Here is a 57671-nt window from a genome sequence, read left to right on the forward strand (position 1 = left end):
CATACCGCTTTCTATACACCTACTAAGTATGCGTGTAAATACACCCTCAAAAATAGTTTCAACAAACAACTGCCGGGTCCTACTTATGGTACTATGCCATGGTAGTTCTTCATCAACATCATAGCCCAAGAAAAATAAAATATCCAAACGCATACTGCAATGCGTTATGAGTTTTCGATCGCTTATGAGATATTATAAATATCCTACCAAACATAGTTTAAAAAACACCACAGGATCTATACTCTTTTGACCCGAAGTGCCGTAAAATACTTTGGTTTTTTGATAAAGAAAGTTCAAATCTAAAAGTGAGTGAAGCCTGCGATAAAAATTGGATTCCGGAAGGCAATTCGATAATTGAAACTGCTGGAATAACTTCTCCTGATAATTCTTCTTGCCTTGCATAACTAAAGATACTAAAAAATACTATGTCTAGAAAGTTGTGCAACAGCCACAAGGTGTATAAAACATAGCTAATAAGTGCTTAATCGAAAGGTTTGTATATATTTATAAAGTCCGCCAAATTTTTGATTTGGCTTTAAAACGAAAAAGTTAAAACAAAATATAAAAATTTGACTCAGTTCTAATTCGAAAATGTAATATCTTTTTGCTCGCTACAATTTTATACACTAGCCGTTCAAGCCCATATTCCGCTACGCTCCGTATGGGCATGAATGTGCGGGCGGCTATGCCACCAGTTCTTACCCGTCACTGCCGAGAGCGGAGAACGGGCAAGAACTGGCTGCTACTTGTCCAGCTGTAGGCAGAATAATACATTTTTTCTCCACTAAGATATTTCATATCTTGCTTTGCAAAAACACGCTATAGCCGCCCGAGCATTAGAAGCAATAAATTGTAATGACTGATACAATAGACAAACTTAGAAATTACCTGACTAAAGAAAAATTTAATTGTTCCGAATGGGAAAAGCGTGGACTCAACCCTTCTTCGGATGAAATCTGTAGAGTTATGAGCCTTGGAGTAAACAATTGCTGTAAGTCTCTTATTCAAGACTGTGAACAAAAAAATAATGACCGAATATTCAAAAGAACTCTCAAAAAAGGACTTAAATCAATAGATAAAAACCAATTAGACACAGAAGAAAAAGAGTTTATTTGCGATTGTTTTCATGAGTTGGCTAACATAGTTTCCGTAGATATAAATAATGAACTTAATTCATGGATGTATGGATCCTTATTAAGCGGAATTATGAGCATCTCAAATGCATTAAAAGGAAAAGAAAAAATAATTGAGATTTTAAGTCAGAATTGTACGAAATGTAAAAGTAAACTTGAAACTTTTATAATAGGGAAGGAAGAAGGAATTCCAGACTACGTATTTGATATTGTGAAATGTAAAAATTGTGGAGAGTTAAACTTAATTGATAAAGGACCTAATATTAAATCTTTAAGATTTGGTGAATATGAGCCTGTTGAACAATTGAGAAAAGATGAATATAATTTTGAACAAGCTAAGGAGCGGTTGGAACAAATAAAATATTGGAGAAAATAAAGCCTCTAACGTTATATATAAAATCATAACCGCCTATCGACAGGCTACGTTTCAAATACTTAATGTTCAAGTCCATATTCTGCTACGCTCCGTATGGGCTTGAATGAGGGGGCGGCTAAGCCACCAGTTCTTGCCCGTCACCGTCGGGAGCGGAATACGGGCAAGAACTTGCTGTTACTTGTCCAGCCGTAGGCAGCATAACGCATTTTTACTCCGCTAAAATATTTTATATCTTGCTTCGTAAAAACACGCCATAACCGCCCAGCATTGTGCACAATGCTGAAAAAATCAAGATGATAGAAAAATTTAAGGTGAAAATATCTCAATCAGCACTTGACGATTTGAATGAAAGAATCGAAAAAGTCAGATGGCCCGATGAAATTGAAAATTCGGACTGGAAATTCGGAACAAGTTTATCATATATAAAGGAATTAGCGGAATATTGGCAAAAAGAATTTGACTGGAGAATAACAGAAAAACAAATAAATTCCGTTCCAAATTTTATAGCGAACATTGACGGCAATAAAATCCATTTTCTTCACATTAAAAGTAAAAAGAAAGATGCCATTCCAATCATCATAACTCACGGTTGGCCTGGTTCATTTCTTGAAATGTTCAAAATCGTACCATATTTGACAGAATCGGAAGATATATCTTTTGATTTGGTTATACCTTCAATTATTGGATTCGGATTTTCAACAAAGCCGATAAACAACGGGAGTGACTATGGATTTAATGCTGATTTATGGCATAAACTTATGATTAAACTTGGGTATAATAAATATGGACTTCAAGGCGGAGATATTGGTGCAGGAATTAGCATAAAAATTGCACAAAAACATCCCGAAAGTATTATCGGAATGCATTTGAATTACATATCTGATTCCTATGAACCCTATTTTAAGGAAAACGAAAATACTAATATAACTATGTTCCAAAAGCGCATTGGAGAATGGAATGAACAAGAAGGTGCCTATGCTATCCTTCAGAGTACAAAACCTTTGTCATTAGCGTATGGACTAAATGATTCACCAATTGGACTTTGTGGCTGGATAATCGAAAAATTCCACGCTTGGAGTGACAACAATGGACACATAGAAAATAGTTTTACAAAACAAGAGCTACTGGCAAATGTGACCCTATATTGGTTAACTCAAACAATACACTCGTCAATTAGAATGTATTACGAAATTAGCCTTAATCCAATGAAATTTGGAAATAACGATTTTATCAATATTCCAGTCGGGTTTGCAAAATTTCCAAAAGAGATTCCTACACCCCCAAGAGAATATATTGAAAAAGGTTTAAATCTGGTTCATTGGACAGAATTACCCAAAGGTGGACACTTTCCAGCGTTGGAACAACCAAAATTATTAGCGGATGATATAAGGACCTTTTTTAAAAAACTAAATTAAGCCGTGCGAAAAGCACTATGTACAACACCGGTTATTGCAAATAAGGCGGTAAGTACCTATCCCGCTGGCTTGGGTTCGGCGGATTGGTCAGTGCGAACCGCCCGCCCACTTGCAATAGCCACCCGCGCATTCTGCAATACTATAACTACCTAACAATGAGATTATGGCAATAAAAAAATATATACTTTATTTTCTTTATTTCAACTTTATATTTTCTTACGGACAAGAAGTGGAATCAGACATATATTTCTCGAAAATTGAAATAAATAAAAGATTTGTAGAGCTACTATATTGTGGAAATACGAGTCACTTCACTGTTAGAATTAATGGCAGAAAAATCGAAGAAGTAGAAATGGAGGGAGAAACTAATATTGCAAATAATACGCATTTTATAGCTGTAGATAATATAATAATACAATCAGCGATTATACCAATTTCTAGCTATCTAAAGAAAGTCAATTCAACAGATGAAGCAAAAGTTCTAAATGGGTATTTAACCTATGAATTGGAATATATGAAAAATGAATTGAAAGTAAACATTTCGGATGCCCTAACGATGTCCGGGAACCTTCAATCTAGAAAATATGCCTTATGGAAATATAAGCTCACTGATAATATTAATATTAATGACCAAGAAACTGTAAAAGGACAAATCCATCTTTCTACGGTTTGTTTTGACCAAATTTTAACGCTAGGCATTCCTATTTTGGATTTGTCACTGGAAAATAAATATAAAAGGAAACTTATAAATATAGCACGTCAAATAACAATGAATAAAAAGCGGTGCGAAAAATAATGGTACGTAACAAAATCTAAGTGCACGTTGGGTAAAGGTAATTTATTCACAGTGTTTGCGTATTTTTATGAAGTCCGTGAAATCTTAAAGGTTTTAATTTGGAAAAAAATAAATCAAAACAAAAAGATTTTGCTAAAGGCTGTAACAATATGGAAGTTGTTTTTCTGCTCTTACATTACACTTAGAAGAAACATTGTGTGCTTTACGAAAAAAACATTTTAAAATTGAATAAACTTTTAGAATATCGTGAAAAACTTAATCTCACTCAAGAGGAATTAGCCCAAAAAGCAGGGGTTTCTACTCGAACTATTCAGCGTATCGAAAAAGGAACAGAACCAAAAGGGCATACTTTAAAAGTTTTAGCAAAAGCCTTAGGAGTTTCAGAGGATAACTTAAAAGAAAATAAATCGCTGTCAGATAAAAAAGCTATAGATTATCAAATGGCGAAATATATCAATTTGTCATCAATACTTGGTGTAATTTTTCCACCATTCAACATTTTATATAAAGTCTAATATTTTATTACACAAAAAAGGTTTATCTTTGTTAAAAACATATGGGTAGATCTACACGTAAAGTGTCTGGTTATACACCGGATCAAATAAAGGCACTTTTCAACAACGAGGATAAATACAAAATAGGTTTACGCTTGTATGCCGTTTACCAAGTTTCTTTAGGAAAGCCAAGCCGGGAACTAGAGGCGTTGTACAACACAAGTTTTAAGCAAATTTTAAACTGGGTATCCAGGTTTGAAAAAGAAGGTATTGAAGGGCTAAAGGATAAAACAGGTAGAGGGCGCAAACCAAAGCTTACAGAGGATCAAAAAACGGAGTTGAGCCAATTAATTCTAGAGGCAACCCCGGAGGATTACGGGTACAACTCAGCTACCTGGAACGGTCCTTTACTTATTGATTGGATTGAGAAACATATGGGGGTTAGCTACAAACGGGCTCAGATCTATAATATATTAAAGGGCCTTGGCTTTAGCTATCAGAAATCGAAAGGCATCTATCCGGAAGCTGATCTTGAGAAACAAGGGGAGTTCAAAGAGGAGTTAAAAAAAACTCTTGGAGAGTCCTGCTGACACGGTACTTTTGTTTGAAGATGAGTTCTCCCTGTCAAACATTGCCACTGTAAGTTATCAATGGTCACCTAAGGGCAAGCAACCTAAAACAATCTGCAAACAAAGAAAAAGGGAACGCCAGACAGCTATGGGGAGTTACAATTTTGAGACCGGGCAAATTACCGTTACCTTTCATCAAAGGGGGAACTATCAAAGTTTTAAAAAGCACTTGAAAAAAATAATGCACATCTATAGAAAACACACTAAGATTATTATGGTAGTGGATAACGTAAAGTTTCACCATGCAAAATTACTAAAAGTATGGTTAAAGAAACACCCAAAACTTGAGATCGTATACTTGCCCCCGTATAGTCCGGAACTCAACCCTGTAGAGAGAGCATGGTGGTTTATGAGAAAAAAGATCTCACACAACCGTTTTCTTCATTCATTAGAAGAGAGAAAAGTGGCTTTCTGGAAAATGTTTTCGCATTTTCAAAAGCCAAATCAGAAAATGATTAAAATTTGTGAAATTAATTTTTAGACTTAATATAATACCATTTTTTATTACAAAGTTTAAAAAACAAGTAAATGAGATAAACCAACAAATTATTTCAGTACAAATTTTGTACACAATTATAGCTTTTGTAGTTATTATATTATGCCTATTTATACCTAAATGGTTTGGAATTACAAGACAATTATTTTTAATGTCGTTAGTGAGTTTTCCTATTATCAATTTATTTATAATTGTTAGAAACACTATAGAATTAGATAGAAACAAAAGACTATGTATAAAGCTAGATTTCAGCTTTTTATAATTCATGTCAGGAGTTTGTCATATAATTGTCGGGAATAAGTTTACTCATTTTCTAGTTGATATCAAGAGATTTGTAATCTCAAATATCAACTAAAACTCAAATGAAATTCTACAAAGCAATTTTGGCAATCTTATTAATTCTAATAGTTGAAAATAGCATTGCACAAGTCGAAAAAAATTCAGTCTTATTTATTGAACTAAAAAAAGCTGATAGTCTAACTTTTGATGAAGGCTTTAATAAATGTAACTACAGTGCTTTAAAAAAAGTACTTCACAAAGATTTGGAGTTCTTTCACGACTTAGGTGGTAGTCAAAATTTGGAACAGTTTTACAAGGCTTTTTCAAAAAATATATGTGGTGATTCAAAGTATAAACCAATACGTAAATTGCTACCTGAAACCCTTGAAGTTTATCCTTTAAGGAACAACAAAAAACTATACGGTGCTATACAAAAAGGTGAACATAATTTCTATATAAAAGAGCAAAACAAAGATATTTACATTACAGGTTATGCAAAATTTATAACCACTTGGATTATAGAAAATGGAAATTGGAAAGCTAAAAGAATTTTAAGTTATGACCATAAACCTGTAAAAGACTATGGTGAAAAATTTAATGCTAATTATGCTTTTCCTTTGTTTGATAATGACAAAAAAATAGAAGAACTATTAACAAAACACAAAATTCCATCCATAGCATTAGGGGTAATTAAAAATGGTAGTCTTCAACAAATACGAACCTTTGGAAACAAAAAGTCAGGTCAACCAATTTCGAGTAATAGTATATACAAAGTTGCATCTTTAACAAAACCAATTACCGCCTTTGTTGTATTAAAACTCATTGATGAAGGAGTTTTGGATCTGGACGAACCTGTTTCAAGATATTTTATAGACGAAGATATAAAAGATAGTAAATATTTAAATAAACTAACTACAAGGCATATTTTATCCCATCAATCAGGTTTTCCAAATTGGAGATATTTATCAGATGATAATAAATTGTTTTTTCAATTTGAACCAGGAACAAAATGGCAATATTCCGGAGAAGGCTTTGAATACTTACGTAGAGCTGTTGAAAAGAAATTAAACCATCCTTTTGAAGAAATTGCTCAAGAAAAATTGTTTAATCCACTCGGAATGAATAACACACATTATTATTGGACTGATAAGATTGATGAAAAACAATACGCAGTTGAACATGATAAAAACGGAAAACCAATAAACTACGAAAAATATACTGACGCAAATGCTTCGGCAAATTTATTGACGACAGTTGAAGACTACTCAAAATTTTTAGTGCATATTTTAAATGGAGCTGGTTTATCAAAGAAAAATTATAGTGAGTTTTTAAAAGTTCAAGCACAGGAAAAAAAAGGGATTGATTGGAGCTTAGGAATGCAAATGCTGTCTGATCTACCGAATAATGAAACAGCGTTTATGCACACTGGCGGAGATTACGGAACGAAGACCATTGTAATAATTTTTAAAAACTCTAAAGATGGATTGGTACTATTTTCCAATTCAGAGAACGGAATGATTTTATGGCAAAAAGTTATATCTGAATATTTTGGGGAGATTGGAGAAGAAATTGTGCGAAGGAATTTGGAATAGTTAGAAAAGTACAGCATACAATGTAAGCTTCCCTGAAAGAAGGTTCGTTGAATATTATAGTAATTTTTAGTAAGATGTTCTGAAAATAATTTTCAAAAAACGTTAAAAAATTTAAGAAATTGACGAAATTATTATGTAAAATAACTATTTTTAAAACTCATTGATTTACAAATAATTAGGCTAATATCTGAACGTAAAAAGTTTGAACTCTGTCCTGTCGAGGTCACTTTATTAACAAATCCTTAATACTTTATGTTTTAAGGATTTTCGTGTTCAAGTTAACAGGCTTCAATTTTTGAGAACTAATTCTGGCTTCTTTATGTTCTTAAACTTCTTGCCATACCATAATATAATACCGGTAACAGGCAGTGATGCTGCAATTAAACTCGCCAGGAAGGCAATAAGTTTTCCGGCAAGTCCCCCGATAGCCCCAATATGAATGTCGTAGTTCATTCGGATAACTTTATCTGCAAAGTCTGCGTTCTGATACTTGCCATAAATGCTATTAACTTCCAGTTCTTTTAATGTGTTTTGGTCAAAAAATAAATAGTCCATATTATAATATAAACCTTTGGAATTACTTACCTCTACCAAGATAGAAGTGGTATCACTCTCCGGGTAGTGCAGTTCAAAACTTTTAGCTTCTTTATAGGTTTCTTTTAATCGCGGAACCAATTGGTCATATGCCAGTTGTTCCTCGGAAGTTTGATTATACGCAATTTCGCTATTGGGTACTACAAACCGTGGATCTTTATCACCCCCGGTTGCTTTGTAGGCAATAAAGTAGAACCAGTTAAACGCCATGATACATCCGGTAAAAGCAAAAATTAAGGTAAAAGAAGAAATGTAAAATCCAATAATAGTATGTAGGTCAAAATTTTTACGTTTCCATCGGGTAGAACTTTTCCAGTGGAACTGTAGTCGTTGACGAAAGTTTTTCCGGTTTTTAGGCCACCATAAAATCAGTCCACTTATGATGATTAATAAAAATAACAAGATAGCATAGGATACTACTAGGGAACCGATAGCTTTAGGCAGCCATAAATGTAAATGACCATCCAGTACAAAAGCAAAAAAACCGGAATTCCGATCAATTCTTTTTAGAAATTCTCCCGTGTAAGGGTTGAGAAATACCGATTGATAAAAAACCTCGGGTTCGGCTTCATAAAAAACAACTTCCAACGCTTCGTCTGGCGGACCATAAATAACACCATGAATAGTTTTACCGGGTATAATGCTTTCCGCAATAGTTTTCACTTGCGATGCATCTATAAAATTCAATTCCTGTACAGCAACCTGACTATAATCATCGTAGAAACCTTCAATCTCTTCTTTAAAAACCCACAAGCATCCGGTTATTGATACAATAAGGACAACAATTCCGGTAAGTAACCCCAGGATTTTATGAACCTGAAGAATCAGTTTTCTTTTGTTTTTTTTGCTCTTTTTTTCGACCATATTTCGAATTTTCCTTTCAATTATTTTAGGTTGTTAATCCCATCCCCAGCCCTTCCCAAAGGAAAGGTAGCTTAAAGTCCTTTCCTTTGGAAAGCATTTAGGATAGTATAGATGTTTGTAAATAAAATAGTTGTGGTAATTTTAATACACCAACGCTATTACAAACTAGAGCCATATAGACTTATAACAGATCACAAACTAAAAGCTACTCGTTACTAATCTTAAAAATACCTTTTACTGCGACTCCGTCAATGGTTGCTCCTTTGATGGCGGTTGCGGCTTCAGGATCTATGATATAGATACTTGTCTCGCCGGCATCCGATATGGTTCCGACCTCGGTTGCGGCTCCGGTTCGCGCACTGATGTATGCTTTTCCATCCTCTAAATAAGTATTCGCGGTATAGCGATTAGCATGTAAGGGCATTCCGGAAACATTTGTAACGGTTTTTGCTTCTAGGTCAATTATAACCAATTTAAAGAAATTACCTTGTTCACTAAATACGCCCCAATCCCCGATATCTGTCACATTATCTTCTGCTAATATCCGGGCAATAGCTTTGTTGTTTCCGACATAGTCCATCCAAAAGATTTTACCTCCGTTAGGCGCATTTTCAACATCAAAATCATAGGTGTCATCAAAATTAGTGGCTCCAGGAAGAATTCGAAGAATGGTCGTAGGATTATCGGTTTCTCCAAAGAATCCCATTACATTAGATGCTGAAGAGGAAAAGGTATACATGGTATTATTTTCCGTTTGATGCAACCCGGTTTGGCTATTGATACCAATAGCATTCGCTCTGTCCTCTTCTAGCAAGGTACTAACCGTCATTTCTGGATAATTTAAGATAGCTACGTTGGCCTTATCGGCTTCTATCATTTTAAAAGAACCATCTACAGCTAGTTTATGATAGGAAACAAATAATTGATTTCCTCTAAGTTCCATCCCGGTAATCCAGGGTAGATATGAGGTTTCGAGGTTTACCGGATTCTCGGGATCGTTCTGAAAGTTCAATTGATTGTCTACTGCACTACTTTCAATGCGTTCTGCCTGACCTGTTTCTCCATTTATAATGGTAAAAACCAATTCGGGAATTGAAGGTACATTATCCGCAGACACCGCGACAGCCCTGGCTAAATCCACAGTTAAAAGTGTATTCTTATCAATTCGGGCGATGGTTTTATCCAAGTTATTGTCAAAGGTAAAATTGGTACGTTCTGTTAAACTTCCTTCTTCGTTCAACTGGTACGCTATGGCTCTATTATCATCCGAAAATCCAATACTAAAAACAGAATTTCCTGCCTGCTCTGCAAAACGCCAACCAATCTGCGGAATTCCCTGACCTTTAACGGATAGCTCTCCTGATTGTAAGGAGGCTAAATCCGGTACCTCTAATAAAAAGTCTACGGTTGAATTGTCTGCGGCAACATCCTGAAAACTTAGTACATATTTAGACGAAGTCGTTACTCCGGGATCTGGATCCGGGTTCGGAGTATCATCATCAGAGTTGTTACAGGAAACAAAAAGTAGTGATACACCCACAAAGGCGTATGGTAAAGCGTTTTTGAAATATTTAGAAATGTTCATAATAAGAATAATATGTTTTACGAATTAGTTAAATAATACCTGAGTTTTAGAAAAAATGCCCTACCCGGTTTTTGTACATTCAGGTTATCGTACAATCGGGCGTTTGTAATATTTCTGATCTGAAATGAGAGATTATATTGATTATTACGTAGGCTATACCCGAATTCTAGGTTATGAGACCATTGTTGCGGAATCGAAAAACGTTCATCTTCGGCAGCGCTGGTAAACGATTGTGAAGGAAAGGCTTCGGTAAACAAAGTGTTCCATTTTAAAGATAGATCCCCTTGTTTTCTGATCAGGTTTTTAAAAGTATATCCAGTTTCCAGGTTTCCGAAAAAATAAGGTTCATTAGCAATACGCTCCTCAGTATCTGTATTGGTAAGGTATTGGTGAGTGGCGTTAGCTTTCAGATACAAATTATCTTGCAGGCTTATGCTTATTTGTCCGTCAACGCCTATGGTATTTACGTCAGTCAGGTTAATATAAAACCCCTGTACACCCCGGGTAAATAAAAAAAGTCGATTGTTACTGTTGCGATTAAAGAGGTTTGCATCGATCTGGTATTGATTCGTATTGTCAGCTCGATAGTTCCAAAGCACTCCAACATTTACATTTTGGCTTTCTTCGGGTTCTAAAGTAGGATTAGGGAGTAAATTAAGTCCATCTCCAAAAAACTCATAGCCCTCCGGTACTCTAAAGGTATTTTCAAAGGAAAATTTCACCTGTAGGGTAGGATGAATTTGATACGAAACAGCTATCCCATATCCAAAATTATTGTACGTTGATTCAAAACTGGTAAATTGCTCATCCGGATTACTGGCAAATACATCTTCCAAAACACTTTCAATTCCAACAAAAAAACCTTTAGTAAAAGCAGTGGCCGAGAGTTGGTTTTCAAATGCTTTTAGGGAATAGGATAGCCCGATAATATTTTTATCAATTACCTGCGGATCTTCAAACGCGATAGGAATTACGCTCAATGGATCTTCGCCTTGTCTTTTTAAATAATTTTTAGTGTAATTGAGATTAATGGTATGCTGAAAATTAATTTTATATTGAAAAGAAGCATTCACAATTCTTCGGGAATCATCAAACTGAAATAAAGTTTTGGACCTTCCGGTTTCTCCCAAAACCGTATTCGATCGCATTCTTGAATTGCCCAACCAATCAAATACCTGGGAAGAGGTATCGATAATTTTAGAGGTGACTTCTGCAAACTCTCCGTAAATTTTAGCTTTTATGTTTTGACTAAAAAGCGAGTCTTTTTGAAATTGTAATGAAATAAGTCGCGCTTGTTCTTTTCTGCGGACGTTTCCAAAAGGCACCTGGGGCGTAATTCCATGCTGAATTTCGTTGTCATTTGCTGAATAAATGGCACTCAATAATAGCTTATCTGCAAATTTTTGAGCGACCCAACCGGTTTTTAACCAGACCATACCCGAGGTGTAGGCATCGTGAAAACGTTGTGCGGTAGGCTGCCGTTCTCCGGTTTCATTACCTAAGGAATCTCTTAGCGTAAATCCATCCTGATTAAATTCATTTCCATTTATCGTGTAATCGTTATTCGAATAATTAAAGAAAGAACTTACCGCTAGGGTAAATCCTTTTTTGCTGAAATAATTACCATTTATCGAAGCTCGCTGGGTGTTAAAAGATCCGGTATCAAAAGCTACATCAAGAAAAGACTCTTTTTTCTGATTGGTGATAATATTAACCGCACCTCCCAGTGCATCAGCTCCCAAAAATATAGGAACTACTCCTTTGTAAACTTCAACTCGCTCTACCAAATTAGCTGGAAAATTATTGAAAGTCAACGAAGACCCCAGGTTATCTTGGGGAATCCCGTCAATAAAAAATCGTACCTGATTCCCAGAGAATCCATTAATGGAAAAACTAAAATCCGCACCTAACCCACCATTCTCTCTTACTACTACCCCCGGTAAGGTATTGAGTAGCATATTAATATCTACGCTACTATTTTTTAATCCTTCCGTTTCAATAACATTAACGGTAAGTGCCTGTTCCTTAATACGATTCGCTTCACTTTTACCAATAACAGTAACATCTTCTAATAATTCTTCATCTCTCTTTAAAACAATAGCAATGTTTTCTTTTGAAGTTAAAGCCACCTCTACTGTATAAGTAAGTGAACGATACCCTAAGTAATCAAAACTTAGCGTAAACGAACCCTCTGGAAGCGTAAGACTAAAATTACCCGCAACATCCGTCAGAGTGCCAACCCCTTTTTTTTCAACAACAGAAACGGTAACACCTACTATGGGTTGATATGATTCATCGGTAACTGTCCCTGTAATTTTAGATTGAGAATAGCTCTGATAAATGCATCCGAAGAAGCATAGATAACAATATATTTTTTTTAAAAAAAACAAATTCATCGGCGGTATTTATGAAACTATTTACTTAGATTTACATTGTTATTTATATTTAATCTAAATAAAATTAATGCAAAATTATTGGTTTGTTACTGATCAAAATGACGTTTAATGGATAAAAAAAGACGTGATCAAACTACGGAGATATTTTTAACGAATACTGAGGAGTGTAAGGACTTTTGGCGTTTGCAATTACAAGCGGTGTCTAAATCTGATATTTGTGGAATCCGCCATTTTCGCTATAATTTTATTCCCACGTTTGGTAATGGTTTTTTTGAATTTTACAGCTTTAACGGTGTATACTTAAGCATTATCGATTTTACCTTATTTGATGATCTTAACCTTTCAGGTATTCGTACGGATGAAGTCTTAGAATTTTCTTTTTTACTGGAAGGAGAGCAGATTATTTCACTGACTCATTTAAAAAAAGACTTGATCTATGAAGGCCCCGAGAGCTACTTTAGGTATATCCCTAAAACGGCAGGTAACATTAAAATCCCAAAAGGAAAACGTTTTAAAGAAATTAAAATTAAGTTAGGTGCTAATTTTATTAAAAACCATTCATTAGATCAGGAATATGATTTACAAGAAACCTTTAGGTTAACTACCACTGATACCATTACGCAACCCATTCCTTCTAAAACCCAAGTGTTACTCACTGAAATTTTGGAAGATACCCGTAAGGGCATTCTTAAGCGATTATTTTTAGAATCTAAAGTATTGGAATTATTGTCTTTACAGTTAGATGTTGAAAAGGAAATATCTATAGATCCTACCACGGTTAATACTCAAACCACAAAAAAAATTTATCAAGTACAACAAATTATTTTAGCTAACCTATCCCAACAGGTTTCCATCCAACAATTATCCAAAGAAGTAGGAATAAATGATTTTGTCGTCAAGAAAGAATTTAAACGGGTATTTGGGCAAACTATTTTTGAATATGCCCTACAACAACGTATGGATCATGCACGGAAATTACTACTCCACAGTAAAAAACCCATTTACGAAATTTCCGAACTCGTAGGGTATAAAAATGCCACTCATTTCTCCGCCGCCTTTAAAAAAATCGAAGGAATTACTCCAAAGAAGTTTCGTAGCGAACGTGAGGCTGGGATTGGGTAGTAACCAACCCCACACTCAATTTTCTGCGCTGTGCAGCTGCTAAGATTTCCATTTTCCGTAAATCCGAAGCGTTTGTCTTCATACATGCATCTACCCAAATATCCGTAATATTCAATAATTCTTCTTTTTGCAGTGGATTCACCAGTTTTTTACATTGCATATGATGATATTCAAAATTAAACCGGCAAGCTAGTTTCTGAAGTATATTTCCGCTTGTTGATATCATATTATGTTCTTCAGCAACTTCGTGTATCAAACCCAAAGATTCGAAAAAGCGGGATTTGTAAACGCTTCCGCTACGAATAATCATATCAGCATCGCTATGATTGAGCTTTCGGTAGAGTAAACTATAAGCACCCATTCCCGGAAACAAGTTAAATTTATTTTCTGGTAATCCAAGTTGTGCAGTTTCGTTGGCAATGATAAAGTCATGGGCTAATGCACATTCAAAACCGCCTCCGTAAGCGTTACCTTCAACCTGAGCAAGTGTAATTACCGGAAGGTTAAATCCATTGTAGATATGATAAATAGCGTTGATGCAGAGGTGTGCATACTCTCGAAGCCTATCCACCTGACGATTTATAATACATTCTAAAAAGAAGGGCAAATCCCCTCCTAAATTATAAATCCCTTGATGTTCAGAACCGGAAATAATGAATTGTAAGGGTCGGTCGGGATGCGAAAAATACGCTTGTACCCATCTCGAAAAAACCTCGAATTCTTTTAGTCCGGCAAGGCAGAAATTGGGCATTCCTTTATTTCGGATTTTCCAGGTTAAGGTTTGTTTTTCTTTTTGATAATCCAAAGTAACACATTGAAATTCTTTCATAACTAGAGTTTTTGAAGGATTACGGAACGTTTTTCACCAATTTCGCTTTTCTTTTTCCGGGAAAAAATACGATCAAAGACAAAGCGTTGAAGGATCAGCGTCAGTCCTATAAATGTGGGAATTAAAAGAAGCACTCCGCCAACTCCAAACTGCTGGTACCCCAAGACACCCATGCCCCAACAAATAATCACCCATTGAATGAAGTATATCGTAGTTACACGTTTGCTACAATAGTAAAAAAAAGAAAACAACCTGTTTCCTTTAACTTTAGAAACCAATACATTAGCTAGCCATAATAATACTAAATTAAATCCGGTGAGGTAAAACGTACCTCCAGGTCCCAGATGGAAATAATCGCCAAAATGGTATTCAAAATTATAATAGCAAAGTCCGCCACCTATAAGCATTAATAAGATTCCAGCTACCAACATTCTTTTGAATAAATAAGAGTTACTTTTCTGTTGTTCTTTATACCACATCCCAAAAAATATCCCGATCAGGATAAATGAGAACCATGGGAAAACAGCAAAATATACATTCCACTCCGCACCCCATAACAAATCCAATACATAATCCACTCCGGGAATGCCTAATCGAAATCCATGTACCTCTTTAGTCGTTATAGCAATTAAAACCGCTATGGTTAAAGGCACGTACTTGTTTTTAGAAAAATGATTGATGATTCCCATAAATAATAACGAAAACCCAGCCAATTGTAAAATATCGCCAGTCCCCAGCATATAAACCATATTCGCATACGTTGCCGGAGCTGTCCACCCGTAGGCTTCAATAAAATTATCCGGTACTGTTCCTATCAGGGTAGGTAGTACAAACTTTAAAAAATTCATTAGATATCCTACAGCAAGAATATAACATGCTCTTTTAATAGATAAAACAATACTTTGATTTCGGGATAAAATAAAAGATACCCCCATTGCAATCAAAAACATCGGCGTGCCTTTACCAATAAAATGTACAGCTGCTCCCAACCAGGTTTCGGTTTGGGTAGGTACATCTCCATAAATCCAAAGCGTATGAACAATTACGACCATGAGTACACTGATCCCACGGGCAAGATCAATGGCTTTGATTCGCTTAAATTTTTGAGGTGTTTTGTTTGTTACTATTTTTGTTTCCATAGGGTTATGCTATTGTGTTTTTAAAAGAAGCAATGGGATTTTTTATGGTGCCTTCGATAATCAAGCTTTCAATCGGATCTGCCAGGTTGAGCATTTGTTTGGTATTACGTAATTGTAAGCGATTTAGGCAACAACGACCAAATTCGGGCATAAAGAGATCGTAACGTTCAAATTGCTTTTGTAAATGTTTGTTTTCAGCTTGATAGGTATGAACAGTTGTAGCAACTTGTTTCCAGAAACCTATTTCTGAAAATTGTAGCTGCTCTTCCAAAATCACACTTAAAAACCGGAAAAAACCGTCAAAAATATCGGTGAATAGGGATAAGACCTTCATTTCATCTGAAGCCGGAGTAAATACCCGTTGTACGGCTTCGGGCAATACAAGTTCCGGATCAAAAACAATAATTTCTTCGGTGATATCTTTCATTAAGATTCGAACAGGAACCTGATCTTCCATAATCAAAATTATATTTTCGCCATGCGGAATAAAAACCAACTCGTAAGCATAAAAACAATGTAATAGAGGTTTTAGATACGCATCAAGATAGGTTTGTAGCCAATCTTGAGGAGAAATTCTAGAAGCTTTAATCATGGCTGCTATCAACGCATTTCCTTCTTTGTCACGGTGAATTAACGCTGCCATGGTCATAACGTTTTGGTGCTGTTTAATTTTTTGCTGCGGACTTTCCCGCCATAAAGCAGACAACATTTTATTATGCGGATTGGATCGACCTAAGCTTTGGTAATACGTATTTTCAAAACCCACCGTTGCTACTTCTCCTAACATATCGAATCCGGTTCGTTTTAGATAGGTGTCGTTCCCTAACAAATCTGTAATCCAGGTGGTGATTTCCGGGGTGGTTTTCATATAATAAGGTGACAACCCCCGCATAAATCCCATGTTTAAAATAGATAATGCCGTTTTTACGTACATGTTATCGGGATGGGTCTGGCTAAAGAGAGTTCTGATAGATTGTTGGGCTACATAAGCATCCTTACTTTCTCCCAAATACACCAATTTTTGATTGGCTAAATCGGTGGCAAACACTTGTTGAATTTTATGATTCCATTGCCAGGGATGTACCGGGATAAATATATAGTCTTGAATAGGTAATCTAAGAGTTTTTAAAACGGAATTGAATTCTGCTATCTTTTCTACCCCCAATTCCTTATGCATCATCGCATTGTAACCAAATCCGGAAACGGAAGCATAGGTAGTTTTTGATATATGACCCGCCAACCAGCAGATATGAAAAGGTTGATGTACTTCGGGAGCGTATTGCAGATATTCGGTACGGCTAAACCCAATCCTACCATTATTAGCAACAAAAACGGGATGCCCTTCGGTCATAGATTGTTCGATCTTCTGGAAAGAAGCATTTGCTAAATCCTTTGCTGTACATTGTTGATGTATTTTTTTATAGATCGCACTATTTAGCGTACTGGAAATTTCTTCGAGGTATACCGGCAAGCAGTCATCAGTAATACCTAAAACCTTCTGAAATTCTATAAAAAATGATAAGGCTTCTACCTTTATTATTTCCGAATTTTTAAACTTTTGAAGGCTATCAGCAGCAATACTCCAATGATCCAGCGCGTATTTTTTTGCTTTAAATTGATAGTAAATCTCGAGAGTTCCTGTTTTTAGAATATATGTCCCGTCTTCCTGCGATTCCGGTTGCAGAAGTAACTCATGAGCAAATTCGCTGATTGCTTTAGCGACTAATTCTTTATTTGACAGGTTCCAGTATTCAACAGAAGTACCGTAAGAAGTTTTTTTAGGGTTTTTTTCTGAAACTTCATTGATTTGCAAAATCTCAAGGGCATCTTTGAAAGTTTGTCGGCTACAAATGGCAAGGCCTGCTTTTTTCTCAGGTAAATCAATCTCTTTTATATATTGAAATCCGGCTTTTTTATTCAGCCGATGGATTTTTTCATTATTAATATCCGGTTCTACCACCATACGAATCACTTCGGGTTGTGAAAAGAAAAATTCAACCACCGTTTTAAAGACTGTCCAGGTAAAATTCTGGATTCTTTGAACGGGTGGGGCTACTAAAATATGCATTCCATAATCTCCGGCTTCAGCTTGATAATAATTACGAATACGATCTTCTGAGACTTTATACTTTTCCAATAAAAAAGAAGGTTTTCCGTTGAAAAGACCTATAAAAATTTTATAATCCGATTTAGCTAATGCCGTGATATATTCGCCTTGAACTTCATCATACGATTTATACTGCATTCCCCAAAAGGAAGCGTAATCCTGGGTGACCCATTTGTAGATCATTGGTAGGTCTTCTTCCAAAGAAAACGGGCGTAGTTCAATACTTCCTAAATCCGGAATTTTTTGAGTATAAATAATAGGTAGCGAGGTTGAAATAGTTTGCATGATTACCTTGGGATTTAAGCGATGGTAGAAATAGGTGTTGTTTTAAAAGCAGCGATCGGATTGGTTAATCTTCCGGCAAATTGAAGCAAGGCTACAGGGTCGTCCAGATCAATCATTTGTTTATGATTATTCAGTTGTAAACGGTTAAGGCAAGACAATTGAAAATCAGCTGCAAACAAATCATATCTTTCAAACTTTTCTTGTAATTGTGGGAAACGTTCCTGATACTGCTGAATCGAGATGGCTACAGCTTCCCAAAATAATTCTTCCCTATATCCGGCATGTTCCACCAAAATATGAGACATAAAACGAAAAAATCCGTCAAAAATATCGGTAAAAATGGAAAGTAATTTTACATCTTCAGGAACAGGAGCGTACATACGTTTCAAATGTTCGGGGAGTTCAACTTCAGGACTTAAGATGCAGGCTTCCTCAGTAATATCTTTCAATAGAATTTGTTTGGGAACACTATTCTCAAGTACCATGATAATATTTTCGCCGTGAGGCATAAAAACCAAATCATACTGGTAAAAACAATGTAGCATCGGGGTGAGATATGCTTTAAAATATTGCTCCAACCAATCTTCTGCTTCTAGCTCTGAATTTCTAATAATTTCAGGAAGTAAGGCATTACCATTTTGATCAACATGTAAAAAAGCTGCCATGGTCATCAATTGTTGCCTTGGTTTTACTACGGACATCGGACTCTCGCGCCACAAGGAAGCTAACATTTTATTATAGTTGTTATGCGGGCCAAATTCCTCAAAATACGGATTTATATAACTCACCGAAGCAATTTCGCCCAACATTCTAAATCTGGTTTCCTGAATGTAAGGATCCTGGTATAGGAGTTCTTCCAACCAAACTGCCATTTTTGGCGCGGTACCCAGGTAATAATATGGTAGGCCTCGCATAAAGCCCATGTTTAAAATTGATAAAGCGGTTTTAGTATAAAATTTCTTAGGATTTGTTAGATTAAACAGGGTTCGAATGGATTGTTGGGCGACATATTGATCCGGTCCATAACCTAGGCATATTAATTTTTCTGTTGCAATTTCGGTAGAGAAGGTATTGGCTAATTTATTAAACCATTGCCACGGATGTACCGGGACAAAGTAGTAGTCTTTTGGGTTTAAGCCTTTTTCTTTTATGATTTGGTTAAAATTTGTGATGGTAGTTGCATCTAATTCTTGTTTCAGTATGGTTTGATAATCCAAATCAGCCGTTCCTGAATATTTTGTATGTTCTTTATGCCCAGCTAACCAAAGTAAAGAAAATGAATTTCCGGCTTCGGGAGCATAAGCGCGATAGTCGTTACTGTCAAACCCAATTCGTCCGTTATTTGCTACAAATCCCGGATGTCCTTCGGTCATGGATTGTTCAATGGTTTGAAAGTCTGCGGTGACCAGTTGATCTGAGGTAGGATTTCCCTTTTGTAATTTAAAAGCACTTCCGTAAAGGGTGCTAATAATTTCTTCCAGGTACACAGGTAACTGCTCATCTTTAATGCCAAGTTGTTGTCTAAATTCTTTGATAAATAAAACTGCATCTAAGGTGCTATTCTCACCATTTTCCGTTTTTTTAATACTTTGTTCCGAAATCCAAAAATGATTCATGGTCAAAAGCTTTGCGCTAAATTGATAGGTAATATGTTTATCATCTGCGAAAACCTGGTACGTGTTCCAACCTTCTTCTCCTTCGGAAAGTAGCGTAGGTGTTAATAATAGTTCATGACTAAATTCGGTTAACGCTTTTTTGACTAATAAATCATTGGCTTTTTGCCAGGTTTTACGATGTAAATGATGTACGGATTGTTTTGGGGATATGATATGATCCAACGTATTCAAGGCGCTTCTTTTTTTAATTTGTGGATTGGATTGTAATTGTTCAAAATGATTTCGGGTTAAAAATGCTAATTGTGCGGTTTTATGAGGTAATTCGACCACCTTGTCTAGGACAAATCCGATGCGTTGACAAAGGGCAAACATTTTTTTGTTACGTATATCCGGTTCTACCAAAATGCGGTTTACTTCCTGGTTCTGAAAAATAAAGGTGGTGATTGCCTGAAATACATACCAGGTAAAATTTGGTATTTTGATGCTAGGTGGAGCTACGATAATATGTATACCACAATCTTCTTTTTTTGCATGAAAATAGGTACCTATCGCATCTTGTTGAGGATGGTAACGTTCCAGTATAAATGCAGGTTGTTCTTTATAAAACCCAACAAAAACATCATAATGATCCGGCATCATCAGTTTGTAATATTCCTCTTGCACTTCGGGTAGGGTAAAACCTTGCATTCCCCAAAAAACGGCATATTCTTGGTTTACCCATTGGTATAACACCTGGCTATCCTGCGTAATCCGGAAACGCCGAATGTCAATAGTCCCGAAATTAGTGAAGGATTGTGAATACAAGTAATTTTCTTTAATGATGAGTTTATTTTTCATGAATTCAGGGCAGTTTTCTTTGAACGTTGTTCTTTTTTTAAAGAGGTAATAGGTATTGAAATTTTAAAGAATAGATAATAGATGACTAAGGTGAGTACAAATCCAACACTAGCAATATAAAATGGTATTTGTAATCCTTGATTTTCGACTAAAATTCCAACGAAGAAAGAGGAAATCAAGACTCCTAAATTTTGAAAGAAATGTACTTTACTGTAATCCGTGGCATATGAATCCGGAGTGCTTAATTCAAATAACAATACATCAAATTTGACAACGCCCTGAAAGATCGCCCACCCGTAAATCACCCGACCTACGAGAATGGAAACTTCTGAAGGAATTCCCTGTAGCAGTAATCCCAAAGCACCTATACTTAGCGCAGACAAAATCGTTTTATTATGGCTAATGGTTGACGGTCTTTTGGTACTCCACCATAAAACCATTAACGCGATAAATCCGGGAATAGCATACAAGGTTCCTGAAATGAATTTGGAATCGTAGATGGAAACTGACTCCCAATAGGTCGCAAAAAACGGTCGAATTAAAAAGTCGCTAAAATAAAGCAACATCGTAACCAGTCCGATCTTTAGAATAAAGCCTTTGGTTTTACTTATTGAGTTCAGAATTTCATTGGATTTTTCTGTAACCACGGCGGGAACCTGTTGTTTAGTTGCCAATAAATAGCCACTCATTCCCATTTGGACAAAATCTCCAGAAGCCATAATTAGATAGATATAACTGGCGTCGATCAAATCCACCGTAAGTCCGCCAATAATAGCGCCTGCGATTCCCCCTAAGTGTACCACGACTGACAAAATTCCAATGATTTGAGAATGTTCGTTTTTAGAACTGATTTTTAGTATATAAGGGTAAACTAAGAGATAACTTCCTTTAAAAAAAATCATGATGAGCGATACGATCCAAAAAGTGGTATAAGAACTGGTCCAAAAACAATACAAGGCTAATATACCCGCAATGCATTGTGTGTAAATTAAAATATTAAGTTCGGATATCTTTTTAGAAACATAAGCCCAAAACGGAAACGCCAACATGACTAAAAAACAAATTGCTGCAAAATAATACCCGACTACTTTAGGATCGTTGACTCCAAATCTAGCCTCAAAAAACTGAGGGTAGAATGGATGTAGCAGATAATCACTTACTACAGCTACCAGGGTCATGATGATTAGTGCTTTTTTCATTTTTTATTGTTGTTTATAAACTCCTTTCTTTCGAAGGAAGGGTTAGGGATGGATGTTTTCCGCATTAATTCTATTGCGTTGACGAAATACATCTCTCTAAATCTCCCTTCAAAGGGAGACTTCTTGATTTTCAGTTTTTTATGTATGTGCTTGTGATATGGCTATCTTTTCCTCTTTACCTACTCCAAACTGCTGAAAAGCAATTTGCTTCTCAATTTTGTAATGATCTTTTCCGGTGATTTCTCTTAGGATATAGGAGTTACGGTAGCTTGCCATACCTAAATCCGGGGTTACAAACCCGTGAGTATGTAATTCAGCATTTTGTACAAAAACCGCGTTTTTATTTTTATCGATACTGTAATTACGTTGTACCTGGTACCTGCCTTTTTGATCCCATAGTATTTGATCGTTAATCCCTTTCATAAATTTCGGCATTTGATAGTGGTATCCAGTTGCCAGGATTAAGCCTTCTGTCTGGTGCTGATAGGCTTTTTCCTGTTCCTTTTGATAAATGTTTAGGTAAAAAGTATCCAAAACTTTATCGTATTCGGCTTCGGTTATTTCAGAATTGGTGCGTAAGTTGATTTTTACCTGGTTTGATACATTTTTAGTGTACATTAAATCGTAAATGTTGGCAATTAATTCCTGGTTAATACCCTTGTATAGATGTTTTTGATTGTGGATCAGGTCATCTCGTTTTGCTTCCGGTAGGTTATAGAAATAGTCTACGTATTCTGGTGAGGTCATTTCTAAGGTAAGTTTTGAATACTCTAACGGGAAAAATCGGGGCGAACGGGTAATCCAATTTAATTCGTAACCTCTAATATCAATATCCTGTAGCAAGTCATAAAATACTTCAGCAGCGCTTTGTCCGCTACCTACTACGGTAATTCTTTTTTTACTTTGTAATGCTTCTTTTTGGGATAAATACGAAGAAGAATGTACCGCATGCTCATTTAAATTTCGAAACCCAGCTGGGATATAGGGTTGCGTTCCGGTACCCAATATCAATTTTTTAGTTCTATAAGTTTTTTCTTCATAAGATTTGGTATGTCTAACAATGACTTCATAACAATCTTTGGCTTTTAGGTAGCAAGTTTTTACGACTTCGGTTTGAAAATGAATGTTGTTTAATTTTTGAATTGCCCATTGGCAGTACTGATTGTATTCTTCACGTAACAATAGGAAATTTTCACGGATGTAAAACGAATAAATACGTCCTTGTTCTTTGACATAATTTAGAAAGCTGAATTCACTGGTCGGATCGGCTAAAGTCACTAAATCCGCCATAAATGGAATCTGAAGCGTAGTTCCTTCAAGCAACATTCCTGCATGCCAGTTAAAATTTTCTATTTTATCAAAGAATAGCCCGCTTAAGTTTTCAATAGGCTTAGCAAGGCAAGCCATGCCTAAATTCATTGGGCCTACACCAATACCGATATAATCCAATACTTCTTTAGTGTGCATATGCTTTTTCATTTTGAATTTTATATTCGTTAGCGGTTTCTTTAATTAGGTAGATGATTTCCAGAAGATCTTCAATGGTACTTGTAGGGTTCAAAAGTGTAAATTTTAAAAAAATATTCCCATCCAATTTGGTACTTGCAATAGAAGCTTGCCCTGTAGCGAATAATTTATTTTTAATGTGTAAATTAATACGGTCAAGCTTTGAATTGTGTTGATGTTCATAATTTTTATATCGAAAAACCAGGGTACTTAGTTCAGGTTTAAGAACGATTTCAAAACAAGTATCATCTTTAATACTGTGATATAAATCTAATGCCAGGTAGTGTACTTTTTCTAAAAAAGAACCTAATTGCTTTTCCCCGGTCATTTTTAAGGTAAACCAAAGTTTAAGGGCATCAAAACGTCGGGTGGTTTGTATGGATTTTTCAATCAGGTTCGGGCAATCTTCATTTCGGTGTTCTAATGGATTTAAGTAATCCGCATAATGTGAAATATATTTAAAATTTTGAGTATCACCCACTAAAAAAGCACTGGAACAAACCGGTTGAAACATAGTTTTGTGGAAGTCAATGGTAATTGAATCCGCTAAAGCTGTTCCGTCTAATAGATGTTTGTGAGTTTCAGATAAAATATAGCCTCCACCGTAAGCCCCGTCAATGTGATACCAAATATTGTATTCTTTGGCAATTTTAGCAATGGTTTGAAGTGGGTCAAAGCTTCCAAAATCCGTAGTCCCGGCAGTAGCTGCTACCCCAATCGCAATATTACCTAATTGTTTTTCTCTTTCAATGGCTTGCACCAAAGCTTCAGGTTTCATCTTCATTTTTTCATCTGTAGCTACGGTAATAATAGCTTTATACCCCATGCCAAGAAGAGCTGCATTCTTTTTCAGACTAAAATGTGCCTTCTCCGAACAGAAAAACCGGAATTTACTGACCACGTCCGACCAACCGTTTTCTTTTAAATTTAAACCGAAATAGGTAAAGGCATAATGATCACGAGCCAATAGTAGCGCCATAAAATTGGATTGCGTACCCCCGCTGGTAAAGACACCATCTGCTGATTTTGGTAAGTTCATTTTATCACAAATCCAACGAATTACTTCTTGCTCAATTAAAGTAGCCGAAGTGCTCTGATCCCAGGTTTCTACCGCCGTATTAACTGATGAAGCAATCAAATCACCTACTAAAGCGGGTAAAACTACCGGACAATTTAAGTGTGCTACATATCGTGGGTGTTGAAACGAAATAGCATGATCCAAATACAAGTCTTTGATTTGTTCTAAAGCATCTTCAATAGAACAAGTTTCATCATTTGAAAAGGATAAAGATTTCTTTTTACTATTTAATTGAGAAGCAGAAGCACCACTATAAAAAGAAGAATTATCCAGGAAACCGGACAAATACTGCATTGTTTTTTCTATGTAGTAATCGTATTTAAACTTTGTTTTTTGATTAAAGAAGTGATCTAATTTTTGATCCTGAATAAAGTGACTTTGTGTACTGACTTGCATATTTTATTTTTATTTAATCTAAATAAGCAACGCAAAAGTAAGTTAAAGTAATAGGATAATTCTGACGAAATTGGGATTAAAAAAGACGGGGATTTTTTTATGAAAAAGGTTTGGAGTTTTAACGAACATAGTAAATCAAAAAATATATTGTTAACCTTTTTAACAAAACACTTATTGTTATGTAAAATGGTTTTTCCCAAAACTCATTGATTTACGTATAATTAAGTCAATATCTAAACGTAAAAAGTTTGAACTCTGTCCGGTCGCGGTCACCAGAAGAGATAAATCTATGATTTATCTCTTTTTATTTATCTGATATTCAATTATTTACGAATATTTATTTCATCAACTATCTTATTAAGTTATAGTTTTAATAGATTATATAACATGGATATCTAATACGAAAAGTTTGAAATTTAATGTAGGTCATAAGACAACTCTTAGTATTCATAAATTAAATTTTCTTTAATAAAAAAAATCAAAACTTGTTTAAAATCGCTAATACTTCTTTCTTGTAACTTCTGCTAATAGTTAATGATTTATTGTTGATTATTATTTCTTCATTGGTAAAGGAAGAAATACTTTTAAATGCTACAATATAAGATCGATGTATCCTTAAAAACTTATTTTTAGGGAGTTTAGCCTCGATAGCACTTATGGTTTCTCTTGTAACTATAGTATCGTTAGCCAAGTGAATCTTAAGATAATCACTATAACTTTCGATATAAATAATTTCACTAAAATCGATCTTTATCATTCTTCTATCTGCTCTCACAAACATAAAATCGTTTCGGTTTGTTATTTCTATATCTTCCTTATGTGAATTGGAATAAATCTCGAAATAGTTCGTGACCGACTTTAACAATCTTTCAAAAGATATAGGCTTGAGTAAATAATCTACCGCTTGTAACTCAAAGCCTTCCACCGCATATTCTCTATAGGCAGTCGTAAAAATGATCTTACTATTTTTATTGATGGATTTAGCAAAGGAAATACCTGTGATTTCAGGCATGTTGATATCCAGAAAAATTAAATCTATCGTATGATCTCTTAGATAGTTAAGTGCATCAATGGCATTACTATAGCTCCCTTTGATAACAATACCCGAAATTTTAGAAATATGCGTTTCTATAACGTCTCTTGCAATAGGTTCGTCATCTACAATAATACATGATATAGCTTTTATTTGTTGCAATGGTCAGCTAAGTCTTAGTTGTAAAGCAACTTTAAAGAAGTTACCTTCATTTTTAATATCTAACGTATAATTATTAGGATATAACAAATCTAATCGCTTTTTTATATTATCCAGACCAATTCCTTTTGGGGAGGGTTCTGATCTTGAGGTAGTATTTTCAACGTAAAACCAAATGTTTTGATTTTCGCATTTTAAATCGATTTTAATTTTTAATTGACCTTGATGTAGCGTACCATGTTTAAAACTATTTTCTACAAAAGGTAACAACAGCATCGGCGCAATTTTTAAATCTTCTGAAGGGTGATAGGTATTAAAGGAAATACTTAGCGAATCGTTAAACCTCAGTTTTTCTAATTTTAAATAATCTTCAATATGGTTTATTTCTTCTTGTATGGATACAAAAGGTTTATCGACTTGGTAAAGCAAATAATCTAAAAGGTTAGAAAGTCTTAAAATCATTTCTGGGGTTTCGTCTGCTTTTTTTAAGGCAAAGCCATATAAAGTGTTTAAAGTATTAAATAAAAAATGCGGATGAATTTGCATCTTTAAATAATTTAATTCTTGCTCTTTCAGCTGAAGCTGTGTTTCCAATATTTTATTTTCCAGTTGTTTAGTTTCTTCAGAATGTTTGAGGTTCAGCTTTAATAATTTAAAAGCACTCACCATAATGACAATTAAATACACCGAAACAGCAACAAACACCATATTTCTACTTATAGGTGCCATTTTTAAATATTTAAAATTGGAAAGATATACAAGTCCGAAAAAGACGGAGACAACTATCAAATAAGTAGAAATAATAAAGGTGTATACGCAGTACAGGGTAAAATAGAAATACCTTTTTTTGATTAAATAATCAGGGATAAGTTTATAGATAGAAACGTAAGTAGTAGCGATTGTAATGGGCATTAAGAATAAAGAAAATGACAATACATAATCAAAATTATTACTCTCTACACCAAAAAAATAGGTGTAAAACAATAATACGGTACACCAAAAAATAGTATGAAGTACCCCTTGTATTAACTTTTTTAGTAAAAATTTTTGAAAAACCACTTTCATCTCCTTCACAATAATAGCATATTTTTATTGGGAATTCTTTTTTTGTAGATAGATAACAGGTTTAGCAGGCGTTTTAACTGTTGGTAGTAAAGGGTACTAAATAGGTTAACTGTCGCATTTTAATTTTTAGAGTCGCTATAAAATTTAGGTTTGTGTCATTATTAATGAAAACGATAAACCAATGAAATACTTTGTATTCCTTTTTCTCATAGTTCCAATAATAGGCTTCTCCCAGCAAAAACATTTTAAGAAGTTGGATTCATTGTTCGATTTACTCTATGTAAATCAGAAAATTATGGGAGATATAACTATATTAAAAGATGGAAAAAAAGTCTATAATAAATCGGTTGGCTATCAATATATAAATGAAGAACAAAAAAAAGAAATTACTATAGCCTCAAAGTTTAGAGTAGGCTCTGTAACTAAAACTTTTACGGCGGTGATGATATTCCAATTACTGGATGAGAATAAAATTGCTTTGAATAATAAATTATCTCAATACTATCCTAAAATACCAAGCGCGTCAAAAATTACAATTGCAAATCTGTTGAGTCATCGTAGTGGGTTATTTGATATTACTAATGATCCAACAGTTGAAGAGTGGATCTACAAACCTTCTTCAGAAAAAGAAATGATATCCCGAATTGTAAAACATAAGGCAGTGTTTCAACCTTCTGAAAAAACAAGTTATAGTAATACGAACTATATATTACTTGGATATATTTTGGAGCAAATAGAAGGAAAACCTTATAAAACAATTTTACAGGAGCGTATCACGAATAAACTAGGTCTAAAAAATACTTATGTAGGTAGTTCGATTGATATCTACAAAAATGAATGCTTAAGCTACAGGTATGAAGAAGAAGATAATAATGCTTTGGTCAAGGTAGCAGCAACCGATTTAAGTAATCCGGGTGGTGCCGGGAATATTGTATCAAATACTTTGGATTTAACTACATTTATAACCGCTTTATTCAACAAAAATTTGATTACAGAAGAGAGTTTAAAGTTAATGACGACTACGGCTGATCATAAAGAGTTTTGCTACGGAATTTTCTACAACAGTATTAAAGGTTTAGATGTTTATGCAAGTGAGGGGAGTATTGATCGTTTTCAAAGTGCATTAATTTATGTACCTAAAACGAAAGTGGCAATAGCCTTTAATTCTAATGCGTTAAATTATAAAAAGATAATGATCGTACTCTATGCTTTAGATGCAAGTCAAGGTAAGGAAATAACCTTACCAGTTTTTGATAAAAACTAATAAAGTAATGTAATCTTCATAAACTTAAACAATAAAAAGTTGTATTGTAAAAAACTTTAAACTCTTCAAATTATGATCAAAATGATATTATTGATACCTCAAAATATTTTTAGTGAATTAGTAAAACGATTTAGCGAAGGAGGAACCTTTTTTATGTCACTTATTCTAATCTGCTTTATATCAGCATTGTTTTTTCTAATTTTTAGCTTTATAAATTTTAAAAAGAATCCAATAAGAGCTAAAAAAATGGTAGAATTAGCCTCAGAAGTGAGTATTTTAGGACTGGTTATTGGGCTTTTAGGTTCTATTATTGGCATGATTCAAGCCTTTGATACTATAGAAGCACTCGGAGATATGAACCTTGTTCAAATGGGTGCCGGACTAAAGGTTTCCTTTTTAACCGCCTTATTTGGAAGTATTACTTTTATAGTACCTCGAATTGGTATTATCGTTTTAAAAGGACTTCAGAAGATTTGAGAAAAGATTTATTTTATTATTTAGTAATTAGCCATACCTATTTTTAGTTAGTCAATCCTTAATAAATAGTTTTTGGAATAAATGGAATGGGCTTAGGGCTCTCAAAAGAATGAATAAAATAATTTTTTCAAACTATTTTATTTAGTTTAGCATTATCCTTTTGAAGTTCCATCTACTTTTGGCTAAAAATGCATTGATTTTAGGTGATTGTAACCGCTAAGGTAGTTTTGCTTCATCCTAAAGTCTGTTTTTAAGTGTCCTACAACACCAAAACATTTTTTTTATATGAATTATAGTTCATTATAGATGACTTTACCTAAACCTTATTGGTAAAAGAAAGTATCCAGGAATTATATTAAGTCTAAAAATTAATTTCACAAATTTTAATCATTTTCTGATTTGGCTTTTGAAAATGCGAAAACATTTTCCAGAAAGCCACTTTTCTCTCTTCTAATGAATGAAGAAAACGGTTGTGTGAGATCTTTTTTCTCATAAACCACCATGCTCTCTCTACAGGGTTGAGTTCCGGACTATACGGGGGCAAGTATACGATCTCAAGTTTTGGGTGTTTCTTTAACCATACTTTTAGTAATTTTGCGTGGTGAAACTTTACGTTATCCACTACCATAATAATCTTAGTGTGTTTTCTATAGATGTGCATTATCTTTTTCAAGTGCTTTTTAAAACTTTGATAGTTCCCCCTTTGATGAAAGGTAACGGTAATTTGCCCGGTCTCAAAATTGTAACTCCCCATAGCTGTCTGGCGTTCCCTTTTTCTTTGTTTGCAGATTGTTTTAGGTTGCTTGCCCTTAGGTGACCATTGATAACCTACGGTGGCAGTGTTTGACAGGGAGAACTCATCTTCAAACAAAAGTACCGTGTCAGCAGGACTCTCCAAGAGTTTTTTTTAACTCCTCTTTGAACTCCCCTTGTTTCTCAAGATCAGCTTCCGGATAGATGCCTTTCGATTTCTGATAGCTAAAGCCAAGGCCCTTTAATATATTATAGATCTGAGCCCGTTTGTAGCTAACCCCCATATGTTTCTCAATCCAATCAATAAGTAAAGGACCGTTCCAGGTAGCTGAGTTGTACCCGTAATCCTCCGGGGTTGCCTCTAGAATTAATTGGCTCAACTCCGTTTTTTGATCCTCTGTAAGCTTTGGTTTGCGCCCTCTACCTGTTTTATCCTTTAGCCCTTCAATACCTTCTTTTTCAAACCTGGATACCCAGTTTAAAATTTGCTTGAAACTTGTGTTGTACAACGCCTCTAGTTCCCGGCTTGGCTTTCCTAAAGAAACTTGGTAAACGGCATACAAGCGTAAACCTATTTTGTATTTATCCTCATTGTTGAAAAGTGCCTTTATTTGATCCGGTGTATAACCAGACACTTTACGTGTAGATCTACCCATATGTTTTTAACAAAGATAAACCTTTTTTGTGTAATAAAATATTAGACTTTAAATAAAACATCTTCAAAAAGCAGTAAACCTTTACTTGTTACCTCTTATCTTACTGCAACCTTTGTCAATATGGTAGTGATTAGTACAATAGGTCAACAACCAAAGTAGGACTAAGTATAAAAATTGACTGTTTAAAGGCCTATTTTATTTTTAGTCCGCCTGAAGAGTACTATAAAATGTATTTTTAATTTGCAAAATTAATATACAAGATTCCTGGTTTTTTTACTGCAGTTTTCGGATAGTTATAAGATAAATTAATAGTAGTACTAGGTGCATCTAATGACTATATTGAAAACGGCTCTATTTAAAGTAAAGCCGAAAAAGCAATCAACGATTACTTCCTATTATCATAAGTGGGTACTAAAAATAAATAAAAGTTCTTTGAAATTCTTTGTTAATCATATGTACAGCGATTTCCCATAGCGTGACGATTTGAAATAGAACATGGATTTTTGATTTTTTAAATCAAATATCTATGAACCAAGGCAAATATATTTTCGCTCAACTTACTGATTTTCTGCCCCGGCGCATTTTTGACTGGATTGTCAAGCAGTACAATGGCAACAAATATGTAAGAAGCTTTACATGCTGTAATCAAATGCTTTGCATGGTTTTCGGTCAGTTAACTGCTCGGGATAGCATGAGGGATTTACTGCTTAGTTTAGAAGCTCATAAATCAAAATATTATCATTTAGGGTTTGGGTCGTCCATATCAAGGCGTAACCTTGGTAAAGCTAACCAAAAGCGCAACCATAAAATATTTGAAGAATTTGCTTATGTGTTGATTGCACAAGCCAGGGAGAGTTGCTATAGATCGGATTTCCAACTCGACATCAAAGGTAATGTGTATGCCTTTGATTCCTCTACCATTGATTTATGTTTAAGTGTATTTTGGTGGGCTGAGTTCAGGAAAACCAAAGCAGGTATCAAACTTCATACACTTTATGACGTAAAAACATCGATCCCTGCTTTTGTACATATAACAAATGCCAAAGCACACGATGTAAGCACTCTGGATTTACTGGTTTATGAAGTAGGAAGCTTCTATGTGTTGGATAGGGCTTACGTTGATTTTGAACGCTTATACCTCTTACATAGGCAAAAAGCCTTTTTTGTTACCCGTGCAAAATCCAATATGAAGTTTAATCGGATGTATTCTAATACTGTCGACAAAACCAAAGGCATAAAGTACGATCAGGTTGGTAAGTTGGCTTCTTACTATTCTAAAAGGTCATACCCGGAAAAGCTAAGGCGTATTAAGTATTATGACGATGAGTCCAAAAGGACATTCATTTTCTTGACCAATAATATGGATTTGAAAGCCGAAGAAATATGTTATCTCTACAAAAAACGCTGGGAAGTTGAACTATTTTTTAAGTGGATGAAACAATATTTGAAGATCAAGTCCTTTTGGGGGACTTCGATTAATGCGGTCAAAGTCCAGATCTATTGCGCAATAATTGCATATTGTCTTGTGGCAATGGTTGGTAATACTTTAAAAGTTGAACGCTCAATCTACGAAATATTACAAATTTTAAGCATCTCACTACTCGACAAAACACCTATAAGAGAGATACTTAGCAAAAACGATTACAAAAATATCAAAGAACTAAATAATAAACAATTGAAAATCAATGAGTTTTAAGCGCCCACTAATGTCCTATTATGATAGTTTAAAGCCGTCGAACAAATGAACGAAGAGGATAAAAATATCGTATCTAAGCTTATTGATGCCTTTATTACTAAAAAAAGAATATCTGATATCTCTGCCTATTAACAATGATTAATTTAAAAATTTTTGTAAGTATATTTAAAATAATCCTACTTTGTCATCTTATGTTTTATAGTTTTTATTTTGATCTCTTAGAAGTTGGTTGATGTATCTTTTATGCTGTTTTAGAATAATGTTTATAGCTACTTGAGGTTTTTCTATTTTTGTTTTTATACATAGGCACACGATTTTTCTTAGGGTTGGTGCTGTATACTTTTGATCTTTAGTTTCTATTTTTAGTTTAGCAATCAACAGCATTGCCATCATACAAATTGCCATGTGGTTATGAAAACCATGCCATCCCCTAATTTGATAGTCTCCCATTCCCACTAGGTTTTTCCCTTCTTTAAAAATTTGCTCGATAAATATTCTTTGTCCTTGCTTTTGCGCTAGCTCTTTGATGTGGTCGTTTTCCATATTTGTCAAGGAATATTTAGTTTTTCCATCGGTATCTTTTCGAACCAGTAGTACCAAATCTAACCACTTGTTTTCACGGGTAAGAATTTGCACTTTGGCATAGTGGAACTTTGCTTTGAGAGTTCCTTTGGTTGATTCTCGAATTGTGATGTGTTCAAAATCATCTTCCAATAAGTTGGCGGTGTATTTGTCTACCCTGCATTTTTCATTTGGATCGTAATTGAAATAGATCAAATGGTCACTGCGGATATCCCCTATAAAATCAATACGGGCACCTATCAAATAGTCTAACAAAAAAGTAGCATTGCCATACAACGCATCGAAGTTCACGTAATCGAAGGCAACCCCTTTGATCTTTGCCTGTTCTATGATCTGCCATGCTATCTCTGGCTTGCTACAATGTTTTTGATCCTTAGGGATATTGCATTTGTCTCTTCTCAAACTATCACAATCCCATTCCTTTGGCATAAATAGGCGCATATCAATAGGGGCGTAATTTATGCCTTGCGAAAGGCCTGCTGCGACGGCTACTTGTCCATTATCTGTCTTACCAATACAGCCTAAATATTGTCTAGAAACACAAGCTAACATTTTACCTTTTTTACGAAAACCTACCTCGTCTATCAGTAACGCAGTTGGTTGTTTGCCCTTGGCAAAGAGCTGTGAAGCCTCCATGGCTACTTGATCCATTAAACCCTCATACGACCAATGACCACTATTGATAAAATGATTGATGCTTTGCTGGTTCAAACACGACAAGTGATCTGCAATATTCTGACAGTTGGCTGTCTTCTTCTCTAATTTAAAGAGTGATTGGAAATAATCGAATGCATGTTGCCCGTAAGAGAACTTGACAATCTTAAAATGGGTGCTGAAATTTAAAAAGAAGGAGTTAATGTTCGATTCAATAAACCCCAGAAATTCTGAATTCCTAGAATCATTTTTTTTGGTGGATACTATCTATTGTAGCCCACTTTTGTTTACTTTGTGAAACATAAATTTTTGCAGGGGCAAAATAATGTGTTTATTATCATTCACAAAACGTTTTGCTCCTTTTTTTCTGAGATGACAAAGTAGGAATAATATCAGCGATAGGTGTTGTTATAGGTATTTACCTTGCTAGTGGGCAATTGACAGCAAATAATATTTCTGAAAAACTTGAACGCTTAGAACAAAAGAACCAAACATTGGTGGACTCCCTTATACTTCTAAAAGAACAAGTAGCTGAACTCTCAAAAAATAAACCTTCTAACCTTATTGTTTTTAATGATTCTTCTAAAGAAAAAATATTTCATTATATGAACATAGTAGAAGGAAAAGGAATAGGACTACCTATAAGACCATTTACATTTCGTGAGTTTTATTTAGATAAAGGTGCTTATAAATGGTATTATCATAACAGAAAATCAAATATTAATACCATAGATACCCTGCAAAAAGGAGACGCCGTTTACGGCAATCCTGATTGGAAAAAAGTAATTGTGATGAACTAAAAAAAGCCGCCTAGTCTTTTTAAAACTAAGCCGCTTTTCTCTATTTCTTACTCATACCAATATGAGCGAGACACTCCCTACAGCGGGGGAATGATTTTAAACTAATTTAAAATTACCAGTTGTCTCCTACAGATCCAAATAATCTTTTTTCAGCAAACTCTATCTTTTCTCCTTTTGAACAAATTTCCCAAAGATTCTCTATCATCTTTTTAGAATGTTTTTGAGATTCAATATCTTTCTCCTCATTTTCTATATAACTTCTTATTGCAACAAAGGCTAAAATAAAAGTGACCTTTGCCTTTTTACTATCTGTGGATTCTAAACATTCCTTATGGAAGACTTCTAAAACTTCATAAAAATCAGCTTGTAAAGTATCGTCTGGATATCTATTGTTTACATTAGCAATCCAAGATTCTAAATTAAACACTGTATCCATTCTAAAATTACTTAAACTATATTTTATCATTTCTGTAAATAGTTTAGATTCGTAAGCCCTATTTATTGCTTGGATTTCAGGCTTAGTAATTCTTAAACTACTAACATTTGTGTTTTTCTCTCCTTCAATATGGTAAGTGAAATTCAGTAAGTCATATTTTGAGAGTTGATTCACGTTGTAAATAAGGTAAGTAAGAAATACTTTTTGATGGCTTGGATGAACAATTTTATCCTTATTAAGAATAATATTAATATTCAAATTATCCGTATTTACCTCATTTAAGTCCAACTTTATAATAAGATCATTACCTAAATTATTTAATACTTTTTTAATTTGTTTTTGTAATAAATCGCTATTATCTGAATTTTCTTTGGCATTTGTTTTATCACCACAATTGCAAATAAATACTAATAGAATACTTAGATAGAGTATATTTCTCATAATTAAAGTTGATTAACTTTTAATGGTTTTGCTTTTCCTTCCGTTTTATTTAAATAATTTCGAGCATGTTTGGCTCCAGGATAAAACTTTAATATTTCTTTAGCTCTTGCAATTGAATCAGCTCTAGTTTTTAATCCACTGATTGTTATATTAGAAGTACTCATGGAGGAATTGGTGTAAGATGCTATCACACCTGGACTCCCTGCAACACCAGAATATAACGATGACGAATAACCATTACCCAATGTTTGAGTATATTTAGCACCAGCACCAATAGTAGTTATAACTCCAACTGTTTTAGAATGACTAGGAGAGTTTAATATTTTAGTCAAACTTGGTTCCGAAGTTGCGGAAAAATCTATAGAACCTGCACCCATACTAGTAGCTAATCCTGGTGTTCCTATTTGTGCACCCATAGAACTCATATTTACTGTACTACCGCCCTCCCAAAAAATACTTTCCTTCGGGACTTCAAAATGAGAAGAACTTATAAAAGCACCAACTCCTCCTGCGCTTGCTTCCGCATCTGAACCTTTAAATCCACTAGAAAACGCACCATTTAGTGGTTCTATAGCTTCTCCTTGAGCAACATCATTATATTTAACTGTTGGTATATCCTTGTCATAAATAAAATTCTCCCTAGCATATTGATTAATTAATAATGTTTCTCCTGAGTTCACATTTAGGTGCCGGTAAACATCTGAATCTTTACTAAATATAGCACTAGGGTTTTGTTTCCAATCTCCTTTTGCCTTAAACTCATCATAATTCCAAGACACTACTTGAGACCATGTAATTGACTTGTTTTCTATATAACCATATTTCTTTTTAGTCATTTCGTTATTTAAATCTGCTGCTATTTGTGAAGGTCCTTGCCCTGGTTGAACTCGATAAGCAACAAGTTCTCCATTTATTACTATAGGCTCCATTCCTTCTAATTCTAGTGCATCCATTATCCTATTCCCACTAAAGCTATAAGGACTATAAAAAGGATATTCAGGGGCTAATGGATCAGTTGCAAAAAACCTTCCAACCCTTGGGTCATGCATACGGTACTTATAGTTGATCGAGTTTCCTTCCCCTTTAATCTCATTGTCCATTTCCTGACCTTGGAAGCCATACCTATATTCTCCACTATTACCATGGCGTCCGCCTAATAAAGCACCGAAAGGCCAGTAGTCCGAGTAACTCACCACATCCGGCAGATAGTTCCCATCGTTATCCACTATCTTCCTGTCAGTTACAACAGAGAGGACGTTACCCAGGTGGTTAGAGAGAGCGTAACACCTATACAACCTATTTTGCTCTATGCCAACTTGTTGTAACAACCCTTTTTTTAAGTTTATCAATCCATCCCAAGATACCCTTTTTCCACTGAAAAATAAAAACTGGTTTTTGTTTTCAGTTTTCAGTTTTGATTTGGATTTGGATTTGGTTTTTCATTTTGATTTTAGTTAAGGGGATGATAGTCCAATAGTCCTTTACGCAACTCCTCATAGGTGTGGGCTTTATACTTTTCAGTAGCGTTGATATGACGGTGACCCGCCAGGTACTGCGCCCTTCGTAAGCCTTTGGTTTTTATCCAGGCTACAATCCTACTGGCCCGAAGGTGCCTAAAATCTAAAAAAGCAAGCTCACTACCTTTGGTCAGTTCTGTAAGTTGATTGTTGATCTTATGTAGGTGGCTAGGGTAGTCTATAATACGATCCTGACCGGTAGCAAAAAGTTCTAATAAACTTACAATCTGTACCGTATCCAGGGGAAGGATACGGGAAGCTGCACTTTTACTAGCTTGTAATTCTACCCTTCCCTTTCGAAGGTCAAAGTCAGTCCTTCGAAGGCGTAAGACTTCCCCAAAGTGCAAGCCCTGACAGGTAAAAAAGCTAAGGGCTAGAAAGCGGGCTTTGAGCATCTTATCGTAGTCCGGAAAAAAGTAAAGTTCTCTGTTATTGGGCTTATAACTTTGCAGATAGTTGTAATACAACTCGCAGAGTTCCCCCAGTTGTACGTCAGTAAAAACGGGGCGCAACTGCTTTTTTCTTATGCCCCTGATTTTAATAAGAGAAGCAATGTTTTTTAGTTCTTTAAACTCCGAGGCGTAGGCGTAGTAATTTTTGAGCATGCCCAGTATCTGATTTGTGGTCACATTACTTAGTCCCCGCTGTTTTTGTAAGTATTTTAGATAGGCCAATAACTCTTTTTTATTAGCGGTTTCTTTTAGGGTATGGTACCGCTCTAAAAAAGTTTCATACTTTGTAACTTCTCTCTCATGGCGGGCAATAACCCCGGGGGTCATTCCTTTGGATTGTAAATAGTCTGTAAAGTTCATTTTATCTAGTCTCTGTTAATAATATGGGTGTAAATCTGCGTAGAAGTAAGCCCGCTATGGCCTAAAAACTGGCTGATCTGTTCAATAGGCATCCCGTTATCCAATAAATGCGTAGCAATTGAGTGGCGCAAAGTATGCAGGCTAATATTTTTATTTTTCAGGGGACTATCATCCAGGGTTTTCTGAAGTAGTGGCAGCACTTGCCCAATGGCCGTAGCACCAAAGGGATATAGGTAGCTCGTTCTTCGTCCCGGCAAATGCCGGCGGTAATCATAGATGTATTCGGTAAAACTCCGGACTAAATTCTTACTAATCGGTACAAATCTATCTTTATAGTTCTTGCCTTGTCTTACGTGGAGTACCCCCCGGTCTAAATCGATGTCTTTTTCCTTTAGGTGTAGGGCTTCTGATCTTCGAAGCCCGCAACCATAACAAAGGTTGAGTACCAGTTCCAGGGTCTTTTGCCGGGCTTCCCTGCGGATGCCGTAAAACCGGTAACTAAAAGTGTCGCTGATCGCCCCGTATAAGTGTTTTATTTCTTGTTGTGATAAAACGCTTATTTCTTTAAGTGGGATATTCTCTACACTGTAGTTAAGCGGGACGGGGGCATCTTCCATCCCCAGGGCGTGCAAACATTCCAGTAGCTTATCGATTGCCAGGAAGTTCCGGTTCAGGTGTGCATTGCTAAAAGCCCTTTTTGTACGTACCCCGGTAGCTGATTTTAAGTGTTTGTAATATCCCCAAACGTGCTTTTCTTTGAGTTGGGTTATTTCGTTTAACCCAGTTTCTTTCTGCAGGTAAGTAAAAAAATAATGTACAAAACGGGTGTAATCGTATACGCTTGATCCGGCATGGCAAAGGGTAGTTAAATAACTACGGTAGCTCGCCAGGGTTCCTTTAAAATTCTGGTGCATCGTTTCTAGTAAATTTTAGGTGGTAAATTATTAAGTAGTACTTCTAAAGCCCGCGCCACGGCAATCCAGCGCCCTCATTCTTGCGGGCTTTCTCTGTATTGCCGTGGCTCCTAATGCCTCGGTATGTTACATAATCCGGGGTTATAATACATTCCCTAACCCCGATAGCTATCGGGGCCAACGCGCCGCCCCCTGTAAGTTATAACCAGGTTTATGTAAAATACTCCCTGCCACTGCCCGCCAGCCAACGCGCCCCACCCACGCTAACGCTCGAACCCGGAACTATAAATTTGACTTCTAACAGACGATTTTTCCGGAAGATATATTAATATTATAAGTAGTAAAAACAGTCGTAGAACCGACCTGGTGGGCTTCGGGAAGATTTTATGTCATATTTTATCATTTTATGACCTCCTGAACCACAATCAGGCGCTCTTACTCAGCCGTGACGCTCATTCGGCGCTTAGCCTAGCACTTCAAAAGTAAAACAGCCTTTAGGCTATTTCACTTTTAAAGTGGTTTTTTATAGACAGTTAATTAATTACTATCATCTTTGTAAAGATTAAATATTAACTATATTTTTGCATACTATAATTATCATTCTTATAAGTACTTGATGAGCGATATACCACACATAATTAAATATATGGGATCAAAGCGTAGTATTTTGAACTTCGTGGTAAATACTATTGATGATGCTACAGAAGAGAACAACAAGCGTATTTATGATCTTTTTGGGGGATCTGCTGTTGTTTCCGGATCTTTTAGGAATAAAATTGCTGTTACTTGTAATGATATTCAGTCTTATACAGCAATTCTAGCAGGAACTTATCTTAACAATTATAATTGGAGTAAATATGATGACAATATTTTAGATAAAATAGTGAAGGAGGCAACTAATAAAGTTTTGACCTTTAAAAAAAAGTATTATGATTTTAACTTCAACTATGATGATTCTATATCATACAAAGAGATGTTAGATCTTGAGAAGCAACAACAAAAGTTATTAACCCTTTCTTTTAATGGTCTTGATCATCTCTTCGTTAAAAATTTCAGTGGAACTTATTGGTCATATGATCAATGTGTGTGGATAGATGCTATATCTTCAGTTGCAAGGTCTAGTGATTACAAAGATTCTTTTCTTTTTAATATTATTATGTCATCTTTGATGTTTGCTATGGCATATACTACCCAAAGTACTGGTCATTATGCACAATATCGTGACATTACAAAAGATAATCTTAGTGATATTCTTTTTTATAGAAAAAAGAATATTCTACCACTATTTAAACAAAAATTTAGTTCTTTGAAAGAGATTTACAATGGATCAAACAATTCTGATTTTGATCATAAATTTACAAATCTTGATTATGGAGAACTATTAAAGGATATTGAAGAAAACTCTATTGTTTATGCTGATCCTCCCTATCAATTTGTACATTATAGCAGGTTTTACCATGCTTTAGAGACTCTTGTAAAGTATGATTATCCTGAAGTAAAATTTAAAGGTAGATATAGAACAGATAGACATCAATCACCTTTTTGTATTAAAACTAAAGTAAAAAATGCATTTTCTTCTATGTTTCAAAGTGTATTTGATAAACGAAGCACTCTAGTTTTAAGTTATAGTGATACAGGAATGATAACACTTGATGATTTAATAAATTTAGCTGGAACACACTTTAGAGGTTATATTATATCGATAAAACAAATTGATTACAAGCATAGTACAATGGGAAGACAAAAAGACAAAAATAGAGACGTTAAGGAAGCTCTATTGGTTTGTAAAGCCCCAGTTTAATTTATAAATTAGGATCATACAAGTTTTGAGAGATTCCAAAAACAAGTATAGGACAACCCCCAGCACCACCACCTATTATACGAGGTAACAATTTTGCCATATGCGTTGTAGAAGATCCATAGGATTTTCCCTTATCCAGACTTTTAAAAATCTTTTGTAAATCAGTACATCTAGTAATTATAATAGCAAGACTTATAGCATCTCTATCATATAACAGTCTAAAATTATTAAGATCACGATCATAAAAAGGATCTTTATTGTTCCATTCTACATCTAGAGCTACGCGATTTTTATAACAGTCTATTTTATGAGTTGGTGTATGTTTATCTTCTTCATCAACAGTTATTTTTGTTTTAAAATCATGTTCTTCCCACCCTCTTGTATATAAAAAAGAATCAAATGCATCTGCAATTGGACTTTTTCTACCCCCAGGGGTTAAAATAGCGGTTTTTTTTAAAGTAAATGATCGTAAGACATCAATAACGTCAACATATTCTTCTTCAAAATCTTGTTGTAATATTGCTATTGCATGCTTAAACTCATGCACCTCATATTTTTTTGTTATATCAATTGGTAGATTGTCTAATGCCATTTTTAAAAAAGGTTTTTGATTTCAATTTCAAGTGCTTTGGCTATTTTGTCAATATTGATAAGAGTAATATTTTTCTCTGCCCTTTCAATCATACCTATATAAGTCCTATGTAATTTTGCTTTATCTGCTAATTCTTCTTGGGAGATTTTCTTTTGTTTTCTAAGTTCTCTAATTTTATTTCCAAACTGTTTTAGTATGTGTGAACCTGGCTCCATTGCTAACTTTAGTATGTACAAATCTAACTTTAGTTAATTTCTCTTACTACATACTAAAGTTAGCATTTTGAAGCTTTTATTATCGCTATGTTACTTTTTATTAACGGATAGATTTTTTTATTTAGCTTAAAGTTGAAGTGCGCAAAGGCTTGGTGTGGCTGATACTTCAGCTTTAAGCTAAATCTAGCCCTAGTGGCGATTGAACGTCGCGTATGAGTAAGAAAAAGCTGCGTGCAACGCCCCAATAAGGCGGAGCCGACGCGAAGAACGAGCGGAAGCCGTGGGCAAGTAAGTGCGCCTAGCACGGTTGCACGCGTGAGAGAACAGGTTTTTTACCTTTTATTTCTTTTTACCCGTCCGTTAGGCGGGCAGTTGAAAACAAAAAACCTGTTCCCGTCTGCAGCGAGTAAGCGGCGGAGCCAGATAAGTGTGGAGGGATGTTTTGTGGCGCGTGTTTTTTTTAGTAAAACCGTGATCACAAAACAGACCGGGAACACGACGAGGGGCAGCTAGGCGGTGGGGGACATAGCTTTTTTTAAGCGACCGTAGGAAGTGTAAAAAAGTATGGCCATAGGAAGGGATGACCCGAGACCATTGACAGCCAACAGGCACCCGGAGCGATAGCGCAGTAGCCTGTGCTACTTAAACACTCCCCGCCAAAGCGGGGTATCATTTTATAACTTTCTTTTTAAACAAACTATTTTCCACAATGATTATTATAAAAAACCCCTATTTCCTCTAGCCCATTTCTTAATCTTAGTCTTTTATCTTTTAAAGCTTCAAGTAATTGATTACAATCTGAAAAATAATCATATACCCTTCTTTTGAACTCACCCAATACTGCATCGTAGGCACCTATGTATGTTACTTTATCTTCATTAGGTTTTCTAACGTAATACTGTATTGCAGAACCATAGTAAGTCATTCCACCAGCACCCGCAGAACTAAATGAATAACTTGAACCGTAAACGTTCAAATGTTCACCTTCAACTATCTTTTTAACATGTACATACTTTTCACTCTCTCTCGTTTGAAAAAAGTGTAAAGTCTCTACATTAGTAAATGCTGAATCCCATCTTTTAATAGTTCTAATCTCTGAAAAATCAATTTTCTTAGGTTTATCTTTTGAGTTAAGTAGTTTGTATTTTAAAGTCTTTAACTTAAGTTTACCTTTAATAGAACTTATCGTATCTCCATTTTCTAATACTACTTCCATAGATTTATATGGTATAAGCTGAGCTGAACCAATTGAGAAGATAGTAAGAAAAATAATTAATAGTAAGTTTTGTTTCATACGTAGGGTGATATTAGTAGATTGACATTTATGTAAAATATCATTCTGTTTTTAATGATATTTAATAGCTAACAAATTATAAAATTATTTTCATAACAACTTCGATGCGGTTCTGGTAATTTTGGATAGTGCGATTAGTTCATCTTCCGGATAACTAGCAAGAAGTATTTTTGAGAGCCAGAAAACAATGTCTTTTACATCCGTATCTTTTTCTAATTGGCTTAATAGGTTCAGGTTTTCAAGCAAACTTTGTTGCATATAATTTAACTCAACCAGGTCTGTGATTGGGATTTTTAGGTACGTTTCTTCTGTGTTTTGATCTGTTTGTAAAATAGTGGTGATCTCACTCATCTTCATAATTGTAGTTGTTTTAGTTTTACTTGATTTTATTTCGCTTTTGGGTATAAAAAATGCTGATGGTTTTTAAGCATCAGCACTTATCTATGTTTTTCTCTAATTATACTTGTCTTGGAATTCTGGAACGCTAAGCCTTTTTTAATTCATTATCAGACTCTTGACCGTTCCAAAAGCGTTCCATTACTGTTCCTTTGCGTTCCGGATTTATATCGTTCTATTTGATTAGTAAGATGTTCTCTGATCTCCTGGCGTAGTTTTTCAATATTGTCCCAGTAGCAAACCTGGAACTTATGCATATTCCTTGCCCCTATCCCACTTCGGGTTATGTATTCCAGTTCTTGTAGTTCAGTAAAATATCTAAACATCTGGGTTTTACTGATCCTAAAATGTTGCCTTATCTCCCGCATGGTAAACTCGTAGCTTTTACCCTTTTTCTCTACATATTTCTTTAAATCCTCGTAGAACTGCCTCAAAATCCCGTCCAGTTCATCAGTCTTTAATACGATACTATTAAACATCAGTTCGATTGCGATTTCTAAGTCTTGAAGTTCGGTGATTAATAAACCGCTTTCCTGTTGTCGTTGGTATTGATGTAGTAAGGTAATTTGTTCGATATAATCGTGTAGCATCTGAGTTAAACGCCTTCGTTGTTTGGTGGTTTTAGGGAGTTCTAAACGGTAAGGGTTCTTTACCTTGCTGGGCTTTAGCATATAGACTACATTTTGTAGTTCTTGTATGACTTGCTTTTCCTGGTCGTCTGTGATGACTTTACTGGCCTTTTTTGCCATATAGTCTAGTACTTTTTCGGTTTGGGCTTCGCTCTCGTCAATGGCAATTACAAAAACCCGGCTTTCATTATCTTCATAAATCCGGAAGTTAGTAGTAGCTACTAAACTGGCAATTGGACCAAATACGTATTTCTCTCCTGTTGCTATTTCTCCAGTGAGTTCATTTTTTTGGCTAACGCTGCTACTTAGTTTATGATTGCTTTGTAGTTCACGCCAGGCTAGTTCTGCTTCTTCGGTTAGCCCGTCGTAATCCTCTAAAATGATCCCGCAGTTCTGCAGGTCGTATTCTCCGTAATTGTAAAAGCTCTTATCCGTTACCCTTGTAAAGCGTTTGATCTTGTTCTGGTCGTACATACAATCAGCTACTTTTTTAATCAGATGGCTTTTACCACTTCCACTGGTTCCTTGTACCATGGCATTTAAGGTCCTGGGCATTTTTCGGCTTAACAAAATGGTAAACAAAAAAAGGGCGTTCTTTTCTTCTCCTATGATCCCGGTTTGTTGTAATTTCTGGATTAGGGTTTGTTTTAAGTCTTTGGATTGCAGTAGCCTCTTTGCCTGGTCTTGTTCTTTTAAAGTAACACTTCGTAATTCGTAACGTTCTTTCTTTACTTTTTGGGTCTGGTTTTGTTGTTGTAAACGGTAAACTTCTAAATCCCGGGTTACTTTGTCCATGGCTTCCCGGATGGCAATGGTACCCAGTTCGATTTTATCGGCGGTTTTTCTGATCAGCTTTTCTACCTGGTCATCATTATATAAATCTGCGTTGTTCCTACTTGGGGTGCGGTAAGGCTCTTTTACATTATGGATCACCGTGGTTACTTTAAGCTTACTTAAATCTTTTAAATCTACCCTGCCCATGAGTTCTATTTTTACATAACTATCTTCGTATACCGCATGATTTTCCTTGATTTGTAAGGTGGGTGTTTCTTTTAGGGATTTAGATTTTACTTTGAGAGATTGGATTGTTTTTCTTCCTTTGTATAAGTGTTGTAATATTTCCGGCTCATGGGTATCTAGTAAACTATTGATATCCTCGTTTTCTAACATTTCTATCTTGCTCATCGTAATTTGTGGTAAGAGTTTATGTAAATCTTTGGCGTATTTATCAGTAGCGGCTTCCCCGGCGTTATCACCATCCATCCAGAAAATAATTTCCTGTAATTGTTTTAGTTCTTTAATGGTGGTTATATGTTCCGAAGTAATCCCATTTGTACCGTAGGCTGTTAAGACCTGATTTTCCTTTGAGTCAAAAAAATCTGGTAGGCATTGTTGTAGTGTTACTGTATCAATAATACTTTCAGTTATTATAAGCGTTTTAGTTTCCGGATTTGGGTAGTTGGGATATAAGCCCTTTCGATTTGTGGTATAGTAGTGTTTGGATTTTGCATTGTTATAAATGCTCCTTCCATACAAACTTGTAATCTCTCCGTTTTTATTCTTTAGTGGAAAAACAATACAGTATTTCAGTTCGTGATGATCTTTACCTGTATTAAATCCTGCTTCTACCTTTTTATAATCAATATGCCGTCCTTTTAAGTACTCCCGCGCCTTACTGCTTTTACCCAGTTTGTTTTTTAGGTTATCGAAGATTTCAGGGTAATCTTGTTTTATTGATTTTGGCATTGATAAATCAACTATGCTATAATTACTTCCTGAAGCTTTCGACTCTAACCATTTTAAAGCCTGGGGTAATTCCCAACTGTAAAACTTTTTTACCAGGTCAATTACATCCATGCTCCCAGCATCACAGTTTGCACTAAAACAGGTAGCGATCTGTTTTTCCCGGCTAAATTGTAAACTAGGTGTCTTCTCTTTATGGAACGGGCATAAACATTTTTTGCTTTTGTCTAGCTGTAAACCTAGTTCTGTAGCAATATTGATAATATCTACGTTTGCTTTGATTTGTGCGATGTCCATTGTTGATAACTATTTTAATCATCTTATAAGTTCAAAATAAACCATAAAAGACGATTAAAACAAATTACACTACACTTAAGTTATCAACAATAAGACTATATATATTGATTTTATTGAACTTATACGATATTTTTGTGTTAATAAATAACGTTAAAGACGATTTTATGACACTTGGTGAACGTATACAAAAACACAGAAAAGAGTTAGGAATAACACAGTCTGAACTTGCTCGTAAAATCAATATCTCTCATACCCAAATGGCTAGATACGAGATTAAAGATGTACAGCCCCCTGCTAATATCCTCAAAAAATTAGCTGATCTTTTTGGGACTTCTATTGATTATCTTGTTTGTGGTACGGCTAATGAAAAAATTGTAAGTGATATACAGGATGCTAGTATTATCAACGAATTTAAAAAAATTGCTAGTCTCCCTAGCGAAGAAAAAAAAACACTACTAAAAGTAATCTCCGCTTATCTTAGAGACTTCCAAGCTAAAAAAGCGTATGCTTCTTGATCTTAAAAAAATGAACAAAAAAATTATTAAAGGAAGTAAATTGATCAGTCTTATTTTAAGGCATCAACCTGAAAAAATAGGACTAACTTTAGACAATGAAGGTTGGGCTAACGTAGAAGAGTTAATAAGAAAACTAAACAAAAAAAAGTTTAATATTGATCCTGATGATTTGAAAAACATCGTAGAAAATAATGATAAAAAACGTTTTACATTTTCTGATGATTTTACAAAAATAAGAGCTAATCAAGGACATTCTATAAATATTGATTTAAAGCTTGAACCCATAATACCCCCAGAAATTTTATTTCATGGTACAGCAGAAAAAAACATAACTTCTATTTTCAAAAAAGGGTTACTTAAACAAAATAGAAATTATGTTCACTTAAGTACTGATATTGATACAGCTAAAAAAGTTGGTATGCGTTATGGTAAACCTATTGTATTAAAAATTAGTGCTTTGAAAATGCATCAAGAAAACTATAAATTTTATCTTTCTAAAAATAATGTATGGCTTACTGATTTTGTACCCAACAAATTTTTCGAAGATTGATTATTCATCTTCAAAAGAAAACATATCATTTAATGCTTCTTTAAACCAATCATCAAAATTTTCAAACTCTTCTTGTTGTTCCCAACCTTCAGATGCAAAGTCATGGATTATATATATTTTTTCAATACTTTCTGTTTTAGACAAATCCCAACAAGCTACATCGTCACAATCTATTCGTCTAGCGAAAGGAATTAAGTTTCTTTTTGAATATCTCTTTCTTAAATCTTTTCCATATTTATCACTTTGACTTTTAGATAGTATGCGCCAAGGTTCAAAATTCTCTAGATTTAAATCTAATAATCTTTTATATTTCTTTGATATAATCATAAATTAATTTACCCTTTTGGTTTTGGATAATTTGCTCTTGGTTTAGTAGTTGTACCATTAGGATTTTCCGTCCTGAATTTAGCTCCCTGATTATTAATTCTCATTTTAGCGGCTTCTCCATAAGTACTTGGTCTTTGTCCATATTGAGCTTCGAAAGCATCCGCTCTCTCTTTTGGCAGAACATCATCATAATCATATACATTAACTTTAGCATCTATATTAGCATCTTGAGCTGCTGCTAACCTTTTATTATCTAAACTAGTGTACATATTATCTTTCATTCTTACAATATCTATAGCATCTCCATTCCAACCTTTCGTTTTCATGCTTTGAACAATTCTATCGAACTTAGGACCATTCATTGTTTTTTGAGTAAATCTTATTAGTTTAGAATCCACAAACTTAGAAGAACGTGCTATTAACGAGATTTTACCAACTTTTGCTAGTTTATCAAATCCTTTAGCTGTGATAATACCTGTAAAAACATCTGTTGCTATTTCTGTTCTATCTTCTAAACTGCCATTTAAAACTTTATTCGCAGCTTCTGTTATACCAGCACCAAAAGCATCGTTTGTAGCTTTAGTAGATGTACCAAATTTATCGTCAATATATTGTAAAACTTGTTCCCTATCTCCATCAGGTAATCCTCCTAATAAAAAAGTTCCTAAAGTAAAATTTCCGACACCCTTTGCAGTGCCTATTGGATCCTTAAGAGCATGTTTAAACTAAATTTTCGGATAATTTTTTTGTTAAAAAGCTGGATAGTCTAAACTTTGTAGTTGACTAAAACAACAATGTTTATGCAATCTAAATATAACAGATTAACTACCCAGCAATGGGAATATATGGAATTATTTTTACCTAAGAAAACCCGGGGGCATTATAAACTACGGGATATTGTAGACGCTATTTTATGGCAACTCCGTACAGGTACTCAGTGGCGTAACCTCCCGGATAGTTTTCCAAAATGGCAAAGTGTATACTATTACTTTCGCAAATGGCAAAAAGATGGGACACAAGAGAGATTAAATATTGAGCTTAACAAAATGGAGCGGAACCGACAAGGGAAAGAACCAACACCTAGCTTGTTATCCATTGATAGTCAATCCATAAAGTCCGGTCCTTTTACAAGTATGTCAAAAGGGGTTGACGGTAATAAAAAGGTAAATGGCCGTAAACGTCACGTAATTACTGATACGTTAGGTTTAGTTTGGGGGGTTGTTGTAGGGGCTGCCAATGAAGCTGATGGGGTAGTAGCCAACAAAGTTGTGGAACCTTTATTAGGGTACCTGGATAGGATGGAAAAAATAGTAGCTGATCATGCCTACAAAACAATATTTAAGAGGTGGGCTGAAGAAAATGTAATTGGACTTGAGGTAAAGATATCATCAACTCCCCCATCCACAAAAGGTTTTGTTCCCTTGAAGTGGAGATGGGTAACTGAAAGGACTTTCGGTATCTTCAACTTCTTCAGAAGACTCGATAAAGACTATGAAAAAACGAAGGAAAGTCAAGAATCTTGGGTATTATGGCAGAATTGTCAAATCATTCTCAATAGAATAAGGTAATTTATAAGAATCTTATTTAAACATGCTCTAATAACTCCTTGGACACCCTCTACTGTTTTAACTACTGACTTATCTACTCCTCTTTGAATTTGTTGTATATTATCTCCATAAAGACCTGCCCGTGCTCCAATCATAAACCATTCAAATTCCCCTCCTTCTAAATCAATACCTTCTATTAATCTATTTTCACTTATAGCATAAGTTGAGTTCCATGGATATGATTTAAATAATGGATCAGAAGACATAAACCTATTAATCCTAGGATCGTACATCCTTAAAGAGAAGTTTACACTATTCCCTTCCCCTTTAATTTCATCGTCCATCTCTTGACCTTGGAAGCCGTATCTATAATCTGAAGAGTTTCCGTGCCTACCAGGTAAGAGCATCCCGCCGGGATAGTAGTCATTATAAGCTACTACATCGGGAAGGTAATTCCCATCGTTACCTACTATCTTCCTGTCAGTTACAACAGAAAGGACATTGCCCAGGTGGTTGGTAAGAGCGTAACACCTATACAACCTATTTTGCTCTATGCCAACTTGTTGTAACAACCCTTTTTTTAAGTTTATCAATCCATCCCAAGATACCCTTTTTCCACTGAAAAATAAAAACTGGTTTTTGTTTTCAGTTTTCAGTTTTGATTTGGATTTGGATTTGGTTTTTCATTTTGATTTTAGTTAAGGGGATGATAGTCCAATAGTCCTTTACGCAACTCCTCATAGGTGTGGGCTTTATACTTTTCAGTAGCGTTGATATGACGGTGACCCGCCAGGTACTGCGCCCTTCGTAAGCCTTTGGTTTTTATCCAGGCTACAATCCTACTGGCCCGAAGGTGCCTAAAATCTAAAAAAGCAAGCTCACTACCTTTGGTCAGTTCTGTAAGTTGATTGTTGATCTTATGTAGGTGGCTAGGGTAGTCTATAATACGATCCTGACCGGTAGCAAAAAGTTCTAATAAACTTACAATCTGTACCGTATCCAGGGGAAGGATACGGGAAGCTGCACTTTTACTAGCTTGTAATTCTACCCTTCCCTTTCGAAGGTCAAAGTCAGTCCTTCGAAGGCGTAAGACTTCCCCAAAGTGCAAGCCCTGACAGGTAAAAAAGCTAAGGGCTAGAAAGCGGGCTTTGAGCATCTTATCGTAGTCCGGAAAAAAGTAAAGTTCTCTGTTATTGGGCTTATAACTTTGCAGATAGTTGTAATACAACTCGCAGAGTTCCCCCAGTTGTACGTCAGTAAAAACGGGGCGCAACTGCTTTTTTCTTATGCCCCTGATTTTAATAAGAGAAGCAATGTTTTTTAGTTCTTTAAACTCCGAGGCGTAGGCGTAGTAATTTTTGAGCATGCCCAGTATCTGATTTGTGGTCACATTACTTAGTCCCCGCTGTTTTTGTAAGTATTTTAGATAGGCCAATAACTCTTTTTTATTAGCGGTTTCTTTTAGGGTATGGTACCGCTCTAAAAAAGTTTCATACTTTGTAACTTCTCTCTCATGGCGGGCAATAACCCCGGGGGTCATTCCTTTGGATTGTAAATAGTCTGTAAAGTTCATTTTATCTAGTCTCTGTTAATAATATGGGTGTAAATCTGCGTAGAAGTAAGCCCGCTATGGCCTAAAAACTGGCTGATCTGTTCAATAGGCATCCCGTTATCCAATAAATGCGTAGCAATTGAGTGGCGCAAAGTATGCAGGCTAATATTTTTATTTTTCAGGGGACTATCATCCAGGGTTTTCTGAAGTAGTGGCAGCACTTGCCCAATGGCCGTAGCACCAAAGGGATATAGGTAGCTCGTTCTTCGTCCCGGCAAATGCCGGCGGTAATCATAGATGTATTCGGTAAAACTCCGGACTAAATTCTTACTAATCGGTACAAATCTATCTTTATAGTTCTTGCCTTGTCTTACGTGGAGTACCCCCCGGTCTAAATCGATGTCTTTTTCCTTTAGGTGTAGGGCTTCTGATCTTCGAAGCCCGCAACCATAACAAAGGTTGAGTACCAGTTCCAGGGTCTTTTGCCGGGCTTCCCTGCGGATGCCGTAAAACCGGTAACTAAAAGTGTCGCTGATCGCCCCGTATAAGTGTTTTATTTCTTGTTGTGATAAAACGCTTATTTCTTTAAGTGGGATATTCTCTACACTGTAGTTAAGCGGGACGGGGGCATCTTCCATCCCCAGGGCGTGCAAACATTCCAGTAGCTTATCGATTGCCAGGAAGTTCCGGTTCAGGTGTGCATTGCTAAAAGCCCTTTTTGTACGTACCCCGGTAGCTGATTTTAAGTGTTTGTAATATCCCCAAACGTGCTTTTCTTTGAGTTGGGTTATTTCGTTTAACCCAGTTTCTTTCTGCAGGTAAGTAAAAAAATAATGTACAAAACGGGTGTAATCGTATACGCTTGATCCGGCATGGCAAAGGGTAGTTAAATAACTACGGTAGCTCGCCAGGGTTCCTTTAAAATTCTGGTGCATCGTTTCTAGTAAATTTTAGGTGGTAAATTATTAAGTAGTACTTCTAAAGCCCGCGCCACGGCAATCCAGCGCCCTCATTCTTGCGGGCTTTCTCTGTATTGCCGTGGCTCCTAATGCCTCGGTATGTTACATAATCCGGGGTTATAATACATTCCCTAACCCCGATAGCTATCGGGGCCAACGCGCCGCCCCCTGTAAGTTATAACCAGGTTTATGTAAAATACTCCCTGCCACTGCCCGCCAGCCAACGCGCCCCACCCACGCTAACGCTCGAACCCGGAACTATAAATTTGACTTCTAACAGACGATTTTTCCGGAAGATATATTAATATTATAAGTAGTAAAAACAGTCGTAGAACCGACCTGGTGGGCTTCGGGAAGATTTTATGTCATATTTTATCATTTTATGACCTCCTGAACCACAATCAGGCGCTCTTACTCAGCCGTGACGCTCATTCGGCGCTTAGCCTAGCACTTCAAAAGTAAAACAGCCTTTAGGCTATTTCACTTTTAAAGTGGTTTTTTATAGACAGTTAATTAATTACTATCATCTTTGTAAAGATTAAATATTAACTATATTTTTGCATACTATAATTATCATTCTTATAAGTACTTGATGAGCGATATACCACACATAATTAAATATATGGGATCAAAGCGTAGTATTTTGAACTTCGTGGTAAATACTATTGATGATGCTACAGAAGAGAACAACAAGCGTATTTATGATCTTTTTGGGGGATCTGCTGTTGTTTCCGGATCTTTTAGGAATAAAATTGCTGTTACTTGTAATGATATTCAGTCTTATACAGCAATTCTAGCAGGAACTTATCTTAACAATTATAATTGGAGTAAATATGATGACAATATTTTAGATAAAATAGTGAAGGAGGCAACTAATAAAGTTTTGACCTTTAAAAAAAAGTATTATGATTTTAACTTCAACTATGATGATTCTATATCATACAAAGAGATGTTAGATCTTGAGAAGCAACAACAAAAGTTATTAACCCTTTCTTTTAATGGTCTTGATCATCTCTTCGTTAAAAATTTCAGTGGAACTTATTGGTCATATGATCAATGTGTGTGGATAGATGCTATATCTTCAGTTGCAAGGTCTAGTGATTACAAAGATTCTTTTCTTTTTAATATTATTATGTCATCTTTGATGTTTGCTATGGCATATACTACCCAAAGTACTGGTCATTATGCACAATATCGTGACATTACAAAAGATAATCTTAGTGATATTCTTTTTTATAGAAAAAAGAATATTCTACCACTATTTAAACAAAAATTTAGTTCTTTGAAAGAGATTTACAATGGATCAAACAATTCTGATTTTGATCATAAATTTACAAATCTTGATTATGGAGAACTATTAAAGGATATTGAAGAAAACTCTATTGTTTATGCTGATCCTCCCTATCAATTTGTACATTATAGCAGGTTTTACCATGCTTTAGAGACTCTTGTAAAGTATGATTATCCTGAAGTAAAATTTAAAGGTAGATATAGAACAGATAGACATCAATCACCTTTTTGTATTAAAACTAAAGTAAAAAATGCATTTTCTTCTATGTTTCAAAGTGTATTTGATAAACGAAGCACTCTAGTTTTAAGTTATAGTGATACAGGAATGATAACACTTGATGATTTAATAAATTTAGCTGGAACACACTTTAGAGGTTATATTATATCGATAAAACAAATTGATTACAAGCATAGTACAATGGGAAGACAAAAAGACAAAAATAGAGACGTTAAGGAAGCTCTATTGGTTTGTAAAGCCCCAGTTTAATTTATAAATTAGGATCATACAAGTTTTGAGAGATTCCAAAAACAAGTATAGGACAACCCCCAGCACCACCACCTATTATACGAGGTAACAATTTTGCCATATGCGTTGTAGAAGATCCATAGGATTTTCCCTTATCCAGACTTTTAAAAATCTTTTGTAAATCAGTACATCTAGTAATTATAATAGCAAGACTTATAGCATCTCTATCATATAACAGTCTAAAATTATTAAGATCACGATCATAAAAAGGATCTTTATTGTTCCATTCTACATCTAGAGCTACGCGATTTTTATAACAGTCTATTTTATGAGTTGGTGTATGTTTATCTTCTTCATCAACAGTTATTTTTGTTTTAAAATCATGTTCTTCCCACCCTCTTGTATATAAAAAAGAATCAAATGCATCTGCAATTGGACTTTTTCTACCCCCAGGGGTTAAAATAGCGGTTTTTTTTAAAGTAAATGATCGTAAGACATCAATAACGTCAACATATTCTTCTTCAAAATCTTGTTGTAATATTGCTATTGCATGCTTAAACTCATGCACCTCATATTTTTTTGTTATATCAATTGGTAGATTGTCTAATGCCATTTTTAAAAAAGGTTTTTGATTTCAATTTCAAGTGCTTTGGCTATTTTGTCAATATTGATAAGAGTAATATTTTTCTCTGCCCTTTCAATCATACCTATATAAGTCCTATGTAATTTTGCTTTATCTGCTAATTCTTCTTGGGAGATTTTCTTTTGTTTTCTAAGTTCTCTAATTTTATTTCCAAACTGTTTTAGTATGTGTGAACCTGGCTCCATTGCTAACTTTAGTATGTACAAATCTAACTTTAGTTAATTTCTCTTACTACATACTAAAGTTAGCATTTTGAAGCTTTTATTATCGCTATGTTACTTTTTATTAACGGATAGATTTTTTTATTTAGCTTAAAGTTGAAGTGCGCAAAGGCTTGGTGTGGCTGATACTTCAGCTTTAAGCTAAATCTAGCCCTAGTGGCGATTGAACGTCGCGTATGAGTAAGAAAAAGCTGCGTGCAACGCCCCAATAAGGCGGAGCCGACGCGAAGAACGAGCGGAAGCCGTGGGCAAGTAAGTGCGCCTAGCACGGTTGCACGCGTGAGAGAACAGGTTTTTTACCTTTTATTTCTTTTTACCCGTCCGTTAGGCGGGCAGTTGAAAACAAAAAACCTGTTCCCGTCTGCAGCGAGTAAGCGGCGGAGCCAGATAAGTGTGGAGGGATGTTTTGTGGCGCGTGTTTTTTTTAGTAAAACCGTGATCACAAAACAGACCGGGAACACGACGAGGGGCAGCTAGGCGGTGGGGGACATAGCTTTTTTTAAGCGACCGTAGGAAGTGTAAAAAAGTATGGCCATAGGAAGGGATGACCCGAGACCATTGACAGCCAACAGGCACCCGGAGCGATAGCGCAGTAGCCTGTGCTACTTAAACACTCCCCGCCAAAGCGGGGTATCATTTTATAACTTTCTTTTTAAACAAACTATTTTCCACAATGATTATTATAAAAAACCCCTATTTCCTCTAGCCCATTTCTTAATCTTAGTCTTTTATCTTTTAAAGCTTCAAGTAATTGATTACAATCTGAAAAATAATCATATACCCTTCTTTTGAACTCACCCAATACTGCATCGTAGGCACCTATGTATGTTACTTTATCTTCATTAGGTTTTCTAACGTAATACTGTATTGCAGAACCATAGTAAGTCATTCCACCAGCACCCGCAGAACTAAATGAATAACTTGAACCGTAAACGTTCAAATGTTCACCTTCAACTATCTTTTTAACATGTACATACTTTTCACTCTCTCTCGTTTGAAAAAAGTGTAAAGTCTCTACATTAGTAAATGCTGAATCCCATCTTTTAATAGTTCTAATCTCTGAAAAATCAATTTTCTTAGGTTTATCTTTTGAGTTAAGTAGTTTGTATTTTAAAGTCTTTAACTTAAGTTTACCTTTAATAGAACTTATCGTATCTCCATTTTCTAATACTACTTCCATAGATTTATATGGTATAAGCTGAGCTGAACCAATTGAGAAGATAGTAAGAAAAATAATTAATAGTAAGTTTTGTTTCATACGTAGGGTGATATTAGTAGATTGACATTTATGTAAAATATCATTCTGTTTTTAATGATATTTAATAGCTAACAAATTATAAAATTATTTTCATAACAACTTCGATGCGGTTCTGGTAATTTTGGATAGTGCGATTAGTTCATCTTCCGGATAACTAGCAAGAAGTATTTTTGAGAGCCAGAAAACAATGTCTTTTACATCCGTATCTTTTTCTAATTGGCTTAATAGGTTCAGGTTTTCAAGCAAACTTTGTTGCATATAATTTAACTCAACCAGGTCTGTGATTGGGATTTTTAGGTACGTTTCTTCTGTGTTTTGATCTGTTTGTAAAATAGTGGTGATCTCACTCATCTTCATAATTGTAGTTGTTTTAGTTTTACTTGATTTTATTTCGCTTTTGGGTATAAAAAATGCTGATGGTTTTTAAGCATCAGCACTTATCTATGTTTTTCTCTAATTATACTTGTCTTGGAATTCTGGAACGCTAAGCCTTTTTTAATTCATTATCAGACTCTTGACCGTTCCAAAAGCGTTCCATTACTGTTCCTTTGCGTTCCGGATTTATATCGTTCTATTTGATTAGTAAGATGTTCTCTGATCTCCTGGCGTAGTTTTTCAATATTGTCCCAGTAGCAAACCTGGAACTTATGCATATTCCTTGCCCCTATCCCACTTCGGGTTATGTATTCCAGTTCTTGTAGTTCAGTAAAATATCTAAACATCTGGGTTTTACTGATCCTAAAATGTTGCCTTATCTCCCGCATGGTAAACTCGTAGCTTTTACCCTTTTTCTCTACATATTTCTTTAAATCCTCGTAGAACTGCCTCAAAATCCCGTCCAGTTCATCAGTCTTTAATACGATACTATTAAACATCAGTTCGATTGCGATTTCTAAGTCTTGAAGTTCGGTGATTAATAAACCGCTTTCCTGTTGTCGTTGGTATTGATGTAGTAAGGTAATTTGTTCGATATAATCGTGTAGCATCTGAGTTAAACGCCTTCGTTGTTTGGTGGTTTTAGGGAGTTCTAAACGGTAAGGGTTCTTTACCTTGCTGGGCTTTAGCATATAGACTACATTTTGTAGTTCTTGTATGACTTGCTTTTCCTGGTCGTCTGTGATGACTTTACTGGCCTTTTTTGCCATATAGTCTAGTACTTTTTCGGTTTGGGCTTCGCTCTCGTCAATGGCAATTACAAAAACCCGGCTTTCATTATCTTCATAAATCCGGAAGTTAGTAGTAGCTACTAAACTGGCAATTGGACCAAATACGTATTTCTCTCCTGTTGCTATTTCTCCAGTGAGTTCATTTTTTTGGCTAACGCTGCTACTTAGTTTATGATTGCTTTGTAGTTCACGCCAGGCTAGTTCTGCTTCTTCGGTTAGCCCGTCGTAATCCTCTAAAATGATCCCGCAGTTCTGCAGGTCGTATTCTCCGTAATTGTAAAAGCTCTTATCCGTTACCCTTGTAAAGCGTTTGATCTTGTTCTGGTCGTACATACAATCAGCTACTTTTTTAATCAGATGGCTTTTACCACTTCCACTGGTTCCTTGTACCATGGCATTTAAGGTCCTGGGCATTTTTCGGCTTAACAAAATGGTAAACAAAAAAAGGGCGTTCTTTTCTTCTCCTATGATCCCGGTTTGTTGTAATTTCTGGATTAGGGTTTGTTTTAAGTCTTTGGATTGCAGTAGCCTCTTTGCCTGGTCTTGTTCTTTTAAAGTAACACTTCGTAATTCGTAACGTTCTTTCTTTACTTTTTGGGTCTGGTTTTGTTGTTGTAAACGGTAAACTTCTAAATCCCGGGTTACTTTGTCCATGGCTTCCCGGATGGCAATGGTACCCAGTTCGATTTTATCGGCGGTTTTTCTGATCAGCTTTTCTACCTGGTCATCATTATATAAATCTGCGTTGTTCCTACTTGGGGTGCGGTAAGGCTCTTTTACATTATGGATCACCGTGGTTACTTTAAGCTTACTTAAATCTTTTAAATCTACCCTGCCCATGAGTTCTATTTTTACATAACTATCTTCGTATACCGCATGATTTTCCTTGATTTGTAAGGTGGGTGTTTCTTTTAGGGATTTAGATTTTACTTTGAGAGATTGGATTGTTTTTCTTCCTTTGTATAAGTGTTGTAATATTTCCGGCTCATGGGTATCTAGTAAACTATTGATATCCTCGTTTTCTAACATTTCTATCTTGCTCATCGTAATTTGTGGTAAGAGTTTATGTAAATCTTTGGCGTATTTATCAGTAGCGGCTTCCCCGGCGTTATCACCATCCATCCAGAAAATAATTTCCTGTAATTGTTTTAGTTCTTTAATGGTGGTTATATGTTCCGAAGTAATCCCATTTGTACCGTAGGCTGTTAAGACCTGATTTTCCTTTGAGTCAAAAAAATCTGGTAGGCATTGTTGTAGTGTTACTGTATCAATAATACTTTCAGTTATTATAAGCGTTTTAGTTTCCGGATTTGGGTAGTTGGGATATAAGCCCTTTCGATTTGTGGTATAGTAGTGTTTGGATTTTGCATTGTTATAAATGCTCCTTCCATACAAACTTGTAATCTCTCCGTTTTTATTCTTTAGTGGAAAAACAATACAGTATTTCAGTTCGTGATGATCTTTACCTGTATTAAATCCTGCTTCTACCTTTTTATAATCAATATGCCGTCCTTTTAAGTACTCCCGCGCCTTACTGCTTTTACCCAGTTTGTTTTTTAGGTTATCGAAGATTTCAGGGTAATCTTGTTTTATTGATTTTGGCATTGATAAATCAACTATGCTATAATTACTTCCTGAAGCTTTCGACTCTAACCATTTTAAAGCCTGGGGTAATTCCCAACTGTAAAACTTTTTTACCAGGTCAATTACATCCATGCTCCCAGCATCACAGTTTGCACTAAAACAGGTAGCGATCTGTTTTTCCCGGCTAAATTGTAAACTAGGTGTCTTCTCTTTATGGAACGGGCATAAACATTTTTTGCTTTTGTCTAGCTGTAAACCTAGTTCTGTAGCAATATTGATAATATCTACGTTTGCTTTGATTTGTGCGATGTCCATTGTTGATAACTATTTTAATCATCTTATAAGTTCAAAATAAACCATAAAAGACGATTAAAACAAATTACACTACACTTAAGTTATCAACAATAAGACTATATATATTGATTTTATTGAACTTATACGATATTTTTGTGTTAATAAATAACGTTAAAGACGATTTTATGACACTTGGTGAACGTATACAAAAACACAGAAAAGAGTTAGGAATAACACAGTCTGAACTTGCTCGTAAAATCAATATCTCTCATACCCAAATGGCTAGATACGAGATTAAAGATGTACAGCC

General features: G+C 35.2%; 55 protein-coding genes (2 of these 55 cut by a window edge). 19 read left to right on the top strand and 36 right to left on the bottom strand.

Translation table 11 applies throughout. From position 1 onward, the window contains the following. Both NBT05_RS16995 and NBT05_RS17000 read right to left on the bottom strand, forming a co-directional pair. Positions 1–153, bottom strand: the 5' portion of a protein-coding gene (locus NBT05_RS16995) for a transposase (protein ID WP_265771099.1). The gene continues 147 nt to the left of window position 1, outside the view; only the first 153 of its 300 coding nucleotides appear in the window; its start codon is at positions 151–153; its stop codon lies off the left edge, out of view. Positions 154–192: 39 nt separating this feature from the next. After that, on the bottom strand, positions 193–402 hold the full coding sequence (locus NBT05_RS17000) for a hypothetical protein (protein ID WP_265771100.1): 210 nt from the start codon (positions 400–402) through the stop codon (positions 193–195). Between the two features lie 453 nt (positions 403–855). Between NBT05_RS17000 and NBT05_RS17005 the strand changes: the two genes are divergently transcribed. The 8 genes from NBT05_RS17005 (at position 856) to NBT05_RS17040 (ending at position 7210) form a co-directional block, all read left to right on the top strand. Next, a complete protein-coding gene (locus tag NBT05_RS17005) occupies positions 856–1509 on the top strand; it encodes a DUF4844 domain-containing protein (protein WP_265771101.1) in 654 nt (217 codons plus the stop codon). Between the two features lie 293 nt (positions 1510–1802). Continuing rightward, on the top strand, positions 1803–2924 hold the full coding sequence (locus tag NBT05_RS17010) for an epoxide hydrolase family protein (RefSeq protein ID WP_265771102.1): 1122 nt from the start codon (positions 1803–1805) through the stop codon (positions 2922–2924). 3 nt (positions 2925–2927) lie between these two features. Next, the gene (locus NBT05_RS17015) at positions 2928–3077 is read left to right on the top strand and encodes a hypothetical protein (RefSeq protein WP_265771103.1); all 150 of its coding nucleotides are present in this window, start codon (positions 2928–2930) and stop codon (positions 3075–3077) included. Between the two features lie 10 nt (positions 3078–3087). Beyond that, positions 3088–3720, top strand: a complete 633-nt coding sequence (locus NBT05_RS17020; protein WP_265771104.1) for a hypothetical protein — start codon at positions 3088–3090, stop codon at positions 3718–3720. A 224-nt stretch (positions 3721–3944) separates the two neighbouring features. Further along, entirely contained in the window at positions 3945–4235 is a 291-nt protein-coding gene (locus tag NBT05_RS17025; protein WP_265771105.1) for a helix-turn-helix domain-containing protein, read from the top strand. A gap of 41 nt (positions 4236–4276) precedes the next feature. After that, on the top strand, positions 4277–4804 hold the full coding sequence (locus tag NBT05_RS17030) for an IS630 family transposase (protein ID WP_265770110.1): 528 nt from the start codon (positions 4277–4279) through the stop codon (positions 4802–4804). Beyond that, the gene (locus tag NBT05_RS17035; protein WP_265770109.1) at positions 4788–5324 is read left to right on the top strand and encodes an IS630 family transposase; all 537 of its coding nucleotides are present in this window, start codon (positions 4788–4790) and stop codon (positions 5322–5324) included. Before NBT05_RS17030 ends, NBT05_RS17035 begins: the two co-directional genes overlap by 17 nt. Positions 5325–5701: 377 nt before the next feature. Next, entirely contained in the window at positions 5702–7210 is a 1509-nt protein-coding gene (locus tag NBT05_RS17040) for a class A beta-lactamase-related serine hydrolase (protein ID WP_265771107.1), read from the top strand. Positions 7211–7498: 288 nt separating this feature from the next. On the opposite strand, the gene NBT05_RS17045 is transcribed toward NBT05_RS17040, so the two are convergent. From NBT05_RS17045 to NBT05_RS17055, 3 genes are all read right to left on the bottom strand, one after another. After that, positions 7499–8668: a PepSY-associated TM helix domain-containing protein gene (locus NBT05_RS17045; protein ID WP_265771108.1), complete on the bottom strand. Its 1170-nt coding sequence runs from the start codon at positions 8666–8668 to the stop codon at positions 7499–7501. 205 nt (positions 8669–8873) lie between these two features. Next, positions 8874–10253, bottom strand: a complete 1380-nt coding sequence (locus tag NBT05_RS17050; RefSeq protein WP_265771110.1) for a DUF4374 domain-containing protein — start codon at positions 10251–10253, stop codon at positions 8874–8876. A 17-nt stretch (positions 10254–10270) separates the two neighbouring features. Next, the gene (locus NBT05_RS17055; protein WP_265771111.1) at positions 10271–12649 is read right to left on the bottom strand and encodes a TonB-dependent receptor; all 2379 of its coding nucleotides are present in this window, start codon (positions 12647–12649) and stop codon (positions 10271–10273) included. A gap of 108 nt (positions 12650–12757) precedes the next feature. Between NBT05_RS17055 and NBT05_RS17060 the strand changes: the two genes are divergently transcribed. Continuing rightward, entirely contained in the window at positions 12758–13771 is a 1014-nt protein-coding gene (locus NBT05_RS17060) for an AraC family transcriptional regulator (RefSeq protein ID WP_265771112.1), read from the top strand. On the opposite strand, the gene NBT05_RS17065 is transcribed toward NBT05_RS17060, so the two are convergent. The 9 genes from NBT05_RS17065 to NBT05_RS17105 form a co-directional block, all read right to left on the bottom strand. Beyond that, the gene (locus NBT05_RS17065; protein WP_265771113.1) at positions 13725–14600 is read right to left on the bottom strand and encodes a crotonase/enoyl-CoA hydratase family protein; all 876 of its coding nucleotides are present in this window, start codon (positions 14598–14600) and stop codon (positions 13725–13727) included. The two genes, NBT05_RS17060 and NBT05_RS17065, sit on opposite strands and share 47 nt — an antisense overlap. A gap of 2 nt (positions 14601–14602) precedes the next feature. Further along, complete coding sequence (locus NBT05_RS17070) at positions 14603–15739, bottom strand: heparan-alpha-glucosaminide N-acetyltransferase domain-containing protein (protein WP_265771114.1); 1137 nt, start codon at positions 15737–15739, stop codon at positions 14603–14605. 4 nt (positions 15740–15743) lie between these two features. Beyond that, a complete protein-coding gene (locus NBT05_RS17075; protein ID WP_265771116.1) occupies positions 15744–18131 on the bottom strand; it encodes a GNAT family N-acetyltransferase in 2388 nt (795 codons plus the stop codon). Positions 18132–18145: 14 nt separating this feature from the next. After that, positions 18146–20584, bottom strand: a complete 2439-nt coding sequence (locus NBT05_RS17080; RefSeq protein WP_265771117.1) for a GNAT family N-acetyltransferase — start codon at positions 20582–20584, stop codon at positions 18146–18148. Further along, positions 20581–21783, bottom strand: coding sequence for an MFS transporter (locus NBT05_RS17085; RefSeq protein WP_265771118.1), 1203 nt, complete (start codon positions 21781–21783; stop codon positions 20581–20583). Before NBT05_RS17085 ends, NBT05_RS17080 begins: the two co-directional genes overlap by 4 nt. A 138-nt stretch (positions 21784–21921) precedes the next feature. Beyond that, positions 21922–23250 carry a lysine N(6)-hydroxylase/L-ornithine N(5)-oxygenase family protein gene (locus NBT05_RS17090; RefSeq protein WP_265771119.1) on the bottom strand — a complete coding sequence of 443 codons (1329 nt, stop codon included), beginning with the start codon at positions 23248–23250 and terminating at the stop codon, positions 21922–21924. After that, positions 23240–24763, bottom strand: a complete 1524-nt coding sequence (locus tag NBT05_RS17095; protein ID WP_265771120.1) for a pyridoxal phosphate-dependent decarboxylase family protein — start codon at positions 24761–24763, stop codon at positions 23240–23242. Before NBT05_RS17095 ends, NBT05_RS17090 begins: the two co-directional genes overlap by 11 nt. 478 nt (positions 24764–25241) lie before the next feature. Further along, on the bottom strand, positions 25242–25949 hold the full coding sequence (locus NBT05_RS17100) for a LytR/AlgR family response regulator transcription factor (RefSeq protein ID WP_416346199.1): 708 nt from the start codon (positions 25947–25949) through the stop codon (positions 25242–25244). A 12-nt stretch (positions 25950–25961) separates the two neighbouring features. After that, positions 25962–27020, bottom strand: a complete 1059-nt coding sequence (locus NBT05_RS17105; RefSeq protein ID WP_265773265.1) for a sensor histidine kinase — start codon at positions 27018–27020, stop codon at positions 25962–25964. Between the two features lie 295 nt (positions 27021–27315). Here NBT05_RS17105 and NBT05_RS17110 point away from each other — a divergent pair, with 295 nt between their 5' ends. Further along, the gene (locus NBT05_RS17110) at positions 27316–28284 is read left to right on the top strand and encodes a serine hydrolase domain-containing protein (RefSeq protein WP_265771123.1); all 969 of its coding nucleotides are present in this window, start codon (positions 27316–27318) and stop codon (positions 28282–28284) included. 72 nt (positions 28285–28356) lie between these two features. Continuing rightward, the gene (locus tag NBT05_RS17115; RefSeq protein WP_265771124.1) at positions 28357–28761 is read left to right on the top strand and encodes a MotA/TolQ/ExbB proton channel family protein; all 405 of its coding nucleotides are present in this window, start codon (positions 28357–28359) and stop codon (positions 28759–28761) included. Between the two features lie 361 nt (positions 28762–29122). On the opposite strand, the gene NBT05_RS17120 is transcribed toward NBT05_RS17115, so the two are convergent. Together NBT05_RS17120 and NBT05_RS17125 are read right to left on the bottom strand one after the other, a co-directional pair. Then, positions 29123–29659, bottom strand: coding sequence for an IS630 family transposase (locus NBT05_RS17120; RefSeq protein WP_265771125.1), 537 nt, complete (start codon positions 29657–29659; stop codon positions 29123–29125). Then, a complete protein-coding gene (locus NBT05_RS17125) occupies positions 29643–30170 on the bottom strand; it encodes an IS630 family transposase (protein ID WP_265770110.1) in 528 nt (175 codons plus the stop codon). Before NBT05_RS17125 ends, NBT05_RS17120 begins: the two co-directional genes overlap by 17 nt. Before the next feature lie 526 nt (positions 30171–30696). On the opposite strand from NBT05_RS17125, the gene NBT05_RS17130 reads away from it, so the two are divergent. Further along, entirely contained in the window at positions 30697–31866 is a 1170-nt protein-coding gene (locus NBT05_RS17130; protein ID WP_265771126.1) for an IS4 family transposase, read from the top strand. Between the two features lie 189 nt (positions 31867–32055). On the opposite strand, the gene NBT05_RS17135 is transcribed toward NBT05_RS17130, so the two are convergent. After that, positions 32056–33369, bottom strand: a complete 1314-nt coding sequence (locus tag NBT05_RS17135) for an IS701 family transposase (RefSeq protein ID WP_322874210.1) — start codon at positions 33367–33369, stop codon at positions 32056–32058. Between the two features lie 170 nt (positions 33370–33539). Between NBT05_RS17135 and NBT05_RS17140 the strand changes: the two genes are divergently transcribed. Beyond that, positions 33540–33902: a hypothetical protein gene (locus tag NBT05_RS17140; protein ID WP_265771127.1), complete on the top strand. Its 363-nt coding sequence runs from the start codon at positions 33540–33542 to the stop codon at positions 33900–33902. 112 nt (positions 33903–34014) lie between these two features. Here NBT05_RS17140 and NBT05_RS17145 read toward each other — a convergent pair whose 3' ends face one another. The 4 genes from NBT05_RS17145 to NBT05_RS17160 form a co-directional block, all read right to left on the bottom strand. Beyond that, entirely contained in the window at positions 34015–34779 is a 765-nt protein-coding gene (locus NBT05_RS17145) for a hypothetical protein (RefSeq protein WP_265771128.1), read from the bottom strand. 2 nt (positions 34780–34781) lie between these two features. After that, positions 34782–36005 (bottom strand): RHS repeat-associated core domain-containing protein, encoded by a 1224-nt coding sequence (locus NBT05_RS17150; protein ID WP_265771129.1) that lies wholly within the window; start codon positions 36003–36005, stop codon positions 34782–34784. Between the two features lie 224 nt (positions 36006–36229). Next, positions 36230–37108 carry a tyrosine-type recombinase/integrase gene (locus NBT05_RS17155; protein ID WP_265771130.1) on the bottom strand — a complete coding sequence of 293 codons (879 nt, stop codon included), beginning with the start codon at positions 37106–37108 and terminating at the stop codon, positions 36230–36232. Positions 37109–37113: 5 nt separating this feature from the next. Next, complete coding sequence (locus NBT05_RS17160; RefSeq protein WP_265771131.1) at positions 37114–38022, bottom strand: tyrosine-type recombinase/integrase; 909 nt, start codon at positions 38020–38022, stop codon at positions 37114–37116. A gap of 646 nt (positions 38023–38668) precedes the next feature. On the opposite strand from NBT05_RS17160, the gene NBT05_RS17165 reads away from it, so the two are divergent. Beyond that, positions 38669–39823 (top strand): DNA adenine methylase, encoded by a 1155-nt coding sequence (locus tag NBT05_RS17165; RefSeq protein WP_265771132.1) that lies wholly within the window; start codon positions 38669–38671, stop codon positions 39821–39823. 1 nt (position 39824) lies between these two features. Here the strand turns inward: NBT05_RS17165 and NBT05_RS17170 are convergent, their stop codons facing one another. The 5 genes from NBT05_RS17170 to NBT05_RS17190 all read right to left on the bottom strand — a co-directional run bounded on the left by NBT05_RS17170 (position 39825) and on the right by NBT05_RS17190 (position 44989). After that, positions 39825–40415, bottom strand: a complete 591-nt coding sequence (locus tag NBT05_RS17170) for a BglII/BstYI family type II restriction endonuclease (RefSeq protein ID WP_265771133.1) — start codon at positions 40413–40415, stop codon at positions 39825–39827. Positions 40416–40417: 2 nt separating this feature from the next. Then, on the bottom strand, positions 40418–40630 hold the full coding sequence (locus NBT05_RS17175) for a helix-turn-helix domain-containing protein (RefSeq protein ID WP_265771134.1): 213 nt from the start codon (positions 40628–40630) through the stop codon (positions 40418–40420). A 697-nt stretch (positions 40631–41327) separates the two neighbouring features. After that, complete coding sequence (locus NBT05_RS17180) at positions 41328–41924, bottom strand: hypothetical protein (RefSeq protein ID WP_265771135.1); 597 nt, start codon at positions 41922–41924, stop codon at positions 41328–41330. Between the two features lie 90 nt (positions 41925–42014). Further along, entirely contained in the window at positions 42015–42281 is a 267-nt protein-coding gene (locus NBT05_RS17185; protein ID WP_265771136.1) for a hypothetical protein, read from the bottom strand. Positions 42282–42430: 149 nt separating this feature from the next. After that, positions 42431–44989 carry a CHC2 zinc finger domain-containing protein gene (locus tag NBT05_RS17190; RefSeq protein ID WP_265771137.1) on the bottom strand — a complete coding sequence of 853 codons (2559 nt, stop codon included), beginning with the start codon at positions 44987–44989 and terminating at the stop codon, positions 42431–42433. Between the two features lie 164 nt (positions 44990–45153). On the opposite strand from NBT05_RS17190, the gene NBT05_RS17195 reads away from it, so the two are divergent. Then, positions 45154–45504, top strand: coding sequence for a helix-turn-helix domain-containing protein (locus tag NBT05_RS17195; protein WP_265771138.1), 351 nt, complete (start codon positions 45154–45156; stop codon positions 45502–45504). 10 nt (positions 45505–45514) lie between these two features. Continuing rightward, positions 45515–46054 (top strand): RNA 2'-phosphotransferase, encoded by a 540-nt coding sequence (locus NBT05_RS17200; protein WP_265771139.1) that lies wholly within the window; start codon positions 45515–45517, stop codon positions 46052–46054. Here NBT05_RS17200 and NBT05_RS17205 read toward each other — a convergent pair whose 3' ends face one another. Then, positions 46055–46381 carry an SMI1/KNR4 family protein gene (locus NBT05_RS17205; protein ID WP_265771140.1) on the bottom strand — a complete coding sequence of 109 codons (327 nt, stop codon included), beginning with the start codon at positions 46379–46381 and terminating at the stop codon, positions 46055–46057. It lies immediately after the preceding gene. 8 nt (positions 46382–46389) lie between these two features. Next, the gene (locus tag NBT05_RS17210; protein ID WP_265771141.1) at positions 46390–46743 is read right to left on the bottom strand and encodes a hypothetical protein; all 354 of its coding nucleotides are present in this window, start codon (positions 46741–46743) and stop codon (positions 46390–46392) included. Between the two features lie 438 nt (positions 46744–47181). On the opposite strand from NBT05_RS17210, the gene NBT05_RS17215 reads away from it, so the two are divergent. Continuing rightward, complete coding sequence (locus tag NBT05_RS17215) at positions 47182–47949, top strand: IS5 family transposase (RefSeq protein ID WP_265770084.1); 768 nt, start codon at positions 47182–47184, stop codon at positions 47947–47949. Here NBT05_RS17215 and NBT05_RS17220 read toward each other — a convergent pair. The 3 genes from NBT05_RS17220 to NBT05_RS17230 all read right to left on the bottom strand — a co-directional run bounded on the left by NBT05_RS17220 (position 47922) and on the right by NBT05_RS17230 (position 50415). Then, positions 47922–48500 carry an RHS repeat domain-containing protein gene (locus NBT05_RS17220; RefSeq protein WP_265771142.1) on the bottom strand — a complete coding sequence of 193 codons (579 nt, stop codon included), beginning with the start codon at positions 48498–48500 and terminating at the stop codon, positions 47922–47924. The two genes, NBT05_RS17215 and NBT05_RS17220, sit on opposite strands and share 28 nt — an antisense overlap. A gap of 122 nt (positions 48501–48622) precedes the next feature. Then, entirely contained in the window at positions 48623–49501 is an 879-nt protein-coding gene (locus tag NBT05_RS17225; RefSeq protein WP_265771130.1) for a tyrosine-type recombinase/integrase, read from the bottom strand. A 5-nt stretch (positions 49502–49506) separates the two neighbouring features. After that, positions 49507–50415, bottom strand: coding sequence for a tyrosine-type recombinase/integrase (locus tag NBT05_RS17230; RefSeq protein ID WP_265771131.1), 909 nt, complete (start codon positions 50413–50415; stop codon positions 49507–49509). A 646-nt stretch (positions 50416–51061) separates the two neighbouring features. On the opposite strand from NBT05_RS17230, the gene NBT05_RS17235 reads away from it, so the two are divergent. After that, entirely contained in the window at positions 51062–52216 is a 1155-nt protein-coding gene (locus tag NBT05_RS17235; protein WP_265771132.1) for a DNA adenine methylase, read from the top strand. 1 nt (position 52217) lies between these two features. On the opposite strand, the gene NBT05_RS17240 is transcribed toward NBT05_RS17235, so the two are convergent. The 5 genes from NBT05_RS17240 to NBT05_RS17260 all read right to left on the bottom strand — a co-directional run bounded on the left by NBT05_RS17240 (position 52218) and on the right by NBT05_RS17260 (position 57382). Next, a complete protein-coding gene (locus tag NBT05_RS17240; protein WP_265771133.1) occupies positions 52218–52808 on the bottom strand; it encodes a BglII/BstYI family type II restriction endonuclease in 591 nt (196 codons plus the stop codon). A gap of 2 nt (positions 52809–52810) precedes the next feature. Then, positions 52811–53023: a helix-turn-helix domain-containing protein gene (locus NBT05_RS17245; RefSeq protein ID WP_265771134.1), complete on the bottom strand. Its 213-nt coding sequence runs from the start codon at positions 53021–53023 to the stop codon at positions 52811–52813. Positions 53024–53720: 697 nt separating this feature from the next. Beyond that, complete coding sequence (locus NBT05_RS17250; RefSeq protein WP_265771135.1) at positions 53721–54317, bottom strand: hypothetical protein; 597 nt, start codon at positions 54315–54317, stop codon at positions 53721–53723. Between the two features lie 90 nt (positions 54318–54407). Then, positions 54408–54674 carry a hypothetical protein gene (locus NBT05_RS17255; RefSeq protein WP_265771136.1) on the bottom strand — a complete coding sequence of 89 codons (267 nt, stop codon included), beginning with the start codon at positions 54672–54674 and terminating at the stop codon, positions 54408–54410. A 149-nt stretch (positions 54675–54823) separates the two neighbouring features. Further along, positions 54824–57382, bottom strand: coding sequence for a CHC2 zinc finger domain-containing protein (locus tag NBT05_RS17260; protein ID WP_265771137.1), 2559 nt, complete (start codon positions 57380–57382; stop codon positions 54824–54826). Positions 57383–57546: 164 nt separating this feature from the next. On the opposite strand from NBT05_RS17260, the gene NBT05_RS17265 reads away from it, so the two are divergent. Next, positions 57547–57671, top strand: the start of a protein-coding gene (locus NBT05_RS17265; RefSeq protein WP_265771138.1) for a helix-turn-helix domain-containing protein. It continues 226 nt past the right edge of the window; only the first 125 of its 351 coding nucleotides appear in the window; its start codon is at positions 57547–57549; its stop codon lies off the right edge, out of view.

Origin of the sequence: Aquimarina sp. ERC-38 (assembly GCF_026222555.1) — a bacterium.
Classification (GTDB): domain Bacteria; phylum Bacteroidota; class Bacteroidia; order Flavobacteriales; family Flavobacteriaceae; genus Aquimarina.

Excerpts from the sequence above, each read along its gene's own strand:
- NBT05_RS17000 (WP_265771100.1), bottom strand. The coding sequence starts at position 402 with ATGCAAGGCAAGAAGAATTATCAGGAGAAGTTATTCCAGCAGTTTCAA.
- NBT05_RS17005 (WP_265771101.1), top strand. The coding sequence starts at position 856 with ATGACTGATACAATAGACAAACTTAGAAATTACCTGACTAAAGAAAAA.
- NBT05_RS17010 (WP_265771102.1), top strand. The coding sequence starts at position 1,803 with ATGATAGAAAAATTTAAGGTGAAAATATCTCAATCAGCACTTGACGAT.
- NBT05_RS17020 (WP_265771104.1), top strand. The coding sequence starts at position 3,088 with ATGGCAATAAAAAAATATATACTTTATTTTCTTTATTTCAACTTTATA.
- NBT05_RS17030 (WP_265770110.1), top strand. The coding sequence starts at position 4,277 with ATGGGTAGATCTACACGTAAAGTGTCTGGTTATACACCGGATCAAATA.
- NBT05_RS17040 (WP_265771107.1), top strand. The coding sequence starts at position 5,702 with ATGAAATTCTACAAAGCAATTTTGGCAATCTTATTAATTCTAATAGTT.
- NBT05_RS17045 (WP_265771108.1), bottom strand. The coding sequence starts at position 8,668 with ATGGTCGAAAAAAAGAGCAAAAAAAACAAAAGAAAACTGATTCTTCAG.
- NBT05_RS17050 (WP_265771110.1), bottom strand. The coding sequence starts at position 10,253 with ATGAACATTTCTAAATATTTCAAAAACGCTTTACCATACGCCTTTGTG.
- NBT05_RS17055 (WP_265771111.1), bottom strand. The coding sequence starts at position 12,649 with ATGAATTTGTTTTTTTTAAAAAAAATATATTGTTATCTATGCTTCTTC.
- NBT05_RS17060 (WP_265771112.1), top strand. The coding sequence starts at position 12,758 with ATGGATAAAAAAAGACGTGATCAAACTACGGAGATATTTTTAACGAAT.
- NBT05_RS17065 (WP_265771113.1), bottom strand. The coding sequence starts at position 14,600 with ATGAAAGAATTTCAATGTGTTACTTTGGATTATCAAAAAGAAAAACAA.
- NBT05_RS17070 (WP_265771114.1), bottom strand. The coding sequence starts at position 15,739 with ATGGAAACAAAAATAGTAACAAACAAAACACCTCAAAAATTTAAGCGA.
- NBT05_RS17075 (WP_265771116.1), bottom strand. The coding sequence starts at position 18,131 with ATGCAAACTATTTCAACCTCGCTACCTATTATTTATACTCAAAAAATT.
- NBT05_RS17080 (WP_265771117.1), bottom strand. The coding sequence starts at position 20,584 with ATGAAAAATAAACTCATCATTAAAGAAAATTACTTGTATTCACAATCC.
- NBT05_RS17085 (WP_265771118.1), bottom strand. The coding sequence starts at position 21,783 with ATGAAAAAAGCACTAATCATCATGACCCTGGTAGCTGTAGTAAGTGAT.
- NBT05_RS17090 (WP_265771119.1), bottom strand. The coding sequence starts at position 23,250 with ATGCACACTAAAGAAGTATTGGATTATATCGGTATTGGTGTAGGCCCA.
- NBT05_RS17095 (WP_265771120.1), bottom strand. The coding sequence starts at position 24,763 with ATGCAAGTCAGTACACAAAGTCACTTTATTCAGGATCAAAAATTAGAT.
- NBT05_RS17105 (WP_265773265.1), bottom strand. The coding sequence starts at position 27,020 with ATGAAAGTGGTTTTTCAAAAATTTTTACTAAAAAAGTTAATACAAGGG.
- NBT05_RS17110 (WP_265771123.1), top strand. The coding sequence starts at position 27,316 with ATGGGAGATATAACTATATTAAAAGATGGAAAAAAAGTCTATAATAAA.
- NBT05_RS17115 (WP_265771124.1), top strand. The coding sequence starts at position 28,357 with ATGATCAAAATGATATTATTGATACCTCAAAATATTTTTAGTGAATTA.
- NBT05_RS17125 (WP_265770110.1), bottom strand. The coding sequence starts at position 30,170 with ATGGGTAGATCTACACGTAAAGTGTCTGGTTATACACCGGATCAAATA.
- NBT05_RS17130 (WP_265771126.1), top strand. The coding sequence starts at position 30,697 with ATGAACCAAGGCAAATATATTTTCGCTCAACTTACTGATTTTCTGCCC.
- NBT05_RS17145 (WP_265771128.1), bottom strand. The coding sequence starts at position 34,779 with ATGAGAAATATACTCTATCTAAGTATTCTATTAGTATTTATTTGCAAT.
- NBT05_RS17155 (WP_265771130.1), bottom strand. The coding sequence starts at position 37,108 with ATGAACTTTACAGACTATTTACAATCCAAAGGAATGACCCCCGGGGTT.
- NBT05_RS17160 (WP_265771131.1), bottom strand. The coding sequence starts at position 38,022 with ATGCACCAGAATTTTAAAGGAACCCTGGCGAGCTACCGTAGTTATTTA.
- NBT05_RS17165 (WP_265771132.1), top strand. The coding sequence starts at position 38,669 with ATGGGATCAAAGCGTAGTATTTTGAACTTCGTGGTAAATACTATTGAT.
- NBT05_RS17170 (WP_265771133.1), bottom strand. The coding sequence starts at position 40,415 with ATGGCATTAGACAATCTACCAATTGATATAACAAAAAAATATGAGGTG.
- NBT05_RS17175 (WP_265771134.1), bottom strand. The coding sequence starts at position 40,630 with ATGGAGCCAGGTTCACACATACTAAAACAGTTTGGAAATAAAATTAGA.
- NBT05_RS17180 (WP_265771135.1), bottom strand. The coding sequence starts at position 41,924 with ATGAAACAAAACTTACTATTAATTATTTTTCTTACTATCTTCTCAATT.
- NBT05_RS17185 (WP_265771136.1), bottom strand. The coding sequence starts at position 42,281 with ATGAAGATGAGTGAGATCACCACTATTTTACAAACAGATCAAAACACA.
- NBT05_RS17190 (WP_265771137.1), bottom strand. The coding sequence starts at position 44,989 with ATGGACATCGCACAAATCAAAGCAAACGTAGATATTATCAATATTGCT.
- NBT05_RS17195 (WP_265771138.1), top strand. The coding sequence starts at position 45,154 with ATGACACTTGGTGAACGTATACAAAAACACAGAAAAGAGTTAGGAATA.
- NBT05_RS17200 (WP_265771139.1), top strand. The coding sequence starts at position 45,515 with ATGAACAAAAAAATTATTAAAGGAAGTAAATTGATCAGTCTTATTTTA.
- NBT05_RS17205 (WP_265771140.1), bottom strand. The coding sequence starts at position 46,381 with ATGATTATATCAAAGAAATATAAAAGATTATTAGATTTAAATCTAGAG.
- NBT05_RS17210 (WP_265771141.1), bottom strand. The coding sequence starts at position 46,743 with ATGAATGGTCCTAAGTTCGATAGAATTGTTCAAAGCATGAAAACGAAA.
- NBT05_RS17215 (WP_265770084.1), top strand. The coding sequence starts at position 47,182 with ATGCAATCTAAATATAACAGATTAACTACCCAGCAATGGGAATATATG.
- NBT05_RS17225 (WP_265771130.1), bottom strand. The coding sequence starts at position 49,501 with ATGAACTTTACAGACTATTTACAATCCAAAGGAATGACCCCCGGGGTT.
- NBT05_RS17230 (WP_265771131.1), bottom strand. The coding sequence starts at position 50,415 with ATGCACCAGAATTTTAAAGGAACCCTGGCGAGCTACCGTAGTTATTTA.
- NBT05_RS17235 (WP_265771132.1), top strand. The coding sequence starts at position 51,062 with ATGGGATCAAAGCGTAGTATTTTGAACTTCGTGGTAAATACTATTGAT.
- NBT05_RS17240 (WP_265771133.1), bottom strand. The coding sequence starts at position 52,808 with ATGGCATTAGACAATCTACCAATTGATATAACAAAAAAATATGAGGTG.
- NBT05_RS17245 (WP_265771134.1), bottom strand. The coding sequence starts at position 53,023 with ATGGAGCCAGGTTCACACATACTAAAACAGTTTGGAAATAAAATTAGA.
- NBT05_RS17250 (WP_265771135.1), bottom strand. The coding sequence starts at position 54,317 with ATGAAACAAAACTTACTATTAATTATTTTTCTTACTATCTTCTCAATT.
- NBT05_RS17255 (WP_265771136.1), bottom strand. The coding sequence starts at position 54,674 with ATGAAGATGAGTGAGATCACCACTATTTTACAAACAGATCAAAACACA.
- NBT05_RS17260 (WP_265771137.1), bottom strand. The coding sequence starts at position 57,382 with ATGGACATCGCACAAATCAAAGCAAACGTAGATATTATCAATATTGCT.